The organism is Streptomyces sp. NBC_00637 (assembly GCF_045161545.1).
In the GTDB taxonomy this organism is placed as follows: Bacteria; Actinomycetota; Actinomycetes; order Streptomycetales; family Streptomycetaceae; genus Streptomyces.
This window is the reverse complement of the sequence record NZ_CP109046.1, coordinates 4,817,123-4,873,948: the sequence shown is the minus strand read 5'-3', so window position 1 is coordinate 4,873,948 and position 56,826 is coordinate 4,817,123. Positions and strand designations below refer to the sequence as shown.

General features: G+C 69.8%; 53 protein-coding genes, 1 tRNA gene and 1 pseudogene (1 of these 55 running past the window's edge). 24 read left to right on the top strand and 31 right to left on the bottom strand.

The features are described 5' to 3' along the window. Positions 1-8: 8 nt before the first annotated feature. On the top strand, positions 9-548 hold the full coding sequence (locus tag OG440_RS21445) for a GNAT family N-acetyltransferase (RefSeq protein WP_406008408.1): 540 nt from the start codon (positions 9-11) through the stop codon (positions 546-548). Between the two features lie 115 nt (positions 549-663). Here the strand turns inward: OG440_RS21445 and OG440_RS21440 are convergent, their stop codons facing one another. Continuing rightward, the gene (locus OG440_RS21440; protein ID WP_406008407.1) at positions 664-1,473 is read right to left on the bottom strand and encodes a dioxygenase; all 810 of its coding nucleotides are present in this window, start codon (positions 1,471-1,473) and stop codon (positions 664-666) included. 217 nt (positions 1,474-1,690) lie between these two features. Between OG440_RS21440 and OG440_RS21435 the strand changes: the two genes are divergently transcribed. Further along, complete coding sequence (locus tag OG440_RS21435; protein WP_406008406.1) at positions 1,691-2,200, top strand: MarR family winged helix-turn-helix transcriptional regulator; 510 nt, start codon at positions 1,691-1,693, stop codon at positions 2,198-2,200. 13 nt (positions 2,201-2,213) lie between these two features. Here OG440_RS21435 and OG440_RS21430 read toward each other — a convergent pair whose 3' ends face one another. Beyond that, complete coding sequence (locus OG440_RS21430; protein ID WP_406008405.1) at positions 2,214-3,752, bottom strand: MFS transporter; 1,539 nt, start codon at positions 3,750-3,752, stop codon at positions 2,214-2,216. Positions 3,753-4,003: 251 nt separating this feature from the next. After that, entirely contained in the window at positions 4,004-4,651 is a 648-nt protein-coding gene (locus OG440_RS21425; RefSeq protein ID WP_406008404.1) for a TetR/AcrR family transcriptional regulator, read from the bottom strand. Positions 4,652-5,420: 769 nt separating this feature from the next. Here OG440_RS21425 and OG440_RS21420 point away from each other — a divergent pair. From OG440_RS21420 to OG440_RS21410, 3 genes are all read left to right on the top strand, one after another. After that, on the top strand, positions 5,421-6,746 hold the full coding sequence (locus OG440_RS21420; protein ID WP_406008403.1) for a M6 family metalloprotease domain-containing protein: 1,326 nt from the start codon (positions 5,421-5,423) through the stop codon (positions 6,744-6,746). Positions 6,747-7,175: 429 nt separating this feature from the next. Next, the gene (locus tag OG440_RS21415; protein ID WP_406008402.1) at positions 7,176-8,786 is read left to right on the top strand and encodes a helix-turn-helix domain-containing protein; all 1,611 of its coding nucleotides are present in this window, start codon (positions 7,176-7,178) and stop codon (positions 8,784-8,786) included. Between the two features lie 64 nt (positions 8,787-8,850). Further along, positions 8,851-8,923, top strand: a tRNA-Arg gene (locus OG440_RS21410). 158 nt (positions 8,924-9,081) lie between these two features. Here the strand turns inward: OG440_RS21410 and OG440_RS21405 are convergent. The 10 genes from OG440_RS21405 to OG440_RS21360 all read right to left on the bottom strand — a co-directional run bounded on the left by OG440_RS21405 (position 9,082) and on the right by OG440_RS21360 (position 15,611). Continuing rightward, on the bottom strand, positions 9,082-9,483 hold the full coding sequence (locus tag OG440_RS21405; protein ID WP_406008401.1) for a hypothetical protein: 402 nt from the start codon (positions 9,481-9,483) through the stop codon (positions 9,082-9,084). A gap of 190 nt (positions 9,484-9,673) precedes the next feature. Then, positions 9,674-10,831 carry a tyrosine-type recombinase/integrase gene (locus OG440_RS21400; RefSeq protein ID WP_406008400.1) on the bottom strand — a complete coding sequence of 386 codons (1,158 nt, stop codon included), beginning with the start codon at positions 10,829-10,831 and terminating at the stop codon, positions 9,674-9,676. Beyond that, complete coding sequence (locus OG440_RS21395) at positions 10,831-11,043, bottom strand: excisionase family DNA-binding protein (protein ID WP_193383084.1); 213 nt, start codon at positions 11,041-11,043, stop codon at positions 10,831-10,833. The genes OG440_RS21400 and OG440_RS21395 overlap by 1 nt, the downstream gene beginning before the upstream one ends. Further along, positions 11,036-12,316, bottom strand: coding sequence for a replication initiator (locus OG440_RS21390; protein WP_406011417.1), 1,281 nt, complete (start codon positions 12,314-12,316; stop codon positions 11,036-11,038). The genes OG440_RS21395 and OG440_RS21390 overlap by 8 nt, the downstream gene beginning before the upstream one ends. Before the next feature lie 159 nt (positions 12,317-12,475). Continuing rightward, positions 12,476-12,727, bottom strand: a complete 252-nt coding sequence (locus tag OG440_RS21385) for a SpdD protein (protein ID WP_406008399.1) — start codon at positions 12,725-12,727, stop codon at positions 12,476-12,478. Positions 12,728-12,749: 22 nt separating this feature from the next. Continuing rightward, entirely contained in the window at positions 12,750-12,944 is a 195-nt protein-coding gene (locus OG440_RS21380) for a hypothetical protein (RefSeq protein WP_406008398.1), read from the bottom strand. A gap of 16 nt (positions 12,945-12,960) precedes the next feature. Continuing rightward, complete coding sequence (locus OG440_RS21375; protein WP_010985414.1) at positions 12,961-13,152, bottom strand: mobile element transfer protein; 192 nt, start codon at positions 13,150-13,152, stop codon at positions 12,961-12,963. Between the two features lie 11 nt (positions 13,153-13,163). Beyond that, on the bottom strand, positions 13,164-13,790 hold the full coding sequence (locus tag OG440_RS21370) for a DUF2637 domain-containing protein (protein ID WP_406008397.1): 627 nt from the start codon (positions 13,788-13,790) through the stop codon (positions 13,164-13,166). A gap of 82 nt (positions 13,791-13,872) precedes the next feature. After that, positions 13,873-15,255 carry an FtsK/SpoIIIE domain-containing protein gene (locus OG440_RS21365; RefSeq protein WP_406008396.1) on the bottom strand — a complete coding sequence of 461 codons (1,383 nt, stop codon included), beginning with the start codon at positions 15,253-15,255 and terminating at the stop codon, positions 13,873-13,875. Further along, complete coding sequence (locus tag OG440_RS21360; protein ID WP_406008395.1) at positions 15,255-15,611, bottom strand: hypothetical protein; 357 nt, start codon at positions 15,609-15,611, stop codon at positions 15,255-15,257. The genes OG440_RS21365 and OG440_RS21360 overlap by 1 nt, the downstream gene beginning before the upstream one ends. Positions 15,612-15,789: 178 nt before the next feature. Here OG440_RS21360 and OG440_RS21355 point away from each other — a divergent pair, with 178 nt between their 5' ends. Then, positions 15,790-16,131 (top strand): hypothetical protein, encoded by a 342-nt coding sequence (locus OG440_RS21355; protein WP_406008394.1) that lies wholly within the window; start codon positions 15,790-15,792, stop codon positions 16,129-16,131. 25 nt (positions 16,132-16,156) lie between these two features. Here OG440_RS21355 and OG440_RS21350 read toward each other — a convergent pair whose 3' ends face one another. Continuing rightward, on the bottom strand, positions 16,157-16,945 hold the full coding sequence (locus OG440_RS21350; protein ID WP_057600682.1) for a GntR family transcriptional regulator: 789 nt from the start codon (positions 16,943-16,945) through the stop codon (positions 16,157-16,159). Positions 16,946-17,055: 110 nt separating this feature from the next. On the opposite strand from OG440_RS21350, the gene OG440_RS21345 reads away from it, so the two are divergent. The 4 genes from OG440_RS21345 to OG440_RS21330 all read left to right on the top strand — a co-directional run bounded on the left by OG440_RS21345 (position 17,056) and on the right by OG440_RS21330 (position 19,661). After that, positions 17,056-17,463: an NUDIX hydrolase gene (locus tag OG440_RS21345; RefSeq protein WP_406011416.1), complete on the top strand. Its 408-nt coding sequence runs from the start codon at positions 17,056-17,058 to the stop codon at positions 17,461-17,463. Positions 17,464-17,508: 45 nt separating this feature from the next. Further along, the gene (locus OG440_RS21340; protein WP_406008393.1) at positions 17,509-17,937 is read left to right on the top strand and encodes an ATP-binding protein; all 429 of its coding nucleotides are present in this window, start codon (positions 17,509-17,511) and stop codon (positions 17,935-17,937) included. Further along, the gene (locus tag OG440_RS21335) at positions 17,931-18,314 is read left to right on the top strand and encodes a hypothetical protein (RefSeq protein ID WP_406008392.1); all 384 of its coding nucleotides are present in this window, start codon (positions 17,931-17,933) and stop codon (positions 18,312-18,314) included. The genes OG440_RS21340 and OG440_RS21335 overlap by 7 nt, the downstream gene beginning before the upstream one ends. Before the next feature lie 582 nt (positions 18,315-18,896). After that, positions 18,897-19,661 carry a hypothetical protein gene (locus tag OG440_RS21330; protein WP_406008391.1) on the top strand — a complete coding sequence of 255 codons (765 nt, stop codon included), beginning with the start codon at positions 18,897-18,899 and terminating at the stop codon, positions 19,659-19,661. A 1,259-nt stretch (positions 19,662-20,920) separates the two neighbouring features. On the opposite strand, the gene OG440_RS21325 is transcribed toward OG440_RS21330, so the two are convergent. The 4 genes and pseudogenes from OG440_RS21325 to OG440_RS21310 all read right to left on the bottom strand — a co-directional run. Beyond that, positions 20,921-21,250 (bottom strand): hypothetical protein, encoded by a 330-nt coding sequence (locus OG440_RS21325; protein WP_406008390.1) that lies wholly within the window; start codon positions 21,248-21,250, stop codon positions 20,921-20,923. 875 nt (positions 21,251-22,125) lie between these two features. Further along, positions 22,126-22,551 (bottom strand): hypothetical protein, encoded by a 426-nt coding sequence (locus tag OG440_RS21320; RefSeq protein ID WP_406008389.1) that lies wholly within the window; start codon positions 22,549-22,551, stop codon positions 22,126-22,128. A gap of 475 nt (positions 22,552-23,026) precedes the next feature. Continuing rightward, on the bottom strand, positions 23,027-23,410 hold the full coding sequence (locus tag OG440_RS21315) for a lactococcin 972 family bacteriocin (protein ID WP_406008388.1): 384 nt from the start codon (positions 23,408-23,410) through the stop codon (positions 23,027-23,029). 311 nt (positions 23,411-23,721) lie between these two features. After that, a pseudogene (locus OG440_RS21310) lies at positions 23,722-23,903 on the bottom strand (IS5/IS1182 family transposase); the annotation flags it as partial. 167 nt (positions 23,904-24,070) lie between these two features. Between OG440_RS21310 and OG440_RS21305 the strand changes: the two are divergent. Continuing rightward, positions 24,071-24,622 (top strand): hypothetical protein, encoded by a 552-nt coding sequence (locus tag OG440_RS21305; protein ID WP_406008387.1) that lies wholly within the window; start codon positions 24,071-24,073, stop codon positions 24,620-24,622. Positions 24,623-24,689: 67 nt separating this feature from the next. Here OG440_RS21305 and OG440_RS21300 read toward each other — a convergent pair whose 3' ends face one another. Together OG440_RS21300 and OG440_RS21295 are read right to left on the bottom strand one after the other, a co-directional pair. Beyond that, on the bottom strand, positions 24,690-26,513 hold the full coding sequence (locus OG440_RS21300; protein ID WP_406008386.1) for a sacsin N-terminal ATP-binding-like domain-containing protein: 1,824 nt from the start codon (positions 26,511-26,513) through the stop codon (positions 24,690-24,692). Beyond that, on the bottom strand, positions 26,510-27,409 hold the full coding sequence (locus OG440_RS21295) for a hypothetical protein (RefSeq protein ID WP_406008385.1): 900 nt from the start codon (positions 27,407-27,409) through the stop codon (positions 26,510-26,512). Before OG440_RS21295 ends, OG440_RS21300 begins: the two co-directional genes overlap by 4 nt. Before the next feature lie 389 nt (positions 27,410-27,798). Between OG440_RS21295 and OG440_RS21290 the strand changes: the two genes are divergently transcribed. Together OG440_RS21290 and OG440_RS21285 are read left to right on the top strand one after the other, a co-directional pair. Further along, entirely contained in the window at positions 27,799-28,476 is a 678-nt protein-coding gene (locus OG440_RS21290) for a class I SAM-dependent DNA methyltransferase (protein ID WP_406008384.1), read from the top strand. A 129-nt stretch (positions 28,477-28,605) separates the two neighbouring features. Continuing rightward, complete coding sequence (locus OG440_RS21285) at positions 28,606-30,546, top strand: SpoIIE family protein phosphatase (RefSeq protein ID WP_406011415.1); 1,941 nt, start codon at positions 28,606-28,608, stop codon at positions 30,544-30,546. Between the two features lie 146 nt (positions 30,547-30,692). On the opposite strand, the gene OG440_RS21280 is transcribed toward OG440_RS21285, so the two are convergent. Then, complete coding sequence (locus OG440_RS21280) at positions 30,693-32,126, bottom strand: glycoside hydrolase family 43 protein (protein WP_406008383.1); 1,434 nt, start codon at positions 32,124-32,126, stop codon at positions 30,693-30,695. A gap of 566 nt (positions 32,127-32,692) precedes the next feature. Between OG440_RS21280 and OG440_RS21275 the strand changes: the two genes are divergently transcribed. Both OG440_RS21275 and OG440_RS21270 read left to right on the top strand, forming a co-directional pair. Further along, a complete protein-coding gene (locus OG440_RS21275) occupies positions 32,693-35,014 on the top strand; it encodes a family 43 glycosylhydrolase (RefSeq protein WP_406008382.1) in 2,322 nt (773 codons plus the stop codon). A 242-nt stretch (positions 35,015-35,256) separates the two neighbouring features. Beyond that, entirely contained in the window at positions 35,257-35,742 is a 486-nt protein-coding gene (locus OG440_RS21270; RefSeq protein ID WP_406008381.1) for a hypothetical protein, read from the top strand. Positions 35,743-36,104: 362 nt separating this feature from the next. Here the strand turns inward: OG440_RS21270 and OG440_RS21265 are convergent, their stop codons facing one another. Then, positions 36,105-37,139 carry an N-acetylmuramoyl-L-alanine amidase gene (locus tag OG440_RS21265; protein WP_406008380.1) on the bottom strand — a complete coding sequence of 345 codons (1,035 nt, stop codon included), beginning with the start codon at positions 37,137-37,139 and terminating at the stop codon, positions 36,105-36,107. A 336-nt stretch (positions 37,140-37,475) separates the two neighbouring features. Here OG440_RS21265 and OG440_RS21260 point away from each other — a divergent pair, with 336 nt between their 5' ends. Beyond that, the gene (locus tag OG440_RS21260) at positions 37,476-39,185 is read left to right on the top strand and encodes a dolichyl-phosphate-mannose--protein mannosyltransferase (protein WP_406011414.1); all 1,710 of its coding nucleotides are present in this window, start codon (positions 37,476-37,478) and stop codon (positions 39,183-39,185) included. A 174-nt stretch (positions 39,186-39,359) separates the two neighbouring features. Here the strand turns inward: OG440_RS21260 and chvE are convergent, their stop codons facing one another. The 3 genes from chvE to OG440_RS21245 form a co-directional block, all read right to left on the bottom strand. Next, positions 39,360-40,457, bottom strand: coding sequence for a multiple monosaccharide ABC transporter substrate-binding protein (gene chvE, locus OG440_RS21255; RefSeq protein ID WP_406008379.1), 1,098 nt, complete (start codon positions 40,455-40,457; stop codon positions 39,360-39,362). 893 nt (positions 40,458-41,350) lie between these two features. Further along, positions 41,351-42,049: a response regulator gene (locus OG440_RS21250; protein ID WP_406008378.1), complete on the bottom strand. Its 699-nt coding sequence runs from the start codon at positions 42,047-42,049 to the stop codon at positions 41,351-41,353. Next, positions 42,046-43,428, bottom strand: coding sequence for a sensor histidine kinase (locus tag OG440_RS21245; protein WP_406008377.1), 1,383 nt, complete (start codon positions 43,426-43,428; stop codon positions 42,046-42,048). The genes OG440_RS21250 and OG440_RS21245 overlap by 4 nt, the downstream gene beginning before the upstream one ends. A 240-nt stretch (positions 43,429-43,668) precedes the next feature. Between OG440_RS21245 and OG440_RS21240 the strand changes: the two genes are divergently transcribed. Next, positions 43,669-44,355 (top strand): ABC transporter ATP-binding protein, encoded by a 687-nt coding sequence (locus OG440_RS21240; RefSeq protein ID WP_406011413.1) that lies wholly within the window; start codon positions 43,669-43,671, stop codon positions 44,353-44,355. Beyond that, complete coding sequence (locus OG440_RS21235) at positions 44,352-46,736, top strand: FtsX-like permease family protein (protein WP_406008376.1); 2,385 nt, start codon at positions 44,352-44,354, stop codon at positions 46,734-46,736. Before OG440_RS21240 ends, OG440_RS21235 begins: the two co-directional genes overlap by 4 nt. Positions 46,737-46,742: 6 nt before the next feature. Here OG440_RS21235 and OG440_RS21230 read toward each other — a convergent pair whose 3' ends face one another. Further along, positions 46,743-47,963, bottom strand: coding sequence for an acyltransferase family protein (locus OG440_RS21230; protein WP_406011412.1), 1,221 nt, complete (start codon positions 47,961-47,963; stop codon positions 46,743-46,745). A 326-nt stretch (positions 47,964-48,289) separates the two neighbouring features. Between OG440_RS21230 and OG440_RS21225 the strand changes: the two genes are divergently transcribed. Further along, the gene (locus OG440_RS21225; protein ID WP_406008375.1) at positions 48,290-48,826 is read left to right on the top strand and encodes a DUF4396 domain-containing protein; all 537 of its coding nucleotides are present in this window, start codon (positions 48,290-48,292) and stop codon (positions 48,824-48,826) included. A 58-nt stretch (positions 48,827-48,884) separates the two neighbouring features. On the opposite strand, the gene OG440_RS21220 is transcribed toward OG440_RS21225, so the two are convergent. Beyond that, a complete protein-coding gene (locus OG440_RS21220) occupies positions 48,885-49,382 on the bottom strand; it encodes a hypothetical protein (RefSeq protein ID WP_406008374.1) in 498 nt (165 codons plus the stop codon). 146 nt (positions 49,383-49,528) lie between these two features. On the opposite strand from OG440_RS21220, the gene OG440_RS21215 reads away from it, so the two are divergent. Then, complete coding sequence (locus OG440_RS21215; RefSeq protein WP_406011411.1) at positions 49,529-49,963, top strand: MarR family winged helix-turn-helix transcriptional regulator; 435 nt, start codon at positions 49,529-49,531, stop codon at positions 49,961-49,963. On the opposite strand, the gene OG440_RS21210 is transcribed toward OG440_RS21215, so the two are convergent. Continuing rightward, entirely contained in the window at positions 49,944-51,167 is a 1,224-nt protein-coding gene (locus OG440_RS21210; protein ID WP_406008373.1) for an MFS transporter, read from the bottom strand. The genes OG440_RS21215 and OG440_RS21210 overlap by 20 nt on opposite strands. A gap of 151 nt (positions 51,168-51,318) precedes the next feature. Between OG440_RS21210 and OG440_RS21205 the strand changes: the two genes are divergently transcribed. From OG440_RS21205 to OG440_RS21195, 3 genes are all read left to right on the top strand, one after another. After that, positions 51,319-52,326, top strand: coding sequence for an ArsR/SmtB family transcription factor (locus OG440_RS21205; protein ID WP_406008372.1), 1,008 nt, complete (start codon positions 51,319-51,321; stop codon positions 52,324-52,326). Positions 52,327-52,506: 180 nt separating this feature from the next. Then, a complete protein-coding gene (locus OG440_RS21200) occupies positions 52,507-53,010 on the top strand; it encodes a glutathione peroxidase (RefSeq protein WP_406008371.1) in 504 nt (167 codons plus the stop codon). Positions 53,011-53,119: 109 nt separating this feature from the next. After that, entirely contained in the window at positions 53,120-53,989 is an 870-nt protein-coding gene (locus OG440_RS21195; RefSeq protein ID WP_406008370.1) for a MerR family transcriptional regulator, read from the top strand. 232 nt (positions 53,990-54,221) lie between these two features. Here OG440_RS21195 and OG440_RS21190 read toward each other — a convergent pair whose 3' ends face one another. From OG440_RS21190 to OG440_RS21180, 3 genes are all read right to left on the bottom strand, one after another. Beyond that, positions 54,222-54,413 (bottom strand): DUF397 domain-containing protein, encoded by a 192-nt coding sequence (locus tag OG440_RS21190; protein ID WP_020131958.1) that lies wholly within the window; start codon positions 54,411-54,413, stop codon positions 54,222-54,224. A gap of 210 nt (positions 54,414-54,623) precedes the next feature. Next, the gene (locus OG440_RS21185; protein WP_406008369.1) at positions 54,624-55,493 is read right to left on the bottom strand and encodes a helix-turn-helix domain-containing protein; all 870 of its coding nucleotides are present in this window, start codon (positions 55,491-55,493) and stop codon (positions 54,624-54,626) included. 331 nt (positions 55,494-55,824) lie between these two features. Then, positions 55,825-56,580, bottom strand: coding sequence for a GPP34 family phosphoprotein (locus OG440_RS21180; protein ID WP_028807190.1), 756 nt, complete (start codon positions 56,578-56,580; stop codon positions 55,825-55,827). A gap of 238 nt (positions 56,581-56,818) precedes the next feature. On the opposite strand from OG440_RS21180, the gene OG440_RS21175 reads away from it, so the two are divergent. Continuing rightward, a protein-coding gene (locus OG440_RS21175) for a D-alanyl-D-alanine carboxypeptidase (protein WP_406008368.1) crosses the window boundary here: on the top strand, positions 56,819-56,826 show its start. Its footprint extends 2,548 nt past the window's final position; 8 of the gene's 2,556 nt are visible here — the first part of the coding sequence; its start codon is at positions 56,819-56,821; the stop codon falls past the right edge of the window.

The window sequence follows — 56,826 nt, the reverse complement described above, 5'->3', positions numbered from 1 at the left end:
GAGGCGCGATGTTGTCGGAACGTACAGAGGTGCAGGTCAGGCCAGGAGTCGAGGGTGACCTCGAAGCCCTCACCAGCCTCTACAACCACTACGTACGTGAGACGCCCATCACTTTCGACACCGTGGCCTTCACTGCGGAAGAGCGACGTCCTTGGCTGCTCTCCCACCCTGAAGACGGACCGCATCGCCTGATGGTTGCCACGGAAGCGGACTCACAGGGCACCCAGGGGACCTCACAGGAAATCCTGGGTTACGCCACATCCAGCCCTTACCGGCCGAAGGCGGCCTACTCCACGTCGGTGGAGGTGACGGTCTACGTCGCGCCGCACGCCGGGCGGCGCGGCATCGGCACACTCCTCTACGAGGCGCTCTTCGAGGCGCTGGCCGGCGAGGACCTGCACCGCGCCTACGCGGGCATCGCGCAACCGAACGAAGCGTCCGCGCGACTGCACGAACGCTTCGGCTTCCGGCACGTCGGCACGTACCGCGAGGTGGGCCGCAAGTTCGACCGCTACTGGGACGTGGCCTGGTACGAGAAGGAGCTCTGACCTCGGCAAGACCGCCAGCCCGGGGTGAGCCCAGGCCCCGGAGAGGCCCAGGAGTCCCGGCTCCCGGCTCCCGGCTCCCGGCTCCCGGCTCCCGGCTCCCGGCTCCCGGCGAGTGTCAGCCGAACTGCACGGAGCGCTTCGCCATCCCCATCCAGAAGCCGTCGATCACGGACTTCTGCGCGTCCAGCTCGCCGGACATCTCCGCGGCGCCCATGGTCACGAAGAGCGGGGCGAAGTGCTCGGTGCGCGGGTGGGCGTACCGGCCGGCCGGGGCCTTGTGGAGGAAGTCCAGCAGGCCGTCCCAGTCGCGGGTCTCCAGCGCGTGCCGGCCCCAGTCGTCGAACTCCGAGGACCAGGTGGGCACTCCCCCGCCGGTGTGCCGCAGCGCGGCCAGGTTGTGGGTGAAGAAGCCGGAGCCGACGATCAGGACGCCCTCGTCGCGCAGCGGCGCGAGCTTGCGGCCGATCTCCATCAGCTTCACGGGGTCGAGGGTCGGCATGGAAATCTGGAGGACCGGGATGTCGGCGGCCGGGAACATCTCGACGAGCGGCACGTAGGCGCCGTGGTCGAGGCCGCGGTCGGGGATGTCCTGCACGGGGGTACCGGGGGCGCGCAGCAGCTTGCGTACGCTCTCGGCGAGCTCGGGTGCGCCGGGGGCGTCGTACTTCACCTGGTAGTAGTGCTCGGGGAAGCCCCAGAAGTCGTAGACCAGGGGGACCGGGTCGACGGCACCGAGGGCGAGGGGGGCCTCCTCCCAGTGGGCGGAGACCATCAGGATCGCCTTGGGGCGGGGCAGGTCGGCGGACCAGGCGGCGAGCTCACCGGGCCAGACCGGGTCGTCCGCCAGGGGCGGGGCGCCATGGCTGAGGTAGAGCGCGGGCATGCGCTCCTGGGGGAGGGCACGTTCCTGAGGTGCGACCGACATGGCGACTGCTCCTTCCGGGACCTCGGCCCCTACTGACTCCGGACACGTCTGACTACGACTGCTGTCCGGAACCGCACGCTGCGGCCCATCGGCTCACAGTCCGGCCCAGACGCCCCGGATACCCCTCGACAGTTGATTGAAATCTAAAACGTCAACATCGCTCAGCGTATTCCCGATTGATTTAAATTTCAAGGAGCAAACGTTTACAGTGGAGTACATGACGCAGGCACCCGTATCCGCCGACGAACCCCAGTGGCTCACCGCCGAGGAGCAGCGCATCTGGCGCTCCTACGTGCACGCCACGACCCTCCTCGAAGACCACATGGACCGTCAGCTCCAGCGTGAAGCGGGTATGCCGCACATCTACTACGGTCTGCTCGTCAAGCTCGCCGAGTCCACTCACCGGCGCCTGCGGATGACCGAGCTGGCCAAGTACGCGAAGATCACCCGCTCGCGTCTCTCCCACGCCATCGCCCGGCTGGAGAAGAACGGCTGGGTGCGCCGCGAGGAGTGCGACTCCGACAAGCGCGGCCAGTTCGCCGTCCTGACCGACCAGGGCCTGGAGGTGCTGAAGCGCGCCGCACCGGGCCATGTCGCCGTCGTACGCCACGCGGTGTTCGACCGGCTCACGCCGGAACAGCAGAAGTCCCTCGGCGAGATCATGCAGATCGTCGCCGAGGGACTTCAGCCCGATGAAGCGGGTGCGGACCTGCCCTGGCTCCGCTAGGCCCGTAGCCGGGTCAGTGGGCCATCACCGGCACGGCGACGTCCTCGTCGTCCTCCGCTCCGGAGCCCGCGACCGCGCCCATGTCCGGCTTGCCGGCGTTGACGAGGGTCAGGGCGATCGTGGCGGCGGCGACCAGGATGCCGACGGCGAACCAGATGGCGCTGGTGTAGCCGTGCACCATGCCCTCCAGCTGCACCAGCTGCTGCTGGGGCTTGGAGGTGGCACCGGCGACGTGGTCCTTGATGTACGACGTCGTCGCGGACGCGGCGATCGTGTTCAGCAGGGCGGTACCGATCGCGCCGCCCACCTGCTGCGAGGTGTTGACCATGGCGGACGCCACACCGGCGTCCCGCGGCTCGATGCCGTACGTGGCCAGGGACATGGCCGGCATGAACGCCGTTCCCATACCGAGGCCGAGCAGGAGCATCGCCGGCATCAGCACGGCCGCGTACGAGGAGTCGATCTCCAGCCGGGTCAGCAGCAGCATGCCGAGCGCGGCGACCAGGAAGCCGGGGCCCATCAGCAGACGCGGGGCGACCCGGGTCATCAGACGGGTACCGATCTGGGTGGAGCCGGTGATCATGCCCGCGATCATCGGAAGGAAGGCGAAACCGGTCTTGACCGGCGTGTAACCCTTCACGATCTGCAGGTAGTAGGTCAGGAAGAGGAACAGACCGAACATCGAGATGATCGCGAGACCGAGGGAGAGGTAGATCCCGCCGCGGTTGCGCTCGGTGATCACGCGCAGCGGCAGCAGCGGCGCCTTGACCTTCGACTCGACGATCACGAAGGTGAGCAGCAGCACGGCGGACGCGACGAACATGCCGATCGTCACCGTGTCGCTCCAGCCCTCGGACTCGGCGCGGGTGAAGCCGTAGACGAGCGAGACCAGGCCCAGGGTGGAGAGGATGACGCCCGGGATGTCGAGCGCGGAGCGGTTGCGGCCGCCCTCGGGCTCACGGATGACGAAGTAGGCACCGGCTGCGGCGATGATCGCGAACGGGATGTTCACGAAGAACGTCCAGCGCCAGTCCAGGTACTCGGTGAGGAAGCCGCCGAGGATCAGGCCGACGGCGCCGCCACCACCGGCGATCGCGCCGTAGATGCCGAAGGCCTTGGCGCGCTCCTTGGCGTCCGTGAACATCACGGCGAGCAGGGAGAGGGCGGCGGGCGCGAGCAGGGCGCCGAACGCACCCTGGAGGGCGCGGGCACCGAACATCATCGCCTCGTTGGCGGCGGCGCCGCCGAGCGCGGAGGCCGCGGCGAAGCCGCCCAGGCCGACGACGAAGGCACGCTTGCGTCCCCACAGGTCGGCTATGCGTCCGCCGAAGAGCAGCAGACCGCCGAAGGCGAGGGCGTAGGCGGTGACGATCCACTGCCGGTTGCCGTCGGAGATGCCCAGGTCCTGCTGGGCGGAGGGCATCGCGATGTTCACGATGGTGGCGTCGAGGACGACCATCAGCTGGGCGAGGGCGATGAACGCCAGCGCCTTCCAGCGGTTGGCGTCCGGGCCACCCGTCTTACCGGGGGCCTTCAGGGCTGTTTCAGACATGGGGATACCCGCTTCGGGACTTCGTGACGGAAAAGAAGTGAGATAAAGGGCGGCTCGTCGGCACTGACGGGCCGTTGTTCGTTCGGGCGTGATGACGAATGGGGTGCGCAGTCGGCGGCGGCCGGCCGCCCGGGCAAGGTGTGGGCGGCTGAGGGGCACCATGGTCACCGAGGGCCACCGCGGTCACCGAGCGCCGACGACCACCGGTGAGGGTGATGACGACTGCTGCTGCGGTTACGTGAACCGATCGTTCAGGCCTGGCGCAGATCCTCCAGGGTCACGGGCGAACCCGGCAGGACCGAAGGGGCCGGGGCCCGCAGTCCGTCCAGGAACAGTTGAAGGTGGCGGTGGACGAACCGGTCGGCGTTCAGGCAGCCGGTACCGGCCGGGGGCCGGCTGAGCTGGGCCACCGCCATCATCACGTCCCCCACGCCGACGTCGGGCCTGAGCTGCCCGGCCGCCTTCGCGCGGTCCATGACTTCACCGATGATCCGCTCGACCCGTTCGCGCGCGGTTTCGAGGTCGGGGTGGTGCTCGTCGAAGGTGCTGGAGATCATCGGGCACAGCGCGCTGAGCCGTTCCTCGGCGGAGGCGTGCACGAACCTCTCCAGCGCCCCGAACGCGTCGCTCTCGGCGAGGGCGACCTGTCCGGCCTGGACCATGCGGTCCAGCACCGAGCAGACGACCTCACGCACCAGGGCGTCACGGTCGGGGAAGTTGCGGTACACCGTGGCATTGCCTACGCCGGCCCGGCGGGCGATCTCGTCGAGCGGCACCTCGGCACCGAACTCGACGAACATCTCGCGGGCGGCGGTGACGATCCGCTCCCGGTTACGCAGAGCGTCGGCACGGGGCCGGGCCACCTTACGCACGGTGGGGGTAGCGGTCGCGGTCTGCACGGCGCACTCCTTATGACGTTCCGGAACGCTTCGGACGTTTCGAGACTGAAGGGCGATCCGGGGATCGACTCCCCGTTTCGCTCGGACACATGACTAAACGGGGATGGCGTCCCCGGTTATTTCCCAAACCCGGAAGTTTCTTGATGTGACCTGGGTCACGCCCGGGAGGGGGCGGAATGGAGGGGGGTGGAGCTGGGCCGGGGGCGGGCTTCAGCAAGGGCTGGGCGGGCTTCACGCGGGGGTACGGCGGGGTTCAGGCACGGGCGGGGCGGGCTTCGCGCGGGGGCGGGGCTCGCGCGCGGGCGGAACGGTCGAGGGCGGCGAGTGGCGCGGCGCCGAGGGGGGTGGGCGTAGGGCGCGCGGGGCAGGCAAGTGCGGTCGACGCAGCCGGACCTGCGGCGCCAGGACGGGCAGCGCATCCATGAACCGGGGGACCGGGCCCAGCGGAATGGGCCCAGCGGGATGGGCCCAGCGGGATGGGCCCAGCGGGATCCGGAACCGGGGCAACCAGAACTGGAGAACCAGGAGCCGAAGTTCCAGGAGGGCGGGTCCTAGGAGCCGAAGTTCCAGGAGGGCGGGTCCTAGGAGCCGAAGTTCCAGGAACCGGCGCGACCAGTAAGTACGGGTGTCGCGCAGGGCACGCACAGCCATACCCACCGGTAATCCACGATCGGTCTCCTCCAGCGCGCGCCCCCGTGCGCCCCGTCGGAGGGTGAGCGAAAGGATGCAGCCGGTGACCGGTGGCTGCCTGGAGCGAAAGGCCCCCTGCATGCAGCCGCAGCCCCTGCGCACCGCTCAGGCCCGCGCAGGCGAGCCACCCCGCCGTCGGATACGCCCGCGTCGCGTCGCCGCCCTCGCCTCCGTCTCCGTGCTGACGCTCGCGGTCAGCACGTCGGCCGGGTCCGGACACCTCACCCCGGTCCCCGGCGCGACGACGGCCGGCGCGGGTCCCGTCTCCCTGGCCCGCTCCTCCGCCCTCGCCCCCTGCATGATCAACGGCCGTGCCGGCGTCCAGATGTCCGAGGGCGTGCCCACGCCGAGCGGCTACTCCCGCTCCACCGGCACCGTCCGCGCCCTCACCCTGATGATCGACTTCTCGGACGCACCCGGCCGGGGCAGCGCGCTGAGCCGCTACCGCGAGTTCGTCCCGCAGACCGAGGAATGGTTCCGCACGGCGTCCTACGGCCGTCTCGACTACCACGCCGAGACCCCGATCCCACACTGGCTGCGCATGCCCAAGACCTTCCGCGAGTACGGCATAGAACGCGGCGCGCCCTTCGACCCCGGCTACCGCGAACTCGTCCAGGACATCGTGGCCTCCGCCGACCCGACGGTGGACTTCCGCTCGTACGACCTCCTGAACGTGCTGGTCACCCCGAACGCGGGCCCCTCCGCCCTGGACACGGTCCTTTCGGTGACGTTCGCCGGCAACGCGGAGGCGCCGGTCGCCGACGGGGTGACCGTGGCGAACGCGTCCTTCGTGTACTCCCGTCAGGACGACGGCTCGGGCTCCTACGACCGCACGGGCTACCGCGTGCTCCCCCACGAGAACGGCCATGTCTTCGGCCTGCCCGACCTCTACACGCAGGAGGGCGGCGGCGCCGTCGGCCACTGGGACATCATGAGCGAGGACTGGGGCGCCAACAACGATCTCCTCGGCTGGCACAAGTGGAAACTCGGCTGGCTCGACGCCACCCAGATCGCCTGCGCGGCCTCACCCGGCACGACGGAGTACCCCCTCACCCCCCTCTCCCGCACGGCCGGCCCGAAGCTGATCTTCGTCCCGCTCAGCGACCGCACCGGTTATGCCGTCGAACTGCGCGCCCGCGGCGGCAACGACGAGGCGGTGTGCCGCCCCGGGGTCCTCATCTACAAGGTCGACGCGGACGTCGACACCGGCATGGGCCCGGTCACGGTCTACGACTCCCACATCGACAGCGGCGGCTGCACCCGCAGCCCCAACGTCCACGCGGAACTCTCCGACGCCCCCTTCGCGCCGGGCGAGACGTTCAAGGACCCCAAGAGGGACATCCGTATCTCGGTGGTGGGGGCGGACCTGAAGGGCGACTACCGCGTACGGGTGAGCCGCGGGTAGCAGCCCCGGCCAGACGGAACGGGCAGCCGGACCACAGGTCGGAGAACGGGCGTGCGGTCCCGCAGGGCGACCGAGGCGGGCGACCGGGGCTACCGTAGGCACGCCGCGACGCCGTAACCACCACGCGCGCAGACGCACGCGGACGTACGTACACGCACGTGCACGCACCCGCACGCACGCGCGCGTGGACGCACCCGACCCATACCCGCCGTCCACCACCAACGAGCACAGCCAGCGCCTACCGGTCACAGCCACCGCCCACCGCCCGCCACCGGTCCACCGCAGTCCGCCGCCGTATCGGAGAACCGAGCAGCCATGTCCGCGAAGACGCCCGCATCCGCCCCGGCCCCGGTTCCGGCTCCGGTCCCGACCCCGGAGGCAGGGCAGACGCCGGCAGAGGGCGGAAAGGCGCCGACAGAGGCGGGGCAGATGTCCGCGGAAGCGGGGCAGACGCCTACGGAAACCGGGCAGACGTTGGCGGAAGCCGGGCAGACGCCGGCGGAGGCGGTATCGCCGTTGATCCGCGGGGTCGCCGTGTTGCGGCAGCTCACCGAAGCGGGCGGCACGATGAGTCTGAGCGGACTGGAACGGACCACCGGCCTAGCCCGCTCGACGGTCGACCGGATCACCGCGACCCTCACCCGCATGGGATACGTCCGTCTCGACGGCCGGGACGCCGTCCTGACCCCCCATGTCATGGAACTCGGCAACGCCTACCTGGCGGCGCTGCGTCTGCCCGCACTGCTGTCCACCCGCGCGGACCACCTGGCCGACGAACTGGACGAGTCCGTCTCGCTGGCGGTCGCCGACCGCGACGGCATCCGCTTCATCCACCAGGCGACCCGCCGCCGCGCGATGTCCCTGAGCTTCCGCATCGGCGACCTGCTCCCGGCCGAACGCACCGCGCCGGGGCAGCTGTTCGCGACGGAGTGGACGGACGAGGAGTGGCAGTCCTGGCGCGCCCGCAGGACGAGGGACCCACTGAACCGTGACTTCCCGAGCGTGCCGCCACCGCCTCCACAGAGCGCGGAAAGCGACGAGGACTTCACCCGCAGGACCGCCCGGGCGGCGGACGAGAACTGCGCCCTGGACGACCAGCTGATCGAACCGGGGCTGGTGGCGGTCTCCGTTCCCGTACGGGATCCGCGCACCGCCAGCATCGCGTGCGTGGCCAGCGTCGTCAGCCACACGAGCCGCCACACGGCGGCGGATCTGCGCGACACGCTCCTCCCCCGGCTTCGGCTGGCCGTGGCGGCGATGGAGGAGGACCTGCGCCAGGCATCACCCCCCGAACCGGGCCCGGCCCCGGCGGGGCTGGCGACCTGGACGGGCGCCTCGAAGCAGCAACTGGGCCGCGGCTTCATCGAGTCCCTCGCCCGAGGCCTGACCGTCCTGACGGCGTTCGACGAGGGCCGGGCGGAGTTGTCCCTCACGGAGGTCGCGAAGGCGACCGGTCTGGCGAGGGCGACGGCGCGCCGCGCCCTGATCACCTACGAACATCTGGGCCTGGTGACCCCCACCCCCCGCCGCACGTTCACCCTCACCCCCCAGGTCCTCTCCCTCGGCTTCCCGCCCCTCTCCCGCACGTCCCTCCCCCGGATCGCGGCCCCCCATCTGACGGCGCTCACCCACGCCGTCCAGGAGACGACCGCGCTGGCGGTGCTGACCGAACGGGGCGACGAGGTCCAGTACACGGCCCGGGCGACCGCGCACCACGTCATGAGCGTCGACATCGCGGTGGGCACGCGACTCCCGGCCGCCTCCACCTCGACGGGCCGCCTCCTCCTGACCGGACCCGCGGCCGCGGGCGCCTACACCCTCGTCGACGAGGAACTGGAACGCGGCGTACGCGCGATCGCGGTCCCGATCCGCGACCGCGACGGCCGGGTGATCGCCGCCCTCAACGCGGCGACCCACGTCGCCCGCCGCACGGCCGAGGAATGCGTCCACGACATCCTCCCGGCCCTCCTCGCCACCGCATCCCACATCGAGACAGACCTCCACACAGCCGCCCGCTTCACCCACGTCCCCCTGACCTGACCCCCACACCCCCCAACCCGAATCCGGTACGCTGACGCCAGTGACCCGACAGGGCCACCATCCCGCCTTCGTAGCTCAGGGGATAGAGCACCGCTCTCCTAAAGCGGGTGTCGCAGGTTCGAATCCTGCCGGGGGCACAGGCTTAAGGGCCAGCTCAGGAGGGTTTTCCTCCTAGGCTGGCCCTTCGCTGTTTTAGCGGTCGTGCCACAGGCGTGCCACTACGCCCACATCCCCGCCCTGGGCGACCCAGCCGCGCATGGGCGGGGAGTCGTACAACAGGTTGCCCACAGCGAAGTCACTCCGAGTGTCGAATGGTCTGCAGCAGCCCGCCGGACCCATCATCAAGCAGCCAAAATGACCAGCCGTTGCGGTTCGGGTTCACGTCCGGCTTGTAGTACGCCACCACCGCTCGCGCGGCCCCAGTCGGCGTCTTGAAACTCTGCCCGGCAAGCGGCCCTGATGTGATGTCGATCCGCTTCGTGTCCCGGTCATAGTTGCCGCGAGTCCGATGGCCTTCGTAGTCGACGTACACGCCGACCCTGCGTTCCTTCTCCGCACCTTCCTTGCTCGCGGAGGGCGGCACGCTTGCGCTCCTCACGAGCCGAGCAACAACCTCGCCAGCAGTGCTATTGCCCATGCGCGCCGCGAACTCGATGGAGCGATAGGTCTGTTCATCAACCTCAATAGTTGGGCTCATGCCCTCCCCCTTGCTAGTCGGTGTCGACCACCCAAGGCTAGCGCATTCGAAGGACGCAGAGCACACAAAAAGCAGTATTCGAAGAATTCTGCGAAACTGAAGGTCGGGCACGGGCAAAGGGCCAGCTCAAGAGAGGTGCTCTCTCGGGCTGGCCCTTCACCGTTCAGGCGTGCCGGCTGCGCACTCGCTGCTACCGCTGCTCGGGTCTCGCCCTCGCCGAGCCAGCGGCCGCTCCCCCACCGCCACGGATCATGGCACCGAGTCGGTCGGCGATGGCCCGGTCCCGGTCGCTGGTCATGTGCTGATAGATCAGCGCGGCGCGCGAGCTGCTGTGGCCCATGCGGGTCATCAGTTCACGGGTGCTGGCACCGGCGGTCGAGGCCAAGGTGTTGCCGGTGTGGCGGAGATCGTGAAAGTGGAGCTCCGACGTGACGCCCGCCGCCTTCCTGGCCGCCACCCAATCGTCGCGGAAATTGCTACGCCGAAGTTGGCCGCCCTGCGGGCCGACGAAGACGTGTCCGTCGCGGCTGGGCGCGGCGAACTGTTCCAGGTGGCCCGTCACGTCGTCGAGCAGCTCGGCGGGGAACGAGATGGCACGTACCCCGGCAGCGGACTTCGGTGCTTTGTCGAAGAGGCGGCCGTTCTGCAACTCGGCCTGAGACCGGCGGACGCTGACGGTCTGCCCCTCCAAGTCGATGTCCCGACGGCGGAGGGCGGCGAGTTCACCGAAGCGCAGAGTGGTGAACGCGGCCAGGAGGACGAGCAGCCGGTAACGCGACGCAATGGCGTCGGCGACGGCGAAGACCTCCGCGACCGAGAGGACCGGCCGCTCGGGCACCTCGTAGCGATCGGCGCCCTTGATGCGGCACGGGTTGCGCCGGATCAGTTCATCGTCCACGGCCGTGTTCATCAAGGCCCGCAGCAGCTGGTACGCCTTGACCACCGTCGGCTCGCCGATGCCGGCCGTGAGGAGCTTCCCCCGCCAGCTGCGCACACGAGCCGTCGTCACGTCCGCCATGGTCCCGGCTCCGAAGGTGGGCAGGATGTGCAGCCGCATGACGGACTCAGACCGCTCACGAGTGCGGTCGGCGAGCTTCCGATCCCGAAGCCATGCCGTCGCGTACTCCGCGAAGTTCACCGCCCCGGCGTCCGGGTCCGACCACTGGCCGCGCGTGATGTCGGCCTCGATGTGGGTGAGCGCGACTTGGGCGTCGCTCTTGGTCGCATACGTCGTCTCGGCCGGACGAAGTTGCCCCGTCTCGGGGTCGCGGTAGCGAACCTGCCAGCGACCGGACTTGAGCTGTCGGACCGACCCGAAGCTTCTGCGCTGCCCCTTCTTGTTGGCCATCAGGCAGCCCTCCGCAGCGAGCCTCGCCGGTGGCCGATCGGCTGCACTGTGTTGGCGTCGATGAACGCGCTCAGCTCACGTTCTGGGATGCGTACGTGGCGGCCAACCTTGACGAAGGCGATGCGTCGTTCGGCGATCAGACGGCGCGGGAAGCGCTCCGAGGTGCCGAGGAGTTCGGCCACCTGCGCCACGGTGAGGTAGCGGTCAGCCACGAGTGGGTTCTCCTTCCGTTCCGGGGGCGGGTTCGAGGGATGCGGCGAGCCAGGCTTCGGCGTCGGAGAGGCCGGTGCCGGCGAAGACCCAGTGGGCGAGGACGTACGTCGTCTCGGGCCCGGTGTCGGGGGTGGCGGCTTGTGCGCGTCGCCATTCGGCGCGTGCGTCGCGGAGTGCGCCGAGGGTGGTGGAGTAGCGGCGGGACTTGGTGGAGAAGTGGCCGCGGAAGCCGAGCATGTGAGCCCAAGCCCGCAGGCGGAGGTGTTCGAGGTCCTTGCGTGCGCCGAGCGCCCAGGCGGTTCGGATCAGGCGGCGGGCGTGCTCGCTGATGTCGAGCTGGGCGAGTTCGGCGACGAACTTGAGCGGGCGGTCGAGAGCTCCCGTGGCGGTCTCCGCGCCCTTGGTGGCGTACTTGGCGATGTAGGCGGCGACAGCGCGTTCAGTGAGTTCCTGGCCGTCGTTGAAGTCGGCGGATCGGATGGTGCGCACGTCGAGTTGGCGGCCGAAGGCGAAGGTGTGGGCGCGGCCGTCGATGGTCGGGCCGTCGACCCGGACCTTGGAGGCGGCAGCGCTGATGGCGTCGGTCAGCAGTTCGGCGGTGGCCCAGGTCGGGGGTGGAGTCTCGCCGCCGCCGGAGCCGTCGATGCGTATGACCGCGTGGAAGTGGACCGCGCCGCGCTTCTGGTACTCGGCGACCTTGGCGAAGGAGACGCGTGCATGGTCGCGGAGCTCCCGCTGTGACAGGCCGGCGCGCTTGCCGACCTCCCGGCGCAGGTAGATCGAGAAGCGGCGCCAGAGGGGACCGGCGTGCGCGTTCCAGAGGACGGCGGCTTCGTAGTCGTAGGTGTCCGGGTCGAGCGGGGCGCCGAGTTGCTCGTCCTCCTGGTCGTGCTGGGTGCCGCAGCGGCAGGAGCGTCCGTCGGTGCGGCGGTTGTGGACCGGGCCGAAGCCGGGGGCGGTGAAGGTGGCGAACACGCGGGGGTGTGTGGCGACGTGTTCGGGGGTGCCCTTGCCGCCACGCAGCCCGGCGGTGATCAGTTGGAAGGTGTCGCGCCGGTAGACCTCGGAGCAGGCCGGGCAGCGGGTCATGCGGCGGTTGTTGCAGCGAACGAGGAGTTGGCCGGCCGGGAGGTCGGACGAGTTGAGCTGATGGAGGACTCGGCCGATCTCGCCGGTGGCGGTGTCGACGTCGTACTCGGTGCGGTGGCCGTCGAGGCGGATCGGGTGGGTGCAGCCGCCGAGGCCCGAGAGCTGGCGGAGGATACCGGGCAGGGTGCCGCCTGCGGCGAGGTTGCTGAGTTCCGGGAGTGGGGGCGGGGTGGCGCGGGTGAAGATGACGGTTCTCCTTCTGACGGGCACTTCGGGAGGAGTGGGCCGCCGGGGCGGCGAGTACGTGGCGGTGTCGCGCCGCCCCGGTGGCCAGGCCGCAGGTCAGCGGCGGTGGTGGTCGCGGAGCAGGGAGCGCAGGACCACGGCGGCGATGGCGACCGAGATGGCCGTGACGGCGACGGCGGCCAGGAGCGCGGTGAGGACGACTCCGCCGACGAGGACGGCCGCGACGGTCTTCTGGTCGATGGAGACCGACGGGAGCGAGCGCCGCACCGGGACGGGGGCCGGGTCGGTCGGGGCCTGGGTGTGCGTGGGCGGCGGGGTGGGGTTGTCCGGGTACTTGGGCAGGAACACGGCGAACTCCTTATCTACTCGTCTAGTCACGTGAGCCGTTTACGACGTCAACACCGGTACGCGTGCCGGACTCGATGGCGGGGGCGAGGAAGGTGCGCGAGAGCCAGAAGCCGAAGAGGGTGATCAGGACGACGATCCAGACGCGGACGCCGAGGAACTTGACCGCCGCCCAGGCGAAGAAGCCGAGGACGACGACGAGCGGCAGGCTGACGGTCACGGGAATCGGGGTCCTTTCAGCGGACGGGGCAGCGGTGGGTGCGCGCGGCCAGCTCGGCGGCTGCACGGCTGTCGTAGTCGGCGGAGAAGTTGCAGCGCGGGGCGGTGCAGGCGGCGGTGTGCTTCTCACGGCCGCGGTGGTCGTAGGCGGTGCCGACCTGCACGGGGCCGATGCGGGTGACGTTGCGGAAGCGGCGGTTGGCGGTCATCAGAGCTCCCTTCAGAGGTAGCTGGCGATGGCTTCGGCCATGGGCGCCGGGACGCCGAGACGGGCGCGCAGGGTGGTGACGTCCATTGGGGTGCCGGTTCGGGTGTGGTGCTCGGCGGCGACCTTGCGGGCGTGGTCGATGAGGGCGGCGGGGACCGGGACGGCCGGGCGGTCCGACGGGGTCTCGATAGCGGGGGGTGCCGGGGCGGTCGGCTCGGGGGCCGTTTCGGGCTCGTCCTCCTGGTCCTCGATGGCCTCGACGTCGTCGTCCGTCTTGGGTGTGGTGTGGGCGAGGAGGGTGCCGCCGAGGAAGGCGACGGCGGGCCAGCCCGCGACGAGGATGCGCAGCCAAGCCGGGACGTCGCCGAGGTCGAGCAGGCCGGCCGTGGCGACGTTCGCGCCGAGGGACGCGGCGAGCGCGATGACGAACCAGCACCAGGCCGCGCCCTTGGCCGAGCCGAAGCGCAGTCGACGCCAGGCGGCGACGAGCAACAGATCGACGGAGACGGGATAGGCCCAGGCCTTCCAGCCGTCCTGTCCGGCCGCGACGGCGACGTCGTGAATGTGCGCGAAGGACAGCGCGGCGGCGATGAGTGCCTGGACGAGTACCGCGTCGATGCGGGCCAGTTGGGCGCGCATGAGAACGCCTCCTTCCTGGTTCGGGCATGGGAGGGGTAGGGACGTGGCGCGAGACGGTCACGCCGACCGGAGTGCGGTGACCTCAGTCGGCGAGGGGGCGCGGCTGGACGACAGGCCCCGGCCGCTCGACGGCGGGCAGAGGAACGGCCACGTAGGGCCGGAACGGCTTCAGCGAGGGCAGGTCAGGCACCAGGTGGGCCGTCTCCCGGCAGACGTCGGCAGCGTCGCTGAGGGAGAGATACGGGGTGCGGATGCGAGACCAGCCGCCGGACGTGTCCCCCGCGACCGCAAGGCCGGGACGTTCAGCGGGGATGGCGCATGCGGCGAGGACCGCTTCCGGCGCGATGTCACCGAGGGCCATCTTCGCGGAGGCCTCATCGTTCACGCGGTGGCAGACCCGTCCGGTGAGCTGAGCTCGGAGCATCGTCGCGCCCTTGCTGAGTTCGGCACCGAAGCGCTGCCCAGAGACTTCGAGATAAATGCCGGCCGCGCGGCCGAGCTGAGCGAGGCGAATGAGCTGGGTGACCATCTCGTCGCGCCGTTCCTCGTCCTTACGGGTGGCGGTCAGGAACAGTTCGGCCACCTCGTCGACGAACAGCACGACGGGCACGGGCCGTTCGCTGTCGGGCAGGCCCCAGATGTCGGAGGTGATCTCCTCATCCGGAGTGCTGGGGGCGATGCCCTGGCGGGCTTTGATCAGGTCGTACCGGTCCTCCATTTCCTTGACCAGGACGGGCAGGAGCTCTGCGGCTTCGTCGGGATCGGTCGCCAGCGCCGACAGGCGTGCGGCGAAAGGGGCCAGCTCGACCCCGCGCTTGCAGTCGACGCCGACGAGGGCGACGTCCTGCGGCGCAAGGCCCGAGACGAGATGGCGCAGGTACATGGACTTGCCCGACAGCGTTGCGCCGAGGGTGAGTTGGTGGGGAACGGCCCGGTAGTCGCGGACGAAGGGCATGGCGTCCTCGCGGAGCGCGACCGGCACCTTGAGGAATCCACCCTCGGTCTTGCGCGGCATCCGTACCTTCCGCAGGACGTCGAAGCCGACGAGCCGAAGTTCGACGACTCCGGGCTTGAGAGTGGAGACGTAGACGGCGTGGACGCCCCAGGCGTGCCGCAGACGTTCGGCCGAGGCGGCGACGTCGGCGGGTTCCTGCCCCGGAGCGAGGCGGAGCCGAAGCCGTAAGCCGGTCGAGGTGGGCCGGATGATGCCCCGGCGGGGCGGGACCGGCCGCACCTCCCGTCGAGTCGTGGCCTTGAGGGCGAGGATGCGCAGCCGGGACGGCGCGACGGTCAGGCCGCAGGCTTCCATGACCGAGGCATACGAGCTGAGCAGCCGGACGGTGGATATCGGCCCGCCGACAGCGGACCAGTACAGGGACGGGTGGTTAGCCCGGGTGTAGGCGGCCCCACCGCCGAGCGCGGCGACGGGACCACCCACCTCCAGAAGCGTCGCGAGTTCGGACATCAGGCCGAGGCCCCCATAGCGGCCGGGAAGACGGCCGGGGTGACGGCAGCGGCCCGGAAGGCGATCCCGTGACGCTGCTGGCCCTTGAACACGGACTCCCACGGCCGGGCGATCAGCCCCGGCAGCGAGACCGGCGCACCGAGGTTCAGCCCCTCGGAGACACCGCCTTCCGGGACGGTGACCTTGATGAGCGAGGACTCGCCGTCCTCGATGTAGACGACGCCGATGGTCATCAGCGCCTCGCCGCTGACGGCGTCCTTGGCGATCTCGCCGGTCTGCCGGTCACGGACCTTCGGCTCGGGAGCCTCGGTGAGGAGGATCGTCGCGGCGGAGGTCTCTACACGGATGGTGCGCACAGGACACGTTCCCATCTACTCGTCTATATAAGAAGCGATCTGCGAACCCGATCGCTCGGGCTCACGACGATCACCTTGACACATAACTTGCCCACTCGTCTATACGAGTAAGCGTGTTGGGGTGTACGAGTTCGAGAAGCGTCCGGCCACTGTCAGACCCATCCGCCAGAATCCGGCCATGCTGATAGCGACTAGCGCCAACGGCCACGTGGTGAAGCGCCCTTCGAAGCCAGCCATCGGGACGATGCTCGCCAACCTCCGACGCGGCAACGAGCACATGGTGCTGGAGCGCCAGGACGAGGACCGCGAAGGGGACTGGTACATCCAGGTCCTCTTCCGCGACAACAACACCTACCAGCTGGAGTACCGGGACGGCGTCCCTGCCGAGCACTACCAGACGCAGACCGTCTCGCAGGAGAAGGTGCACGCGGCGCTCATCGGCTGGGCGACCGGCAAGCCGGACTGGCGCGAGGGCTTCATGTGGACCAACATCGGCGACATGTTCACGCCGGACGTCTAATGCTCCGCTGACGTTGGTCATGCGATCACGTCGCCGGGAGCTGGTACGCCAGGACGTAGGCGTCCGCCGCCATGACCGTGTCGCAGACCTCGACTGGCCGCTTCTCCGTGTCGAAGGCGGTCCGGATCAGGTGAATGACCGGCACGCCGGCCGCGAGCCTCAGCGTGCGCACCTCGTCAGGCGAGGGCATCCGGGCCCGGATCTCCTCCTCGAAGTGGTCGAGGCGGTGGCCCAGCTCTTCGAGTCGGGCGTAGATGCCGCCGGGGCCGGGGTTGGGTTCGGCGATCTGCGTGCCGCGGGCGATGTCGAGCGGCAGGTAGGAGGTGGCGAACTCGACCGGTCGGCCGTCGAGGAGGTAGCGGCGCCGACGTGCGAGAACTCTCCGCACGGACCCGAGCCGCGTGGAGATGTCCTGGCTCGCCTTCTCTTCCTTCACCTCAAGGCTGTCGACCTGGGGGTGACTGCCGGCCGCATCCGCCTCGACGATGAACGCGGACTTCCCCTGCTCGCGGTGACGACGGGCGAAGCGGTCGGAGGCGAGACGCCGTACGGGCGGACGCGGCCGGACGAAGACGCCCTTGCCGTGCTCGGCGTGGACCAGGCCTTCCCCCTGGAGGATCGAGAAGGAGTTGCGGACCGTCATGCGAGACACGCCGTAGTGGTCGACGAGCTCCGCTTCCGAAGGCAGCTTCTCGCCCTCCCGGAATCGCCCACGGTCGATGGCTTCACGCAGCTGGTCGGCGATCTGCCGGAAGACCGCACGATCACTCGTGGGGTCGAGATCACCGAGCAGGCCCGAAGAAAGAGGGCTCACGTGTGTACTCCTTTAGGTATCTAGACGAGTGGGCGAGTGCTTGTTGCTACGGTGGAGAGCCTAGCCATCCGAGAGGGCCGAGGAACGTGAGCACAGAACGCCCGCACTCCGTGAGCGTGGCCGGGGTCGTCGTCGACGCCCAGGGCCGGGCCCTCCTGATCCAGCGCCGGGACAACGGTCACTGGGAACCGCCGGGCGGCATCCTCGAACGCGAGGAGACCGTTCCCGAAGCCCTTCAGCGCGAGGTCCTCGAAGAGACCGGCGTCAAGATCGCGCTTCCTGCGACCCTCACCGGCGTCTACAAGAACATGACGGGCCTGATCGTCTCGCTGGTCTTCCGCTGTGAGGCGGCCGACGGCACGCCGACCACCGGCGACGAGACCCGCGCACTGCGCTGGGTGACCCGTGAAGAAGTCTCCGAACTCGCCGACGAGGCGTACGCGATCCGCGTCATAGACGCACTCGACGCTGCATCCCCGCCGGCCGTCCGCGCCCACGACGGCGTGAAACTCGTCTAGTCCGAACCCGCTGCACATGCGGCCTACCAGCATGAAGGAACTTGTATGCACGAGTATACGAGTACTGCCCGGGTCTGGGGACTGTCTTGCCCAGGTTTCCCGGAAGAGGTCAGCCGGGCCCGCCGCTGGACACGCGACGTCCTGCGCGGCTCCCCTTTCGCCGAGGACGCCGAGCTGATCGTGAGCGAGCTCAGCGCGAACGCGATCCTCCACACGGCGAGCGGACACGCGTCCGGCGGCTTCCACTTGGCCGTCGCCGTCTCGGCGCAGGTGGTCGCGGTATCCGTGACGGATGCAGGAGGCACGGGCACGACCCCGAAGATCGAGCACCAGGACCAGGACGCCGAACACGGCCGCGGACTCGGCATGGTCAGCACGATCGCCCACCGAGTCGTCGTCCACGCCAGCGAGGCCGGCCACACCATCACGGCGGAGCTCTTCACCGACGCAGGCCGAGGAGGCCACCCGTGCTGAGGACGACGGCCAGGCCGGGCTTCTGGTGCGAGTGCTGGACCCAACGACTCGACGAACGACGCCCGCCGGCGCTCTTCGGATCCTTCGACGCGTACTCGGCGGTCGAGGCGAACAACTGGGTGGCGACGATCCTGCGCACCATCTCACCGTCCCTGGACGCGGCAGCTTCCCAGGAGGCGTGGACACGACTCCACGACGACCGCATCGACACACGGCGAGCTCTACTGCGCCGGGAGCCCTGGACGGTATCCATCACGCACATCAGCACGCGCATCACATGGACAGTCCGACCAGCGCTCTTCCTACCCCTGGCACACCGTCAGGGCGTCGAACTCCCAGCCTGCACGAACGACTTCAAGCCCCACAGAGCCGACTGAGTTACAACTTTCTCTACTGGTTCAAGGCGGCTCGCTCCGCTCCCCGCGCGCGGCCCGGCCCCCGGCCGGGCCTGCGCTCCTGCCTTCGTCCCGCTCCAGCCCGGCCGGCGCCCGTGCCGCGCGCACAGAAAACAGCCACTTCCCGCCGCAAGGGGTGCGTCGCTGCTGGGGGAGTCTGCCCGAAAGCTGAGCCCCAGCGGTTTACCGAGCCGATTCATGAAGTAGTCGACGTGCCGAGAGTTTGCGAAGCCGTGACCCCTACTGTCACCACCCCCTAAACAGCCCAGCCCGACTAGCGGCAGCGCATCAAAGTAATGAAGATTACTGGTAACGCAACCACAGGAGAGGGTGATAGCAATGCCAGTAGTGCGCGGCGACAGTGTGAATGGTTGGGCCATCTGGGGAGGGTCCGAGAGCGGCACTGGCGTAGTCGGCCAATCGACAAGCGGGGTTGGGACTTTCGGTCAGAGTGGCACCAGCTATGGAGTGTTCGGTACGAGTAATAGCAGTGCAGGAGTAGTAGGCGATAACGCAGGTAGTGGGCCTGCCATTTGGGGTCACAACCGGGGTGACGGTGTTGCCGTGGCAGCTCAGAGCGACGCCGGCAGGGGAATTTACGCCGAGGGTAGAACCGGAGTGTACGCAAACGGCTCCTCGTATGGCGTCTACGGTGCAAGTAACAGCCGCGGAATTTACGGCTACGCGCCAACAGGTGTGTTCGGCTTCGGATCAAGCGGCGGTGTTGGCGTGTATGCCGCTACGGACGGCGGACGAGCTGGGGTCTTCAACGGCACTGTAGAAGTCTACGGCAACTTTACTGTGGCGAACGGGTCGAAATCTTTTAAGATCGATCACCCACTGGATCCCGCCGGAAAATACCTACTGCACAGCACTGTCGAGTCTTCGGAGAGGAAAAACGTATACGACGGCGTTGTCAAGCTTGAGGATGATGGGACAGCCAGGGTAGAACTCCCCGACTGGTTCGACACATTGAATGAAAACTTTCGCTATCAGCTCACACCCGTTGGTGCGGCAGCTCCGGATCTGCATATCGCGGAGGAATTCCATGAAAACCACTTCAAAGTGGGCGGCGGTGCAGCCGGGATGACCGTTTGCTGGCAACTAACGGGAACACGTAAAGACCGATGGGCTGCGGCTAATCCGTTCGAAGTGGAGAGATCAAAGGAAGGTGATCAAGGGTTCTACTTGGAGCCAAGTCTTTATGGCGCACCAGAAGAACAACGAGTCCCTAGGGGGCCAGAAGACGCATTGCCCGAAGAGGCCACCCCTGAATCAATGGCATTGAAATTGCAAGTACCGCCCATGCCGCCGGACGAAGGCCGATGAGGCGTCGCACCAGATGCTATCCCCCAGCGAGCATGCATCCGACCGATGGGCGCGATGGACAACAAAAAGGACACGTCGGCCCGGTTTCGCGAGCGCGGGCCTGCCCGCAGAACAGCACCAGTGCGTGCAGGACTTTGCGTTGGTCACCCTCTGTACAACACAGACTTCCACCCGACCGTACGCGCACGGCCACCCGTAGGCTGCATAATTTCCCGCGCCCTGATGGCACAGCCGTCTGCCGCAAGCAGCAAGCCTCCCGTTGAGGCCGCGCAGCGCCTTCCCGGTAGTCCGCCTCCCGAGTGAGTGTCTAACTGCGTGACAACGCAGACGAACAGCGGCGGACAACCGCGGACGCCTACGGACCGTTTCCTAAGGCAGAGCCCCCAGCCAAGTTACTTCGGGACGAAGAGGTCATCGCCCAAGGTCTCACCGCCACGCTTACGCCGGCGCGGCTTGCTCTGGACGACGGATGGCAACGTGGCTGAGGCCCGTGGGGGTGCAGCGAGGCACACGCGTGCGTGATCGGCCGGCGCACCCGCCGTCGTGGCTGGCTGTCGTCGGCTGAGGTTCGTGCCACTGCCGTGCCAGATGCAGGGGTCAGCCACGGTCAACGAGGGTGTCTCGCGGGCGAGTTCTCGGCAGCCTGAGCAGGTATCGAAGCTCCTGGTCAGCGCCCCCACTCCCCAGCCTCTCTCCTAAAGCGGGTGTCGCAGGTTCGAATCCTGCCGGGGGCACAGCAAAAGGGCCAGCTCAGGAGGGTTTCCTCCCAGGCTGGCCCTTCGTGTTGTTCGAGGCCGTGCGACACGCGTGCCACTTAATCCACTATGAGTCCACATCTCCTCGCCGAGGAGTCTCGCCCCCCCTCGCGGATCATGGCCCCGAAGCGATCGGCGACGGCGCGGTCACGCTGGCTGGTCATGTGCTGATAGGTCAGCGCGGCACGCGAGCGGCTGTGACCCATACGGGTCATCAGCTCACGGGTGCCGGCACCCAGCGGTCGGGGCCCGAGTGTTGCCGGTGTGGCGGAGATCGTGAAAACGCAGCTGGGAGGTGACGCCTGGTGCCATCCGAGCCTTGACCCAGTTTCTCGAAGTTGCTGCGCCGCAGTGGTCCGGCTTGCGGCCCGACAAAGGCGTGACTATCGAGGCCGGGAGCGGCGAACTGCACCAGGTGGTGAGCGACCTCGTCGAGCTTGGCCGAAGTATCCGCAGGTCACCTACCTTCTTACCCTGCCGCCCTCCCAAAGGGGTGCGCTTCGCTCAGAACGAGGTTGTGAAGCCGGCGGACTGGTCGAGGTGGAACGCGGAGCCCGAAGCCGTCGGAGCCCAACCCGCACGCAAGGCAAGCCGAATAGCCGCGGCAACACCGGACGGCAGTGCAGGTTCCGGCTCGCGACCGATCCAGTTGCTCGGATGCGGCTGGTCAGTGGTGACCACGAGCGTCGTGCCTGGGGTGGCCGCATGTTCGACCGCGAACGTGCACGGCGACCAGGCCAGGCCCTGGAAGTAGGTCGGCCTGCCTCGCAGCCGCCAGCGGTAGGCCGTGCCGTCGACAACGATCCGTCGTGATCCCTTGCGAACCAACGCCACGAATCCCCCCTTCAACAGCAACGATACTAGCGAGCTCGGCCCCGCCCGCCGTCTCGGTCTCCGTCTCGTTCAGCGCCGTTCACGGCCGTTTCAGACGAGACCACAATTCGTAGCTGCTCCCGCGAGCGACCTGCCATGAACGCAGGTGAACGGACCCGTACTCGGCCACGCGAGGCACCAACACCGTGGGAAAGCGTGCGCGTGTCCTCGGCGTGCGGCGGTGATCCGTTGTAGGTGGCGACTCTCCAGCGCTCTACCCACAGCAGCCAGTCACCGCCCGCACCCCGGACCTGGACACGATTGCCTTCCACCTGCCAAATGTGGCCATAGAGCGTGGCGTTGGGAAGGTCTACCCTGACGACGTCGTGCACATCCAGATCATCTTCGACCGGCCGAGTCCACGCATTCGCACAGTGATCGCAGCGGTAGCCGACCACATCGCACCCCGCCACAGTCATCGGCCGGCCCGGACGGACCGCTTCGACGAAGCATCGAGGGCACGGATCGGCAGTATGCGCGCCTACTGATCGGGACATCATCCGATCCTGCTGCAGAGCAACGAAGTACAGCAACCTCAGCAATCGCCGGCGACCGACACCATTGGTCGTTCCCGCAGGCCGGACGCGCTGGGTAGGGTTTGCAGGGTGCGTTATCTGGCAGAGGCTTTCGTTGTTGAGGCCCTGAAGCGAGGCCGGCAGGTGGAACAGTTCCTGGGTCCGGTCGGTACTCCGAGTCGGCTCGTGCAGCCAGCCCATGAAGTATGCAGGGCAGGCGGGTAGCGCGTTCACCCGAGGATCGTCATCGCCCCGGTGGAATGCGGCCACCGGTCGGTGGGACAGGAATTCCGAGATCATCGCGGCAAATTCAAGTTCAGTTCAGTGTCGGGCCGACCGGATGGCGCGATTCGATCTTGCCCGAATTTCACGTACGCCCAGAGCGATGACGACAGCCGCTGCCACGAGGCGGACGGTGTTCCACGTAGTGGCGGCAACTACCCCCTGCGAAGAGGCTTCTGCATGGAGGCGCATCGAGCTTTCCGCAAGCGCTGTCAGCGGAATCAGCAGTCGGAAGGGGAGTCCGCGAGGGCCGGCTTTTCGCCCCAGGTTTCCAGCCAACCCGAGGAGAAGGCCGAGGACTACGGCTGCTGTACCCCAGAACAGGGTCTTCGACAGGAATCCGGCCCAGTAGATGTGCGTGCCCTGCGAGGGGTCGTCCAGGTTCACCCATTCCCGGTACTCCCCCTGCGCAAGTTTGGTCACGTAGTAGGCGACCACCGCCGCGGCGAGGGCGAACGCGGCCACGCCGGCGGCCCTGAGCCTGGAGCTGCACGCGAAGCCAACGTAAAAAGCGAAAGCGGCCCAAGCCCAACCTGCCGCCAGGACAAGGTGTAGCGCGTTGACTGCAGGAACTTCCACCGTTCCTAGGAGCGGGGCCACGATGCCGAGTGCTACGCCGACTATCAGCGCCACTGCAGGCGCCAGGACGACAGAACGAGAAGGGGACACGGGGTTCGGATGATTCCTTTCCATAGGCAGACACCTATGGCGGCCGCCGGGTGATCCTGGCGAGGATATGACAGTGCCTGCGGTCCCACTCATTCCTCCTGAGCTACGGAGGCAGGAGGCGGGCCGCGACGTCACGTACCAGTCATGAAGGCACGGTTTCTGGCTGAATCGGCACTGCCAAAGCCTGCGCGACATCGGCCCGCCTTGGAGCGTCTCACCCTCCGAGGAGGCAGTCGAGGGTGAGACGTTCGAAGTACCTCCCAGGGTGTTCCTAGTCAGTGATACCCCGGTAGGCGTAGCACGTGTAGGCAGCGCCTGCGGTCCTGCTGGCCTTGGCCGTCTTACCGGCCACCTCGCCGACCTTGTGACTGCCGTTGCCTATTTTCGCGGTCGCGTTGTGCAACTTCGAGCCATGGAAGTAGTACGAGTAACACCGCTTGCCGCCGGTCACCACTTCAGTGCCGTAGGTCCATGTGCCGCCGCCAACGTCCTTGCTGGTTGCCGGAGATACCAGAGAGGTCGGCTCAACCTTGATCTCGACCATGCCCCACTCTTTGACATTTCCCAGTTCCTTGGGCGGTTGGGGCGTTGCACCGCTGGCCGGTGAGGCGAGAGTGCCGGCAGCGACGGCGACGCTCGCAGCGACTACAGCCATGGATCTACCGAAGAACCTCATGAGCGCACATCCCCTCCGTTAAGTGGACCGAGCGGGCTCACGACGGAAGATCTTCGGTGGTGCGGGCCTGTGTAGCGAAGTATTTTGGAGAGCGCGTCCGAAAAACATCACTTCATACAGTGCCCGTATTGATATTTTTTGCGAGCTACGTACTGCAGCTTTCGTGTGGACCAATCGGAAATATCCGACCATAGGTCGCATCATCTCTCGCAGAATCCCCGGCGCCCTGATCTCGATCTCCGACTTGATGTGATCGATTGCGTGCAGCTTGTCCGCGGGTCGAATGTGGGGAGCTCGGCGATCCCATGGTCGCGGGTGGGAATCAAGGTGCCGTCTACGATGAGCGCGGTGTCTTTCGCGTACCCCCGTCTGGGCTGGATCGCGAGGAGGGGAGCGAGGTGTCGATGGCCGCTCGGCCAACACTTCGAGATACCGAAAGCGACGTTAGCCGACGTATCGTCACATTCTTTCGACCGGTGAGCGGATGGTCGAACTCGGCGTAAGGAAGGTGCTGACGGTGTTGCCTACCTACACGATCGAGGTCGGGACCGAGCCGCTGGACCGGCCGACGCGGACCTCGGTGGGCGGCTGGCCCTTTCTCGGCACCCAGCATGGTCTGAGTGTTTTTGCGGCGAGCGGATGGCACTGTTCTTCCAACTCGATATACCCCTGGACCTGCAGCACTTCGGCGGAGACCACCTGCTGGTCTTCCGCTGCCGTGCACACAACGACGCATCCGAACCCCGGTTGGCTGATGGCCGGCTCATGCCCCGATACTGGGACGCTCCGGAGCCGCCCTACCCGCGCCCGTTCTGGCGTGTGCTGATCCAGCGCCACGTGGTACTGCCCGCGGCAGAGGCCGAACCGTCCGTGTGCGCCCGACCGCTGACGCTGCACCCCCTCGCGGACACGCCCAACCCGCACGGACTTGGCAGTCAGACGTTCAAGATCGGCGGCGCGCCGTCCTGGGCGCAGAATCCCGAGCAGTACACGTGCGCGTGCGGCGCCGACTTGGTGTACATCTGCCAGGTGCCGGAAGGCATGCAATTCGCCGTGCATCCCGGCCAACCGGAGCAGCCGTACAGCGTCGGCGCCGACACCTACAGTCTGTTCCTGGGCAACGAGGTCTACCTGCTGGCGTGCCCGGGCCGCTGCGATCCAGCGGCGGTCTGGCCGGTGAACCAGAACTGACCCCCGGCATCACCGACCAATACCGCCCCGTCGGAACCCTGGCCACCCGCCACCCGCCTCGGTGGTGTCACGCGTCGGGGACCCTCTCGGCGAAGCGTGACCAGTCGGTGAACTCCCAGTCCCAGCGGCGGCAGACGCGTTCCTTGGGGAGGTCGTCCCGCGAGGGGTCGAGCAGCATGAGTCGGGCCTGGCGGCCGTCGCCGACCACGATGGCGAGCAGATAGCCGCCCGGCTCCGTCAGCATGAGAGACATCTCGTTGTTGGTCATGGCGAAGCGCGCGTCGGGCCGGTCCACCTTCTTGACCTCGATCCGTACGGGCTTGCCCTGCGGATCCGCTCCCTCGAGGTCGTAGCCGACGTTCTGGCCACTCACGTCGCGCAGCGTCCAACCGAGCTGGTTCAGGTATTCCTTCGCCGCGAGCTCTGCCACCCTCCATCGCTTCAATACGGACGCCAGGGAGTCCTCCGAGCGAGGGGGCGCCTTCGTCACACGGAGTTTCTCGGCCAGGTCCGGGACCGCGGGTGTCTCCTCCTGTGGGGCAGCCTCGTGCACGAGTCTGCTCTCCGCCTCGGTGAGCTTCCGGCCGTGGGTACGGGCGAGTTCCCTCAGATGCTCGCCGAGCCGCGCGCGCAGCGTGTCGGTCAGCTCGGCGGGATTCACCTCGGCCAGGGCGGCGGCGAGGTCGATGCTGCGCAGGCCCAGTACCGCCTTCAGCGCCCGGGCGGCGGCCTGGTTCCGCGGCTCGTACAGGGCCGACGGGGCGCCGCCGGGAAAGACGACGGCGATGTCCCGCGGTTCCAGCGGGAGAGGCGAGTGAGCGAAGGACGGCCGTCGGGCCGTCATCTCCTCTCTCAGCGACGTCACGAGCAACTTGCCGGCGGACGCGGTGGCCGAGACCATCACGCTGCGGAGGTCCTCACCGTCCAGGACCAACTGCCACAGCCGCTCGAACGCCGGGTCGCCGGGCGAGCGCAGCCGCTCCGCGATCGCCCGGGCCGCGTCGGTGAGGACCCGCTGGGTCGACTCGTGCGCCGTCACCGCGTGGGTGCGAGAAGGATCGGTGAGGATGTCGCCCGAGACGATGACGGGCAGTCCCACTTCGTCCTGGAGCGGCAGGAAACAGGCCAGACGGCCGCGTACCCCGGTCATGGCGAGGGCGCGTGCGTCGAGCGGCACCGCCACCGTCGCCGCACCGTGCCGCAGCAGACCGAACGCCGCTTCGTCCGCCCCGAGGCGCAGCACGACCCGCGAACTGTCCCGTCCGATGAGGATGTCCTGCCGTGCGGTCGCGCTCGACGTCCGGATGCGCGTCACGTTGCGCAGGAACAGCGCGCTGAGCGGGTCGATCACCGTCAGTGATGCCGTGGCGTCCGGACGGCACGCGACGGTGAAGGCCACACCGTCGGCGGAAGCCTCGGCACACACCTCGGCGGGTATCCGGATCAGCGGCACCGCGTCCTTGCCGGGTTCACCCAGCAGCGCGGCGGCAGCCGCCCTGTCGAACGCGAACCGGACGCCCGCCGATCGGACTTCGATCCGGGAGGCGATCGCCGCGAGCGACTTGAAGCCGATGCCCCGGTACCCGATCGAATCGCCGCCGCGCGACTTGGTGGAGTTGGCGCTGCGGCACAGCGCCTCGACGTCCGCCGCGTCCAGGGACCGGCCGTCGTTGCTCCAGCGGAACCGGCCGTCCCCCAAATCCTCGACGACCACGGACGTGGAGCCGGCGTCGTCGGAGTTCTGGAGGAGTTCGTACGGCACCCGGTCGCGGTAGGTGTCGGCGAGCAGCTCTTCCATCCGCGCGATCTCGCGGAAGAGCCCCGGTGCCTGCGCGTGCTCGCGTACGAGAGTGTCCTGCAGGGCGGTCACGGCCGCTGTCAGGCCGGTCACAGGTCTTCCGCGTCCAGCACGCGCACCACGACGCGGGTCGGCTCACCGGACAGCTCGTCCAGGTCGAACGAGCACTGGGCGATCCAGCGGGGGTGACGTGACGGCAGCGTGGCGCCCTCCCCGACGGGGACCCTCCCGTACAGCGACACCTCTCGCTTGTCGAGCAGGAAGTCGGTGCCGTCCAGCACCTCGACGGTGATGCCGGGCATGGAGACCTCGAAGGGACACTCGGCCTCGACGTCGTACTCGACGTCGGGGTCGTCGTCCCGCCACGACTCCATGGCGACGAAATCGGCCAGCAACTCCTTGGCCGATCCGAACTCGGCGAAGCCGCCGAGGCGAATCTGCAGGGAGGCGTCGTGCTTCTTGCCGACGATCGCGGCGTCACAGGTGGTGGGCTTCAGTCGTACGGCCTCGTGAACCGTCTCGTCGATCAGCTCGACGGGCAGCGGCTTGGTCTTCGACGAGGGCCAGGTCAGGTCGAGGTCCGTTTCCTCCAGATCGAAGGCGCTCATCTGGAGCCTGATGCTCTCGGGCTTGACGGGCTTGGAGCACGACCAGGTGCTACTCGACTTGGAGAACCGTACCGGCCGCTTGCCGGCCTTCTTGATCGTCTCCAGCAGGGCGTGCGTGTAGCTGATCAACTCCGGCCGGTCCACCGGGCTGAGCCCCAGCAGAAGGGTCGGCGGGAAATCGTCGTCCTCGTCCCGCGTGAAACGGTCGGACCAGTCCTCACGCAGGAACCGCGCCGTGCCCGATACGACGATCTCCTGGAAGTGCTCGCCGCCGAAGCTGTCCGTGACGAGCCGCGCCCGCACGTTCTCGACCTGCCATCCGACGAGTGACAGCGCCAACTCGTCGACCTCCACTTCGAGTTCCTCGACCTTCTTGCCCATCGACGACTCGTCCCTCCCACACGCATCTTCACAGGCCAGCCCAGGTATGCGGGTGACCTGCAGACGATAACTCCTCCCTTTCTCCACACCGCAGCCCCCTGGACCGCAACGGAGCGGACCGCCACGGAACCGAACGGAAGGGCACGACACGGCACACCACGCACGCCACGCCGCCCCACTCCCGACGGCCCGCATGCCCGCATGCCCGCGTGCCCGCATGCCCGCACCTCGGACTTCGGCGCTTCCGCCCCCCCGGCCCCGGCCCCGGTGGGCGACGGGTCAGCCGGCAGCGGGCGCTTTCGGCTGCTCGTCGGAGCATTATGCCTCTATACCGTCCATATCTGCGTGAATATGAAAAAATAGATCATACTTGCGGAAGGAGATTCCTCGTGAGCCAGCCCGCCGAAGAGTCCGACTGGACGCTACGACTCGACCGCACCGGTCAGGCCGAGGCTTTCGACGCGCTCGGCGAGCGTTATGACGAGGCCTTCCCGCACAAGGAAGGGCAGGTCGCGTCCGCCGAGTGGCTTGTTACATGCCTGCCGGCCGGGTCACGGGTGCTGGATCTGGGGTGCGGCACCGGGCTCCCGACCGCGCTCCAGCTGGCCGAGGCGGGGTTCGAGGTCGTCGGTGTGGACCTGTCGGACGGGATGGTCGCGCTGGCCCGCGGCCATGTGCCCGCCGGCGTGTTCCACCGGGCGGACATCGCGGATCTACGGCCCGGGGGCCCGCTGGACCTCGGCCGTTTCGACGCGGTGGCCGCGTTCTTCTCCCTGCTCATGCTGTCGCGCGACGAGATCCCTCTCGCCCTCCGGACCGTCCGACACCTGCTGGTCCCGGGGGGTCTGTTCGCCCTGTCGATGGTGGAGGCCGATGTGGACGACTTCTCCATCCCGTTCATCGGCAACGCCATCCGCGTCTCGGGCTACCTGAGGGACGAGCTGCGCGAGGTCGTCGAGGCGGCGGGATTCGAGATCGTCGAGGAGTCCTCGTACACGTACGCTCCGGCGGCCGCAGACGTCCAGCCCGAGGTGCAGATCTTCCTGCGGTGCAGACGGCACGCCTGACCAACACCTGACCCACGCCTGGCCACTCAAGATCCGCTCGCTCTGCCGGGGGCCGTACGGCCGGAAGGAACAGGGACGATGACCAAGCAGCTCAAAGCCGGTGACGGTACCCGGGGGCGGACGCCCGGCATGCCTGAGCGGGCTGCTCTCCCGCATCGGCCGCAGCACCATGAGCCGACGCCCCTGTCATCTCAGTCGCCCCTCGCGTCTCAGTCACCCCTCTCGTCTCAGTCGCCTCTGTCACCCCTGTCCCCGCTGTCACCGCTGTCACCGCTGTCACCGCTGTCGCCTCTGCCCACGGAGGCTTCTGCCGGATCCTCCCGCGGCGACCGGCCCGACGTCGCCGGGTCGCAGTCCGACAGGCTTCGATACCTCGACGCGGCGACCCGGCAGATCGCCCGCGGCATGAATCTCGACGAGACGTTGCGCGAGCTGTGCCGTGCGGCCGTGCCGGTGTTCGCGGACGCCACATTCGTGCATCTGTACGATCCGCTCCCGGTCGGCGACGAGATCGGAGCCGCTCCCGGCGTCCTGCGGCTGCATGCCGCGGACCGCACGTCACCTCCGCGGCCCGGTACCCGGGGCTCCGCACCGGCGCCTCCCGACGCGCGCACGATCCGTGCGGCAGAGGTGGTGCGGCCGGCCGCCCCCGGCCCGCTCGCCCGGCTGCTTCAGGACGGGCGGCCGGTGCTCGGGAACGCGCCGGGGGTCGTCTCCGCGGCCGCCGAGCTGCTGGGGGCGACGGACGCTGCCGGGGTGGCGCCATCCGGACGACGGCTGATCATCGCCCCGCTGCACGGCCGCAGCCATGCCCTGGGCAGCGTGGTCCTCGTCCGCGGGCCCGGCCGGCCCGACTTCACCGGCGACGACCTGCTCGTCGCCTCCCAGCTGGCCACACACGCCGCTCTCGGCATCGAGAAGGCGATGCTGTACGACCGTGAGGCATCCGTCGCGGACACCCTGCAGCGCACGATGCTGCCGCCGTCCCTTCCCGAGCCGCCCGGGGTGCGGCTGGCCAGCCGCTATCTGCCGTCGTCGCGGACCGCGCAGGTCGGCGGCGACTGGTACGACGCGATCCCCCTGCCCGGCAACCGCGTCGCGCTGGTGATCGGCGACGTGATGGGCCATTCCATCACCTCGGCCGCGATCATGGGTCAGCTGCGGACCAGCGTGCAGACCCTGGCCGGGCTCGATCTGCCCCCGGACGAGGTCCTGCACCACCTCGACGAGCAGGCGGTCCGGCTGGGCAGCGAGCACACGGCGACCTGCCTGTACGCCCTGTACGACCCGGTACTGCACCGGCTGCTGCTGTCCAACGCCGGCCACCCGCCGCCGGTGCTCCTGCATTCCGACGGCAGCACGGAGGTTCTCGGGGTCCCGCCCGGAGCACCGATCGGCGTCGGCAGCGGCGGGTTCGAGACCGTCGAGACGCACGCGCCGGCCGGGGCGACGCTGCTGCTGTACACCGACGGTCTGGTCGAGTCCCGCGAGTCCGACGTGCCGACCGGGGTGGAGCGGCTGTGCGCACGGCTGCGTCCCGACGCGTCGGCGTCCACGCCGCCGACGCCGTTTCCGCCGCCGACGCCTGCGGAACTGTGCGACAGGGCGCTCGGCACGCTGGGGGCGGGGGACCGCGACGACGACATCGCGCTGCTGGCGGCCCGGTTCGAGGGCATCCGGCCGGAGACCGTCGCCTACTGGTACATGGCTCCGCACCCGCAGACCGCAGGACAGGCCCGCCGGCTGATCCGCAGGACGCTGGGCCAGTGGGGTCTCGACTCGCTGGTGGAGACCACCGAGCTCCTGATCAGCGAGGTGGTGGCGAACGCCGTCCGCGTCGCTTCCCGGCCGATCACGCTACGGCTGCTCCGTACGGACGTACTGCGCTGCGAGGTGGGTGACGACTCGCCGGTGGTGCCGAGGATGCGGAACGCCCGGCTCACCGACGAGGGCGGCCGAGGACTCTTCCTCGTCGACCAGCTGGCACAGCGTTGGGGCGCGACGAGGATCAGCACGGGCAAGGTGGTCTGGTTCGAGCAGCCGCTGTCCGACGCACCCGCGGACGACTGAGGCCACGTACTCGAACAGCCGGCTGGAGAGAGGCCCTCACCAGGAGTACCACCGGTGAGGGCCTCTCGTATCTGCCGGCGTGGACCGCCCCGGAGGCTTTCACTCCCCGGAGCGGGACGCCGTGACCGCGTCGCCGGCGGTACGGGTCAGCTCGTCACCTTGAAGGTGGCGTCGCCGCGCGCGGTGGCGGTGGTGATGGGGTCGAGGCGCAGTTGGTACGCGTAGTGGCGGATGTAGCGGTCGGGGTGGTTGTAGGACTGGAACGACGACCAGGTCGAGTCGGCGAGTCCGGGGACCTGGTTGAAGGTGGCGTCCTGGGCGAACTGGCTGGTGCCGTCGTTGTAGGCGAGCTGGAAGTCGTAGTTGGAGTGGCGCAGGAAGTAGCCGGGGAAGTTGACCGACTCGAAGGAGACGGTTCCCGATCCCGTCAGGCCGGTGCGCAGCCGGAAGCGGGAGTCTTCGGCGGGGCTGACGTTGGGGTCGATGCGGACGTCGAAGTTGGTGTGGCGCACGTAGCGGTCCTGGAAGTTATAGGACTGCAGGCGGTTGGCGGCGGTGTTGGGCCAGCGGGCCAGGACGCGGTTCTCCTCGGCGGCCGTGAGGTTCAGGATCCAGCCGTGGCGCTTCTTGGTGGTGCCCATGCTGTAGCTGCCCGAGGTCTGCTTCTGGTAGGCGGCGGGGTTGGACGGATCCGTGGTCAGGACCGGCATGTAGCCGCCGCCGGTGGCGTACTGGTCGAGGTAGAGGGCCCACTTGTCGGTGCCGTTGAACTTCATCCACATCGGGCCCTCGACCTGGGAGCCGGTCAGGCCGATGCCGGAGAGGTTGCCGAGGGTGGTCCACGTGCCCAGGATCGAGTTGCTGCCCTCGAGGGTGATCTGCCCGTCGCCGGAGGCCCGCACATAGCGGTAGTTGCCCACGCCCGCCGGCGTCTCGATGATCTGGGTGTCGATGATGCCCTGGGTGCCGGGGCGGTCGATGTACAGCTGCGGGGCGGTGATGGTGTGGAAGTCCGACGTGCGCGCGTAGTAGATACGGTGCTTCAGCACGCCGTTCAGCGTCGCGTTGGTCGCCCAGTACAGGACGTAGTCGTTGGTGTCCGGGTCCCAGATCGCCTCCGGGGCCCAGGCGTTACGGCCGTCGGGGATCGCGCCGGCCACGTTCAGCAGCCACGGCTGCGACCAGGTCACCAGGTCCGAGGACTCCCAGACCACCAGATTGCGGCTGGCGTTGTTCTGCGCGGTGTCCCAGTTCTGCCCGCAGCCGATACACAGATCCGTCGCGACGATCCAGTACTTGCTGCCGTCGGGAGAACGCACCAGCGCCGGATCACGCACCCCCTTCGTCCCCACCGTCGAGCGCAGGACCATCCCGCCCCCGTTGAGGTCGTCCCAGTGCACACCGTCCGTACTGTGCGAGAGGTACATCTGCTGATTGGCCGACCCCTCCCCGGTGAAATGCACCATCAGATACCCCGGATCGGCCGCCGCCGCCCGCAGCGGCGTCGTCAGAGCCTGCGACGTGAAGAGCAGACAGGCGGCGACCAATATCGTCGCCAGCCTGGAGAGGAGAGGGCGCATATGCGTTTCCTGTCTTTCTTCGACTCTCGGTACAACTTCGGACAACAGAAGGGCCCCCACGCCCGACTATTGAAATGCCCATGACATTGACGTCTTGTTGTGTCGCGGGGCGTGTGCGCCGTGTTCCGGGAATGCGTCGTCGTGCCGGGTCACGTGCTCGCAAGGGGTGGCGGACCGGAAGGCCGCCGAGCACAGTCGCTTGCGCGGGTCGGATGGGGCGCAGGGCGAGGACCGACGGCATTGTTCGAAATATGGAATGCCGCCTGGAAATTCGGCCAGACGCTATAGGCGCCGCGAGAAGGGTGTCAAGACGTCCGCGAAAAGAAAGCCGACGGTGACGGTGACGCGTTCGATGACGCGGACAAAGTCGACGGACAGGCGCGCGAGGGGACGTCAGAGCAGGTCGCAGCATGTTCGATCTGCCGAACATCGTTCGAAACTATTGACGTCGGCTCGTATTCCCTTTCACACTCGCGAAACACGATGTCATACGGGCGGAACGTCAGCACCTCGGTCGAGGTCTCGAACCCCCTCCTCCGGATGTCTTCTTCAGGGGATGTGAACCCATGCACAGCGTGAGACGTCAGGACCGCCGAACAGGTCGGCCGGGCGCACTGGCCGCCGCGGCCGCCGCCTCGCTCCTGATGGGCGTCGTCGGCCCTGCATCCTCCGCCCGGGCGGCGGACGACACCGACGGTCTCGCTCTCTGGTACAAACTCGACGCCACCTCGGGCAGCGTGGCGGTGGACTCCTCCGGCAACGGCCGCGACGGAACCGTCAACGGCACCGCGGGCTGGTCGGGCGCCGAAGGGCTCGGCTTCAACGGCTCCGACACCTCCATCAAGGTGCCGGACGACATCATGAGCGGCATGAACTCGATCACCGTCTCGATGGACGTGAAGATCGACGCCGCCCAGGCCACGCCGTACTTCCTCTACGGCTTCGGCAACACCGCCAACGGCGCGGGCAACGGCTACCTGTTCACCACCGGCAACTCGTTCCGGACCGCGATCACCTCCGGGGACTACTCGGCCGAGCAGAACACCCGCACCTCCGCCGCGCTGCCGCGCTCGGTCTGGAAGCACGTCACCTACACCCAGACCGGCACCACCGGCGTTCTCTACCAGGACGGCGTGGAGGTGGCCCGCAACACGTCGGTCACCGTCACCCCCGGTTCCATCGGCTCCGGCACCACCACGGCCGACTACATAGGCAAGTCGCTCTTCTCCACCGACAAGCTCTTCAAGGGCAGGATGCGCGACTTCCGGGTCTACAACCGCGCGCTGCCGCCCGGAGAGGTGCTCGAACTCAGCGGGAACACCACGGGCATCGCCACGGCCACCGACCCCTCGCTGAAGATCGCGGCCATCGTCGACGACGCCCACAGCAAGATCACGCTGCCGGCGAAGGAGGGCACGGATCTCACCGCGCTCGCCCCGCAGTTCACCCTCGCCCAGGGCGCGTCCATCAGCCCGGCCTCCGGCACCCCGCGCGACTTCACCAAGCCCGTGACGTACGAGGTGACCGGCTCCGACGGCAAGAAGCGGACCTGGACGGTCGAGGCGCTGGTCATGAAGAGCCCGGTCCTTCCGGGCCTCGACGCCGACCCGGACATCGTCCGCTTCGGCGACACCTACTACCTGTACCCGACCACCGACGGCTTCGCGGGCTGGAGCGGCACGCAGTTCAAGGCGTACTCCTCCAAGGATCTGGTCCACTGGACCGACCACGGCGTCATCCTGGACCTCGGTCCCGACGTCGCCTGGGCCGAAAGCCGGGCCTGGGCACCGGCGATGACCGCGAAGAACGGGAAGTACTACTTCTACTTCTGCGCCGACACGAACATCGGCGTCGCGGTCTCCGACTCGCCCACCGGCCCGTTCACGGACGCCCTGGGCAAGTCGCTGCTCAAGGCCGGCCAGTACAGCGGCCAGATGATCGACCCGGCGGTCTTCACCGACGACGACGGCCGGTCGTACCTCTACTGGGGCAACGGCCACGCCTACGTCGTCCCGCTGGGCGACGACATGGTCTCCTTCGACGCCTCGAAGGTCACCGACATCACCACGAGCGGCTTCCGCGAGGGCTCGTTCGTCATCAAGCGCGACGGCACCTACTACTTCATGTGGTCGGAGAACGACACCCGGGACGAGGACTACCGCGTCGCCTACGCCACCGGCGCCTCCCCCACCGGCCCCTGGACCAACCGCGGCGTCATCCTGTCGAAGGACCTCTCCCTGGGCATCAAGGGCACCGGCCACCACTCGGTCGTCCAGGTGCCGGGCACCGACGACTGGTACATCGCCTACCACCGGTTCGCCATCCCCGGCGGTGACGGCACCCACCGCGAAACCACCGTCGACAAGCTGGAGTTCGACGCCGACGGCCTGATCAAGAAGGTCGTCCCCACCCTGACCGGCGTCGACCCGGTCACCGGCGGCACCACCCTGCCGACGAACACCAGCCGCTCGCTCCAGTCGGTCAACTTCACCGGCCGCTACGCCGTCGAGCGGTCCGACGGCCTCGGCTACCTCGACCCGGTGACGTCCTCCAGCACCACGGCGGTCAAGCAGAGCGCCACCTTCACCGTCATCCCCGGCCTGGCCGACGGCAGCTGCTACTCGTTCCGTGACGCCTCCGGCCGCTACCTGCGTCACCTGGACTTCCGGGTCCGTTTCGACGCGAGCAACGGCACCGGGCTCTTCGACAAGGACGCCACCTTCTGCGCCCGGGCGGGTTCGGTCGCCGGCTCGGTCGGCCTGGAGTCGTACAACTACCCCGGCCGCTACCTCCGCCACTACAACTACACCCTGCGCGTCGACCCCTTCCAGGACACCGCCACGTTCCGCGCGGACAGTTCCTTCAAGGCGGTCAGCCCCTGGACCTGAGCCTGTGGGCCTGAGCCCCTGGGGTCGGAGCCTCTCGGTCTGACCGTTTCCCCTCGCCCCGCTCCGGTGCGAACGGCCGTGTCACGCGCCGCCAAGGGCTGCCGCCCCGGCGTGCGCGCCGCCGTGCATGCAGGAGTGCACGACTTGGCGCCCCCCGGGAGCGCTCCCGCACGCTCTCTCCGGACACCGTCGCCGTCGATATTGTCGGAAATTCACCAGATGTGAGGGGGAGGGTGAGGGTGATGAGCCTGATGAACAGGGCGCGGAGCACGCTGACCGGGATTCTGGGGGCATCCGTTCTGCTGGCGGGAGCGCTCGTCGGGGTGTCGGCGACCTCGGCGTCCGCGGCCGAGCACTGCCGGAACAACACCGCCGAGGCGCGATCCTGGGCCGCGAGCGGGCAGTTCGAAACCCGCGGCACGAACGCGTGGTACGTCTCGCTCTGGGTGCCCGCACCCGGAGGCGGCTTCATCCGGAAGCGCTACCTGAACAAGGTGGAGCTCCGGTACAACCGCCCATCGCGCTGCGTGTGGGGGCTCTGGAACGGGGCCGGCCGGTCACGGGTCTACCTGGACATCAGTTCCAACGGCGGGCGGACGTGGGACGGGCCGCTCGGACTGTCGAAGAACGCCACGTCGGCCTACACCGGGACGTTCAACGACCGGAACCTCGTCGCCCGCGCCTGCGTACAGGTGGACGGCGTCTTCCACTGCACCCCTTGGTGGTAGTCGCCGGACGTACACGACCGGCAGGTCGCCGAGGGCGGTGACCACCCGCGGGCGAGACCCATCCCGCCCGCCCGCGGCCCGGCCTGGAATCGGGAGTCCCCGTCGAGGACCCGGAGCGCTAGCCGGACATGACGGCGACCGGCGGACGGCTGCTCGCGGACGCCGGTCCGGAGCTCGACGGGACGGTGATCGCCAGGCAGTGGCCATGGACGCCGCCTGGCAGCCGGACCGAGTGCCCTCCAGCTCGGGTGCTGGAGGGCACTCGGCCGGGGCACTCGGCCGGGTGGGGCCGGACCGCCCCTCCTCGTCCCGGTCGCTGCTCGCGTGCGTGCGCGGCAGGCGGGTTCGGTGGGGCGGGGGGGTCATGTAGTGGCCCAGTAGGGGCCGGTCGCGGTGCGGTGGAGGAGCGTGACCGGGGTGGCGTCGGACGTCTTCACGCGGAGCTGGAAGCGCAGGTGCTTGCCGGCCGGGACCGTGCCGGACAGGGCGAACTGGTGGCCGCCGCCGCCGTGGCGGGTGATGGTCTGGAAGGCCGACGGGTTCTTGCCCGAGGTGTCCGTCAGGTAGAAGCGGCCCTCGACGAGCGCGTCGTCCGGGGAGTTCTCGTCGAGTGAGATGTGCACGAGGGTGTTGTGCAGGCGCGGCCCGGAGTGGACGACGGGGTCGGCGAACGCCAGGCCGACCCACTCGCCGGAGGGCAGCTCGACGTCGGTGGCGTTCGACTCGTTCAGCATCGAGGGGTTGGGCACGGTGTCCTCCTGGCTCGGGTCGGTCGGGGTGGGGGTCGATGTGCCGGCGCCGGGGGCCTTGCGCAGCCGGGCCGCGACACGGGCGCGGAAGTCGGCCATGGTGAAGCCGCGCGGGTCCGACTTCGTGTTCGTCCACTCCTTGTGGCCGATCACGGAGGCGGCGGACCAGCCGTGCGCCCGGCAGAGCGCGGCCGAGGCGCGGACCATGGCCTCCAGCTGGACGGCCGGCCAGGGGTCCTTGCCGTCGCCGAGGTTGACGCACTCGAAGCCGTAGAAGCGGGCGTTGCCGTCCGTGTCGTTCTCGTTCGGGGCGGGGAGGGGTTTCTCGGCGATGACGGCCCTCAGGACGTCGCCGTCGCCGCTGCCCGCGTGGTTGGCACGGCCCCAGCCGACGAGGTGGACGACGCCCCGCTTGTCGATGACGCCGTGGCACAGCGGACCGGGGAGACCCGAGTAGCCGTCGCGGCATATGGCGACGGAGGCGGCCGTCCCTGACGTCACGGTGTGGTGGACGACCACCCCCGCGACCGGGCCCCACGCACCGTGTCCCGACCGGTTGTGGGTGCGCCAGCTGCCGACCTCGACGACGGTCACGCCCTCCGCTTTGAGTGCGGCGAGAACTCTGGCCGCGGTCAAGGGAGTTGCCATGGTTCTTCCTTTCGGTGATGCCGTGCATATCTGGGTGCCCCGTGAATTGGTTCATGACCGTACGACTTGCCGCCGCAGCCGCGTCCGGACGTCCCGCGGGCGATGTCCGGGGGGCCGTACGCGGGTCGGGGACGTCCTCCCACCAGGAAATGGACGCGGTGCGTCACTGCCACCCAACTCCGCGTACGCCAGAGAAAGTTGGCGTCAAAGGCGCGGCGGCCGACAACGGAGGAAGGGAGCGAGCCCGCCGTTCTCGTGACGTACCGCGCGAGGGCGCCCTCGCGCGCCGGGATCGTGGCGGCGGGCGTTTAGGGTCGTCCGGTGACGAGTAGCGGTGTGCGGCGCCCCCCTGTCCTGGACGGCGGCCGTCCGACGAAGGCATCCGACGACTGGCGGGACCGGCTGCGCCTGTTCGGATACGCCGGGCCGGGCCGGACCGATGTCCGGGAACGTCTGGTTCCGCCCTTTCCGGAGCCGTCGGCCCGCTGGTGGGAGCTCATACGCGTCGGCCCGGCCGCGGCGTACCGCGTAGCGAAGGTGATGGACTGGCTGGGCCCGGTGCTCGTCGCCGTCCTGGCCGGCGCGATCCGGTTCCGGCGTCTCGGTCAGCCGCGGGCGCTCATCTTCGACGAGACGTACTACGCCAAGGACGCCTGGGCGCTGTTGCGGCTCGGCTACGAGGGCACCTGGCCGGACCGCAAGATCACCGATCCGCAGATCCTCGCGGACCCGCAGGTGATCCCGCTCTCCGACACCGGGGCGTTCGTCGCCCATCCGCCGACGGGCAAGTGGGTGATCGCCCTCGGCGAGTGGATGTTCGGCCTGACGCCGTTCGGCTGGCGCTGCATGACCGCGGTCCTGGGCACACTGTCGGTGCTGATGCTGTGCCGCATCGGCCGCCGGCTCTTCCGGTCGACGGCGCTGGGCTGTCTGGCCGGCGCGCTGATGGCGCTGGACGGTCTGCACGTGGTGATGAGCCGGTCCGCGCTGCTGGACCTCGTCGTCATGTTCTTCGTGCTGGCCGCGTTCGGCTGTCTGCTGCTCGACCGGGATGACGCGCGGGCCCGGCTCGGGGCGGCCCTCCCGGTGGACGCGGACGGCCACGCCCGCCCGGACCGGGCCACGGGAGACCGTGCCGGGACGGGACCGCGTCCGTGGCGGATCGCGGCCGGTGTCTTCCTGGGGCTGGCGGCCTCGACCAAGTGGAACGGCCTGTACTTCCTCGCCTTCTTCGTGGTCCTCACCCTGCTGTGGGACGTCGGCGCCCGCCGGGTGGCCGGCGCGGGCCGCCCGTACCGGGCGGTGCTGCGCAAGGATCTCGGCTGGTCGGTGCTGTCCGTCGTACCGGTCGCCGTGGCGACCTACCTGATGACCTGGACCGGCTGGTTCCGGTCCGACGGCGGTTACGGGCGGCACTGGGCGGACGGCCGCGGCGGCACCTGGTCGTGGATACCGGCCCCGCTGCGCAGCCTGTGGCACTACGAGTACGGCGTCTACCGCTTCAACGTCGGGCTGCACACCCCCCACCGTTACGAGTCGAACCCCTGGAGCTGGCTGGTCCTCGGCCGCCCGGTGCTGTTCGACTACCAGTCACCGAAGGCCGGGCAGGACGGGTGTCACGCCGCGGCCGGCTGTTCGCAGGCGGTCCTCGCGCTCGGCACACCGCTGCTGTGGTGGTCGGCGTGCTGCGCGCTCGTGTATCTGCTCTACCGGTGGGCGCTGCGCCGCGACTGGCGCGCCGGCGCCGTCCTGTGCGCGGTGGCGGCCGGCTATCTGCCCTGGTTCCTGTACCAGGACCGCACGATCTTCTCCTTCTACGCGGTCGCCTTCGTGCCGTACCTGTGCCTGGCCGTGGCGATGATGCTGGGCGCGCTCCTGGGGCCGCCTGGGGCGAGCGACCGACGCCGGACACTGGGCGCGGTCGCCGCGGGCGGGCTCGTGCTGCTCGTCGTCTGGAACTTCGTCTATTTCTGGCCCCTGTACACGGGCCAGACCCTCCCGGTCGGCGACTGGCGGTCGCGGATGTGGCTGGACACCTGGATCTAGCCGGGCGGACGCGCCGCGACAGGCGCGACAGGCGCGACGGTCACCGCACGGGTGACGGTGACGCGACGACCACGATGACCAAGGCGAGTCTGCGTTCGGCGTGGTCGTCGTGGTCGTCGTGACGTGCGTGGTCGGCGTCCGGACCGGTCCGGCTCGAGCGGGGCCGGGGCGCGGTTACTTGAGTTCGGCGTCGGTGTAGTAGCCGCCCGCGACCAGGACGTACTCGTAGTTGGTCTTGTCGACGGTCGTCGGCTGAAGCAGGTAGGCGGGCACGGACTTGACTCCGTTGTCATAGGCCCTTCTGTTGTTCACCTTCGGTGTCTTGCCGTTGAGTATGTCGTCGGCCATCTCGGCGGCCACCCCGGCGAGTTGACGGAGGTCCTTGTAGACGGTCTGCGACTGCTCGCCCGCGATGATCGACTTCACGGAGGCGAGTTCGGCGTCCTGCCCGGTGACGATGGGAAGGGGCTTGCCGCCGGAGCCGTACCCGTCCTTCTTCAGCGCGTTCAGGACGCCGATGGAGATGCCGTCGTACGGCGACAGGACCGCGTCGACCTTCTTGCTCCCGTACGAGTCGGCGAGGATGCCGTCCATGCGCTTCTGCGCCGTGGGGCCGTCCCAGCGCAGGGTGGTGACGTCCTTGAGCGCGGTCTGGCCGGACCGGACCACCAACTGCTTGTTGTCCAGCCACGGTTGCAGGAGGTGCATCGCGCCGTCGAAGAAGAACTTGGTGTTGTTGTCGTCGGGGGAGCCGGCGAACAGTTCGATGTTGAACGGGCCCGCGCCGTCCTCAAGACCGAGCTTGTCGATGATGTAGCGGGCCTGGAACCGGCCGACCTGCTCGTTGTCGAAGGAGACGTAGTAGTCGACGTTCTCGGTGCCGAGGATGAGCCGGTCGTAGGAGATCACCGGGATGTCCGCGTCGGCGGCCTTCTGGAGCACGCCGTTCAACGACTTGTTGTCGATGGCCGCGATGATCAGCGCGTCGACGCCCTGCTTGATCAGGGCCTCGATCTGCGAGACCTGCGTCTTCGGGTTGTCCTGGCCGTAGACCAGTTTGGTCTGGTAGCCGTCGGCCTTCAGGTCGTTGACGACGCTCTTGCCGTCGGTGAGCCAGCGCTCGGAGGCCTGGGTCGGCATGGCGATGCCGATGGTGTCCCCCTTGGCGCTTCCTTCGGAGCTGTCTCCGACGCTCTGGCCGCAGGCGGACAGGGTGAGGGCGAGAGAGACGGCTCCGGCGGTGGCGGCGAGGGCGGCTCTTCGGTTGCGCATGGTGATCGTTCCTCGTTCTTCTCGTCGTTGAGAGGATGGGGGGTGTCATGGCTGTGGGGAACCGGTGGAGCTTGCCGGACAGCCGGCGGGGGCGGTGGCGGTGGCCGGCATCCTGGGGGTGGGAAGCGCCGTGTCCGCTTGCGCGTGGCCTCGGGCGAGGGGTCGGGTTCCGACCCCTCAGGGGGGCGTCGTGCGGGTGGGTTCGGGTCGCCCTGTAGCGACCGGACCTCCGGTGGAGCGGTACGCCCCGCGGCGCGGACCCGCTCGGCGATCCCGTGGATCCGCGTGCGGCCGCGAGGCCGTCGGGGGCCTGGCGCACCTGTTCATGGTCGGTGAACAGGCGGAGGGTCACGCTGCACCGACCGGCGATCGGATCGCCCGACGCGGCGGCCCGGCCGGCGCCCGGGCGCCTCGAAGTCCGCCGGCTCGTCGACCTGTTCGGCAGGTCGGCCCTGTAAGCGGCTCTCGCCGGCTTGCGTGGTCGCGTCATCCGGGCGCACCGGTACATACGCCGGGCCGCGCCGGGGCGCGCCTGCCACGTATGTGCTGATTTCGGTGGCGCGCAGGGCACTTGCCTTTCAGCCGTTCGAAATATCGTCACGCGGTCGGAATGGTGGCGTGACAATAAGAGGGGGTGTGCGGGGTGTCAACGCTGCGAACCGAAACGGCTCCGGAAAGTGGTGGAGATCGCTTTCTGTCTTCGGCGCCGCCCGTGCCGTGACGCTTGGGAGGCCCGTCGGGATCCCGTGTTTGCCCTGGTCAACGCCTCGGTCTGGGCGAGCGGGCGCAACAGCCGCGAGCACGGCGGCCGTTGCTGTGAATGCGGTATGAAAATGACCCAAGAGCCGGACAGGCACCGGTGGTTGCCGGCCGCGCGGGGGCCCGGAGGAGCTCTAGGGATCCCCCGCCGGGGTGCCCGCTCCCGGGGTGATCAGACCGGTCTCGTAGGCCACGACGACGGCCTGGGCGCGGTCCCGGAGCCGGAGTTTGGCGAGGATCCGGGCCACGTGGGTCTTCACCGTGGCCTCGCTCAGCCGGAAGCGGGCGGCGAGTTCGGCGTTGCTCAGGCCGGTGCCGAGCGAGCGGAGGACCTCCAGCTCGCGAGGGGTGAGCACCGTCAGGTCGCGGTGCAGGACGGCGGAGGCCGCTGTCTCGCGGGTGACGAAACGCTCGACCAGGCGCCGGGTGATGGCCGGCGAGAGCAGCGCGTCACCGGTACGGGCGAGACGGACGGCGGCGACCAGGTGTTCCGGGGTGACGTCCTTGAGGAGGAATCCGCTCGCCCCGGCGGTGAGGGCCGCGTACACGTAACGGTCGAGGTCGAAGGTGGTCAGCATGATGACGCGGGGCGGCTCGGGCGGTACCGGCCCGGAGAGGATCCGCCGGGTGGCGTCCAGGCCGTCGGTCCCGGGCATCCGGATGTCCATCAGGACCAGGTCGGGTCGCGTGCGGCGGACCGCCTCCACGGCCTGGTCCCCGTCGGACGCCTCGGCGACGACGTCGATGCCGTCCGCCGCCAGGATCATGCCGAAGCCGGTGCGGACCAGCGCCTGATCGTCGGCGATCACCACGCGCGGCGGCTCCTGGGTCACGCGAGCTCCTCCGCGGGGATGACGGCTCGGACCTCGAAACCGCCGGTGGGGCGTTCGCCCGCGCGGAGGGTGGCGCCGTAGACGGCGAGGCGCTCGCGGAGCCCGATCAGTCCGCGGCCGCCCCCGGGAACCTCGGGCGCGGCGGACGTGCCGCCGGTGTCGGACACCTCGATGTGCACCGCTCCGGGGACGTGCTCGACGGCGATCCGGACCCGGCCGCCGACGGCATGCCGGACCGTGTTGGTCAACGCCTCCTGCACCACGCGGTACGCGGCGAGGTCGGCGCCGGCGGCGAGCGGGGCCGGGGTGCCGGTGACGGTCAGCTCGACGGGCACCCCGGTCTCGCGCACCCGCTCGACGAGGGCGGGTACCTGGGCGAGGCCCGGCTGTGGCGCGAGGTCGGCCCCGGCGGCCGGATCGCAGGGACGCCCGGCCCCCGCCGCGTCCCCGGTGCCGCCGTCCCCGTCGTCGGTCATGGTGAGCAGGCCCATGACGTGCCGCAGTTCGGCCATCGCCGTCCGTCCGCCCGCCTCGACGGCCAGCAGTGCCTGCCGGGCCCGGTCGGGCGCGGTGTCCATCACCTTGCGGGCCGCGCCCGCCTGGATCACCATCACGCTCACATTGTGGGTGACGATGTCGTGCAGTTCGCGGGCGATCCGGGAACGCTCGCGGTCGACGGCCAGCCGCATGGCGGCCTCGTGCTCCTCCTCCAGCGCGGTCAGCCGCTGCTTCCAGACGTGGACGGCGTTGGCCCCCAGTCCCACCCCGAGCAGCGCGAGGAACGGCACGAGGCTGGGAGCGAACGACGGGAAGTTGTCGCCGCGCAGCACGGCGAGGAGGGCGGCGCCGGCCAGGCTGGTGAGCGCCCGCGCGCGGTAAGGGCTGTAGACGGCCGCACTGTAGGCGGCGACCACGCAGGACAGGAACGTGTACAGGGTCGGATCGCTGCCGCGCAGATGCTGGTTGAACAGCAGACTCGCCACGATCACCGCCCAGAACGCGGACAGCGGATACCGCCGGCGCACCACCAGGGGCAGAGCGGTCAGGGCGGCCAGCACCAGCTGCCAGGGCTCGACGGCTCCGGTGAACTGCGTCATCACCCCCATGCCCGCGTCCGGAAGCGGGCCGATGCGCGGGAGGCCGGGCCCGGGCACCCTCGGCGGGACCGGTACGAACACCGGCGGACCCGGCGCGGCGCCGTCGCCCTGCCGGTAGGCGGCGCCCACCGTGCAGGCGGCGAGGACGAAGGCGAGGATCGCGTCGGCCGTCCACGTCCACCGGGACGGACGGGGCAGCGGGCTCGGGCGCCGCAGGATCTCGGCTCCCGCGCGCCACCGCTTCACGATCTCCGCCCGCACCGTCCCGCCCGCCCCGCCCATGCGCACAGTGTGGCAACCCGTGTCCCCTCCCCACATCCGTCCCGCTGTGGACGGTGGCACGGCGGCCTACATCCGCCGCGTACATCGCAGGGATGACATGCCCGGCGGGTCATCCCGGGACGGCAGCCGGTCTCGCCGTCACAGGCGACGCCCCGGACCGGGGTCCGCCCCTAGCTTCGGACCGAACCGTCGACCACCGAACCTGGAGGCACCGTGGCAGCGACCGCGCCCGTCATCGACATGCGGGCTGTGAGCAGGACGTACGGGGAGGGACCGCCGGCTCTCGCCGACGTGACGCTGAGCGTGGCCGCCGGGGAGGCGCTCGCCGTCCTCGGGCCGTCCGGCAGCGGCAAGTCCACGCTGCTCAACCTGATCGCGGGACTCGACCGGCCGAGCACGGGCAGTGTCACGGTGGACGGGCTGCGGGTGGACGAGCTGGGCGAGGCCGGGTCGGCGCGGTACCGGCGTACGAAGGTCGGCATGGTCTTCCAGTTCTTCAACCTGCTGGACGATCTGACGGTCACCGACAACGTGCTGCTGCCCGCCCAGTTGGCGGGGATGCCCCGGGCCGAGGCCCGCGTGCGGGCCGCCGGTCTCCTGACGGACCTGCGCATCGACCGGCACGCGGACGCCTACCCCGGCAGGTTGTCGGGCGGGGAGCGGCAACGCGTCGCGGTCGCCCGGGCCCTGATGAACCGGCCCGCCCTGCTGCTGGCCGACGAGCCCACCGGCGCGCTGGACACCGCCTCCGGTGCGGACGTCCGGGAGCTGCTCGCCGAACTCAACGCGTCCGGGCAGACGATCGTCCTGGTCACCCACGATCTGGGTCTGGCCGCGTCCTGCGCTACCCGGACCGTCGAGCTGGTGGACGGCCGTGTCGTGCGGGACACCAGAACCGCCCGGGGCACCGCGACGGTGGCCCGATGAGCGCCCTCGGCCGGGTGGTGCGCGCCGGGGTCGGGCGGCGGCGGGTGCAGACCGCCGTGATGATCATGACGACGCTGATGGCCGTCACCGCGTCGGTCCTCGCCGCCGGGCTGCTCGTCGCGTCGCGGGCCCCCTTCGACCACGCCTTCGCCCAACAGCACGGCGCCCACCTGACCGCGCGGTTCGACGGCGCGAAGGTGACGGCCGACGAACTCGCGGCGACCGCCCACGCGTCGGGCGTGACGGCGGCCGCCGGTCCCTTCCGGACCGCGTCGGTACGCGCGCGTACCGCCTCGTCCTCGGACATCCTCCCGGAGGGTGTCGATCTGCCACCGGTGACGATCGTCGGCCGGTCCGACGCCGGCGGCGGGGCCGACCGGGTCGAGCTGGTCGCCGGCACATGGCTCACCGGGCCCGGCCAGATCGTGGTGGCCAACGGCACGATGCCCGTCGAACCGGGCGCGCTGCTGACGTTCCCCGACGTGCCGGGCAGCCCCACGCTGACCGTGGTCGGCGTCGCCCGGTCGGTGACCGGCACGGCGGACGCCTGGGTGACCCCGGCGCGGGCCGAGACGCTGACCGAACCGGGCACCACCCCCGCGTACGAGATGCTCTACCGCTTCGCTCACGCGGGGACGGACGCCCAGGTGGCCGCCGGCCGGGCCGCGATCACCGGGGCGGTGCCGAAGGGCGCGTTCACCGGGTCTCGGTCCTACCTGACCGTCAAGCAGGAGAAGACCGCCAACGCGATGGCGTTCGTACCGTTCCTGGCCGCTTTCGGTGTCCTCGGGCTGCTCCTGTCGGTCCTGGTCATCGGCATCGTCGTCAGCGGCGCGGTGGGGGCCGCGACCCGGCGCATCGGCATCCTCAAGTCCCTCGGTTTCACCCCGGCGCAGGTCGTACGGGCCTACGTCGTGCAGGCGTTGATCCCCGCGGCGGTCGGCTGCGCCCTGGGGCTGGTGGTCGGCAATCTGCTGGCCGTCCCCGTGCTCGACGAGGTCGGCGAGGCCTTCGACGGCCCGGCGGCGTCCATCCCCCTGTGGATCGACGCCGCCGTGCCCGCCGCGGCCCTCGCCCTGGTCGCCTGCGCCGCTCTGGTGCCCGCGCTGCGCGCCGGACGGCTGCGCACCGTGACGGCGATCACCGCCGGACGTACGCCCGGCACCGGCCGGGGACGCCTGGCCCGACGGCTCACGGGGCGCCTGCCCGTGCCGCGCGCGGTCAGCCTCGGACTGGCGGGCCCCTTCACCCGGCCGGCGCGTTCGGCGACGATGGCCGCCGCGGTGGTCTTCGGCGCCGCGGCCGTCACCTTCGGGGTCGGGCTCGCCCTCACGCTCGGGGCCGTCCAGTCGGACCGCATGCTCAACTCGGTCGGGTCGGTCGTCGTCGAGACGGGGGGCGGGCAGGCGCCGCCCGGCGCGCAGGCGGTCCACGTGGGCGGCGGGCCCGAGGAGCCGAAGGCCGACCCGGCCGAGATCGCCGCGGCACTGCGCGCGCAGAAGGGGACCGGTCGCTTCTACGGCACGACCCAGGCGGAGGTGAGCGCGTCCGGCATCACCGGCGTCACCACGGTGGTGGCGTACCAGGGCGACGCCTCGTGGGCCGGCCCCCCGATGGTCTCGGGCGACTGGCTGGACGGGCCGGGCCAGGCCGTGGTCACCACCCGGTTCCTGAAGGCCGCCGGGATCCGGGTCGGCGACACGGTGACCCTGGCGGAGAAGGGGCGGCACGTCACGGTACGGATCGTCGGCGAGGCGTTCTTCACCGGGGGCGAGGGCATGGAACTCCTGACCCCGGTCTCGACCCTCGCCGCGCTCGGCCTCGACGCGACCCCGGGCCGCTACGACGTGGAGACGGAACCGGGTACGGACCTGGCGGGCTACCTGGCCTCGCTGAGCGACGACCTCGACCCGCTCGGCGCCGTCGCGCAGGCGAACACCGCCGACGAGTCCAGCGTGATCGCCGCCATGGACGCGCTGATCGGGACCCTCACCCTCATGCTCGTCGTGGTCGCCGGGCTGGGCGTCCTCAACACGGTCGTCCTCGACACCCGCGACCGCGTCCACGACCTCGGCGTCCTCAAGGCCCTGGGCATGGCACCCCGGCAGACCCTGAACATGGTCGTCACCTCGGTCGCCGGGATCGGCCTGGTGGCCGGCGCGGTCGCGGTCCCGGCCGGCGTGGCCCTGCACCACTACGTCACGCCGCTCATGGGAGACGCCATCGGCATGACCCTGCCCGCCTCGCACATCGCCGTCTACGACACGCGTGGGCTGGCCCTGCTCGCCCTGGGCGGCCTGGTCATCGCGGTGGCGGGCGCACTGCTCCCGGCCGGCTGGGCCGCCAGGACGACCACCGCCACCGCCCTGCGCACCGAATGACCGTGCCTACGCGACCGCGCGGCCGCCCTCGCCGTTCCGCCTGAACGCCCATTCCGCCCTCGGCTCCACCACCCACCGGAAGACCCGCCGGACGGGAGAGGTGCACAGCAGGGTGACGGTGAGGGCGGCCACGAGGGTGACGGCGAGGGCGCCGAGCGGCTGGTGGATCCAGGGGTGGTCGTACCAGTGGGCGGGGCCGGCAACCTGCTTGACGAAGCCGTGCAGGAGATAGCCGTAGAGCGTGGCCGCGCCCAGGGCGGTGAACCAGGTACGGCGTCCCGGCACCCAGGCCAGGAAGCAGGCCACCAGGACGGTGGAACACCCGAAGGTGGCCAGGGTCATCACGGGGCCGTACCAGGCGGGCGCGCCCAGCTGTGCGGCGCTGTCGTCGTGGAAGAACCAGCGGTGGACGCCGTGCGGGGCCGACCAGTACGCCAGGGCCAGCGCGCCCGCGAAGACCGGCACCGCCAGGACGCGTACCGCGCGGCGGCGCACCAGCCGGAAGTGTTCCGGCCTCAGCAGCAGGCCCAGGACGAAGTAGGGCAGGAACTGGAGGACCCGCTGGAGATCGAGGTCCTTGCCGATCGCGGGCGAGAGGGTCGCGAGCATCGCGACGACCAGCGCGAGCGGCAACGGCCACCGCACGAGGCGCCAGAGCGGCGCGGTCAGCCGCCAGACGAACAGGGCGGCCAGGAACCAGGTCAGGTAGAGGGGGTCCAGCAGACTGATGTCGCGATCCGGGGCGTCGTCGGTCCACCTCGTGACGAGGGTGTACGCCACCTCGAACACCACGTACGGCACGGCCACGCCCGTGATCAGGCGCTTGACGCGCCGCGGACTGCCGTCGAAGCCGCGGGAGAAGTGGCCGGAGACGACGATGAACGCCGGCATGTGGAAGGCGTACACGAGCGTGTAGAGCGCGGTGACCGTCCGGCTGCCCTCGCGCAGGGGCTCCCAGGCATGGCCCACGGCGACCAGCAGGATCGCCAGGTACTTGGCGTTGTCGAAGAAGGCGTCCCGCTTCTTGCCGGACGCGGCCTGTGTCTGCGTGAGGTGCTCCGGCGCGGCCTGTGCCGGCGGGCCGTGTGCCGACGCGACATGTGCCGCCGGCTGGGTCGGTGGGGGCGGCGCGGCCGGTGTCGGCGGGGCCTGTGGGGGCTCGGTCTGTGGGCGCTGGGCCGCCTGTGGGGGCTCGGCCTGTGCCGGCTGGGTGCTGTTCGAAGGCAGTGTGGCCTGCCCTGTGCCCTCCTGGCGCGACCCGGACAGACCAGAACACCTCTCACACGACCGTGCTCCCTGCCCCCACACCCGCAGGGGAGAAGCTCCGACACCTTTACCGGGGCCCTGCTTACCGCCCTCGGGCCGGATAAACCTCCCGCCGCGGTCAAAGGTCGGAGAGCCCGTCGGTCACGCCGTCGTGTCCGGCTCCGAGCCTCCGCCTGCCGTCGCTTGTGCCGGCGCCGCCGCGCTCGCCTCAGCCGCCGCGTCTTCGTCTCCGTTCGTCGTCGGGGCCGACGCTTGCCCAATATACCCCTGGGGGGTATACAGAACCCATGGACCACGACCAGCACCTCCCTCCGCACGAAGACCGTCACCACGACCGGCACCACGCCCCGCACGACGATCACGCCTCCCCCGAGTCGGGGCACGGGAACGTCTCCTGGGCGATGGCGATGCAGGCGACACTGCACTGCCTCACGGGGTGCGCCATCGGCGAGATCCTCGGGATGGTCATCGGTACCGCCCTCGGCTGGGGCAATGTGCCGACCATGGTCGTCGCGATCGTTCTCGCGTTCGTGTTCGGCTATTCCTTCACGCTGGTCGCGGTACGCCGGGCCGGCCTCGGGCTCAGGGCCGCGGTCAAGGTGGCGCTGGCCGCCGACACCGTGTCGATCGCCGTGATGGAACTGGTCGACAACGCCGTCGTCGCGCTCACCCCGGGTGCGATGGAGGCCCAGTTGTCGGACGGGCTGTTCTGGGCGGCACTGCTCGGCGGCTTCGCGATCGCCTTCCTGATCACCACGCCCGTGAACAAGTGGATGATCGGCCGCGGCAAGGGCCACGCCGTCGCCCACGCCCACCACTCCTGAAGTCCCTCACCCCGCCCCTCCCCCTCACCCCTCCCCCTCGCCCCTCCCCCGGCTTCGCTCACAGCCTGCCGAACGCCACCCCGCGCCAGACCCAACCCGCCGCCAGCACCGCGTCCCGCAGTGGATCCTTCATCTCCGCGGGATCGAACCGGTAGGTCTCCCGAAGGCGCCGGCGGCCGTCGGCGTCGCGCTCGACCACCCACTGGCGGGACACCGCGGTCACCTGGCCGCGGCCGAACTCCCGCGCCACGGCAAGCCGGGGCGGGTCGCCCACCCATGTGACCTCACGCTGTTCGTCGACGGTGCGCACCTCGTGCGTCCCCGGCAGCAGACGCATCCGTATCGTGAGCGTCTGCCGCATCCGCACCCGGGCGAAGTGCGAGTGCCAGGCGGGCTCCCGGACCCGCCACTCCGCCACCAGGTCGGCACGTTCCTCGGTCAGCGCGTCACGTACGCGGTACGGAACCTCCGGACCGTTGATCGCGAAGAGCGCGGCCCGGACCTCCTCGGCCGAGCGCGGCACGAGACCGCTTCCGGGGTGCCTGGTTCCGGTCAACCTGTCGAAAAAACCCATCCGACCACCCTAGGACCAGGGCGAGTTCGGCCATCCGAGCCGCCCCGCCCCTCGTCCGGCCGAGGGGCGAGCCGTCCCGGCACCCGCCGCTAGTCTGTCCCCTCATGGGGAGAACCGCTGGTGGGCAGATGGCGGTCGTGGCCGCCTTGGTGCGGTCGGCGTTCCTGGTGAACACCGTGTACGCGGAGGCGAGCCGCGCCCACGGCCTCACCCCGCAGCAGGGCCAACTGCTGTGCGTGCTGATGCCGCAGCCGTACGGCATGAGCGAACTCGGCGAGATGCTCGGGCTCGCCAGGTCGAGCCTGACGGGGCTGGTGGACCGGACGGTCCGGCGCGGACTGGTCCGGCGCGAGCCGGATCCGCGGGACGGGCGGGCCGTCCGCGTCGGGCTCACCGACGAAGGCGACCGGCTCGCGCACGGGTTCTACGACGAGACGTGCCGCCGCCTCGAGAACCTGCCCTCGGGCCTGAACACGAACGAACGCGACCGGCTCGCCGCGCTGCTCGCCCGTGTCGTCCTCGACAACAAGGTGCCCGAACTCTTCACCGATCCCCACGCCTGACGTCGACGCCGGACCGACCGAGATCGTCCGCCTCGCCCTCCGCTTCGGTCCGCGCGGCGATCTTCAGAGCCAGGGTCACCGCGATCGACGTCAGTGCCATCGCCGTCATCGCCGTCGCGGATGAGGTGAGTTGGGCCATCGCGCCGGCCAGCGCCGCGCTCACGCCCTGCATGGTGAGCATGCCTGCCGAGTGCAACCCCAGCGCGTGGCCGCTGAGTTCGGGCGGGGTGAGAGCCATCAGCCGCTCCTGCTGGACGAGGCTCGCGCCGAAGCCGACGGAGGCCAGCGCGACACAGACCGCGGCGAGCGGGAGGGCGGGGCGCAGGGCGAAGAAGGCGTAGGGAGTGGCCAGGAGCAGAAGAAGGGGAGTGGCCAGACGGGGGCGCAGGGCCGGCCGGACGAGACGGCCCACGGTCACGTCACCCACCAGCATGCCCAGCGCCCCGCACGCGAACAACGTGCCCGCCGCGTCGGGGTCGTAGGAAACGAAGAGGGCCTCGCAGCCGACGACCAGGCCGTTGGGGAGCCACAGACCCAGATAGGTGAGGCGGCGGGGACGGGAGGACCACAGGACGGCGTTGGTGCGCCGGGTCACGGCGACCGAGGGCCGGCCGGAGGCCCGCGGCGCGCGGGCGGTCAGGCCGAAGCGGGTGACCAGGGCGGCGGTCGCGTAGAGCAGGGCGGCGAGCAGCAGGACAGGGCGCGGGGACGCCGTGGTCACCAGGGCTCCGCCGGTGGCGAATCCGATGATCTGCATCAGCCCGCTCTGCATGTTGAAGAGCGAACGCCCCGGCAGATAACCGTCCTTGGTGAGGATCTCGTTCAGCAGGCCCCAGCGGACGCCGCCGCCGAGCGAGGCGATCAGCCCCTGGAGGAGGACGACCGCGAAGACACCCCACACCGGCAGCCCGGGCAGCGCCAGGACGGCCGTCGCGGCGGCGAAGGCGAGGGAGACGCCGGTCAGCGCCGACCGCGGGGGCAGCCGGTCGGCGCCCGAGAGGAAGAAGGTCGCGCCCAGCACCTGCGCGAGGGAGGGGCCGAACATGCTCACCGCCGACAGCAGCGGGGAGTCGGTGGCGCGGTAGACGAGCGTGCCGAGGGCGAGCCCGCTCACCGTCCCGGCGGCGGTCGATGCGGCGGCGGCAAGGAAGAGGGGCGTGAACTCGGGGGTCCGGAAGAGCTGTCGGTACGTGTGGCCGGTCATGCGCGGAGTCTGCGGCGGCCCGTAGAGGGGTGGTTATTGTTTCGCGGGACCGCGAAACGTCCCCTGTCGTACGGCGACGGACACGGCCACGGCCACGAGCACGGCCACAGGCACAGGCTCGGACACGGGCACGGGGTGGGGGCGCGGGGGCATGGGCTGGTGGCAGGTGAACGCGGACACGCTGGCGCGCAGCCGGTTCGTGCTCTCGCCGCTCGCCGAGACCTTCGCGAGCCTGAAACTGCTGCACGCGGGCGTGGGGACGCATCCCGGCGAGCGCGACTGGCTGCGCGACCGTCTCCCCGGCTACCGCGCCGTGCTGGCGGCCGACCCGGTGACCGGGCTGCTGATGCGGGCCGGGCTCGGGCGACGGGGGTCCCCCCGCGCGAGCGCATCCGAGCGTGGGGGATGGATCGCCGATTTCCTCACGCCCACGCCGAGGGACGGCGAGAGCTTCGAGGAGGGTGTGGCCCGGGTACGGGCGGCCGATCCGGCGGAGGCCCGCGCCCATCTGCGGATGTCCCTGGAAGGCCCGCTGCCCGCCGCCCTGGACCGGGACGACCTGCCGGACCGGGCGGCCGGGCTGCTGGAGTACGTGTGGGAGACCGGCGTACGGCCGCACTGGGAGCGGCGGCGGCACGTCCTGGAGGCCGATGTCGTGGCGCGGACCGCGCAGGTCAGCCGGGGCGGCTGGGCCGCCGTACTGGACTCGCTGCGGCCGGGGACGCGGTGGCTCGGCGAGAGTCGGTTTCAGGTCAACCTGCACGAGTATCCGCCCCGCGAGATCTCCGGAGCCGAGCTGGTGTTCGTGCCGGTCACCCCGAAGACGGGGTGGGTGTCGTGGGACGAACGGGAGCGGTACGCCGTCGTCTATCCCTGCACGGGAGCGCTCGCCGAGGACCACCGGGACCGGGCCCGCGCCGTGCCGGCGGCGCTGGGTGCCCTGCTGGGGCCGGGCCGGGCCGCGGTGCTGGTCCTCCTGGCGGCGCCTCTGAGCACGACCCAGCTGGTCGCCCTCACCGGCCAGGGGCTCGGCTCGGTCGGGCGCCATCTTCGGGTGCTGCTGGACGCGGGGCTGGTGGAGCGGCGGCGCGCGGGACGGTCGGTGCTGTACTCGCGGACCGCGGCGGGCGACGTCCTGGCCGGGGCCTGCGCCCGTTAGCCGTCCCGGGGGCCACCACCGGTCAGCCGTCCCGGCGGCCCTGAGCGGGCGGCGCGAGCGGGGCGGGCTGGTCGGGCGGGCCCGCACCGCCGACGAGCCCGCGCCGGCCGCGACCGCCACCGGAAGCGGGGGGGCGCCCCGGAAGGGGTGGGTTCACCGCGCGGGGCTAGCATCCGAGGCATGACTACTGATGCCGGTGCCTCTCCCCTCGACGTTCGGATCGATGCCCTCAAGGGCGGTTCGGCGGAGCTCTCCCAGTACGCGGGCAAGGCCGTGCTCGTGGTGAACGTGGCCTCCAAGTGCGGCCTGACCCCGCAGTACACGGGCCTGGAGAAGCTCCAGGAGCGCTACGCCGCCCAGGGCTTCACCGTGCTGGGCGTGCCCTGCAACCAGTTCCTCGGGCAGGAGCCCGGCACCGCCGAGGAGATCGCCGAGTTCTGCTCGGCCACCTACGGGGTGTCCTTCCCGCTGACCGAGAAGGTCGAGGTCAACGGCTCGGACCGGCATCCGCTGTACGAGCGGCTCGTCGGGTTCGCGGACGGCGAGGGCCACGACGGCGACATCCGCTGGAACTTCGAGAAGTTCCTGATCGGGCGGGACGGGACCGTCGTCGCCCGCTTCTCCCCGCAGACCGAGCCCGAGGCCGCCGAGGTCGTCGCGGCCATCGAGAGCCAGCTGGGCTAGTCGGTTCCCGACGGGACCGTCCGGCTTGACCTTGCCCCTGGGGCAGGGCGGAGCCTCCTCGTCGCCGGGCGCGAAGGCCGCCCGGTGACGGAGGACGACGGGGGTGCGGGTGGACACCGGGGATGACGGCGCGCTGCTCACGATCGGCGCGTTCGCCGCGCGGGCCCGGCTCTCGGCCAAGGCGCTGCGGCTGTACGACCGGCTCGGGCTGCTCGCCCCGGCGCACATCGACGAGGCCAGCGGTTACCGCTACTACCGGGCCGGCCAGGTCGAACGCGCCCGGCTGGTGGCCATGCTGCGCCAGCTGGACATGCCGCTCGCGCGGATCGCCGAGGTGGTGGAGACCACCGACGGGCCCGCGTCCGGGGATCTGCTCGCCGCCTACTGGGGCGATGTCGAGACCCGGTTCGCCGCCCAGCGCACCCTCGCCGCCTACCTCCGTGCACGGCTGTCGGGGAGGAGCTCCGAGATGTACGAGAAGTTCGAGGTCCGGTTGGTCGACGTGCCCGAGCAGGTGATCGTCACCGAGACACGGCACACGCTCGCGGACGAGTTGCCCACGTGGATCCCCGCCTCGCTGGGGCGGCTGGAGGAGGCTGCCGGGCAGTGCGGGGGTGTCGTCGGGGCGCCGTTCGTCGTCTACCACTCCGCGGTGTCCATGGAGAGCGACGGGCCGGTCGAGACCTGTGTGCCGGTCGCCGACGAGCCCGGGATCCGGGCCTGGGCGGCCGCACAGGGCCGGGGCCGGCAGTTCCGGGTGCGGGTGGAGCCGGCCCGCCGGCTCGCTTACACGAGGATCACCAAGGCGCAGGTGGCGCATCCGCAGATCCTCGCCCCGTACGAGGCGGTGGAGGCCTGGATGAAGCGGGAGGGCTGGGACTACGACGGGCTCTGCCGGGAGGTCTACTTCGCCGACTGGGACGCGGCGGGAGCCGAGGATCCGGTGTGTGACGTGGCGTTCCCGGTGAAGCGGGGCTAGCGGAGCCGGCCGGGGAAGCGGGGCCGGCGGAACCGGCCGGCGGCCCCCGTCGGGGACGCCCCGGGAAGGTCTCGGGGTGGACCCGGAGATACCCCGGGAATGTGCCGAGCCCCCTCGGCAAGGACGGCGATCTGGTCGAGGGGGCCCTGGGGTCGTGCTGGTGAAGCTGGTCGTACCGGTGATGCTGGTGAAGCTGGTCGTACCGGTGGGGCTGTCTCAGGGGATCGTCCCCTTACGCCTTGACCGATGCCACGAAGGTGTTCCACGCGTCGGCGGGGAAGGCCAGGGTCGGGCCCTCGGTGACCTTGGAGTCACGGACGGCCATGGCCGCACGGAGGGGGGACTTGATCTCGACGCACGCGCCGTTGCCCTGGGAGTAGGAGGACTTGACCCACTCGTTCGCGGCGCCCTGCTGGATTGCCATGTTCGCTCCGGTAGTCAGTTGCTGAGTTGCTGTCACCAGGCCGTGCGCAGATCTCCGTCCGCAGGCATGGTTTGCGCCACCGTTGTTGCTTGATGGCGTGATCGACGCTACTCGCCAACATCGAGATGCGGAGCGACTATTCACCCGTCCGGATGGCATATTCCATAGGGACTTCCCCCCGGCCCGGCCGAAGGTGTACCTTGCGCCGCTTCATGAAGCGCTCTCCCTGGCATAGTCCTTCGCCACCTTCGCGATGAACTCCCGCGTCTGGTCGGCGTTCAGGGCCTGCGCCCGCAGGTGCTCGTACATCACGCTGTACTTCTGCACGTCCTGCGGCTTCTCCAGGTACAGGTCGCTGGTGACTCCCTCGATGTAGACCACGCTGGAGTCGGCGGCGTCCGGGAACTCGAGGATCGCGTACTGGCCGCTCACCCCCGGATGCGCGCCCATGGTGAACGGGATCAACTGCACGGTGACGTGCGGCAGCTGGGACATCTCCAGCAGGTAGTCGAGCTGCTCGATCATCACCTGCCGGTTGCCGACCTCGCGACGCAGCGCCGCCTCGTCCAGGACCGCCCACAGGCGCAACGGGTTGTCGGCTGTGGAAATACGTTCCTGTCGGCGCAGGCGCACCTGGATCCGCTTCTCGATGTCCGCCGGCGGGGCCTCCGGCAGCGCGCCCGAGATCAGGGCCTCCGCGTACTGCCGGGTCTGGAGCAGCCCGGGCACGACCTGCGGGTCGTACACGCGCAGGCTCGCCGCGTCCGTCTCCAGGCCGATGTAGACGCTGTACGGAACATCGCCGAAGGCATGCCACCAGCCCTGCTGGCGGGAGTCCTTGGCCATCTCCATCAGCGAGTCGACCATCCGCTGGTCCTCGACCTCGTACACCCCGCACAGGTCACGGACGTCGCGCTGACTGATGCTGCGTCGGCCGTTCTCCAGCCGGCTGATCTTCGACTGGGACACCAGCAGGCGCTCGGCGACCTCTTCGGCCGTCATGCCCTTGAGCTCACGGAGCCGACGCAGCTCCTGGCCCAGCCGGCGTCGCCTGACGGTGGGATTGACATTGGACGCCACGGGACGTGCACCTCCGGCTGCGTGTCTGTACCTGACACTTTGCGTATCTGCTGTTGAGCAGACTGCCACCAAGGCGCTTTCTACCGCTGGAAAACGGTGGATATGCGGCGGGTACACGCCAGTTCGGGTCCGTCCCCCGACATGCGTCCGCGCGGGGCGGCGGGTCGCTACCTCCCACCACCCCGCGCGGCCGCCGCGGCTCCCGGACGGGTCCTGAATCCGACGGGTACAACTGGCCCTGCGGGTCTTACGTCTTACGGGTGTTACGTCCTACGGGTCTTGCGTCACAGGGTCACCCGGTCCTGCCGGCGCGGTGTCGTGGCACTGCGGCTCAGTGAGCCACGACACGCGCCATGGGACCTCGGTGCGGCTGCGCCGGAACGCCACGGGCGGGCTCCGGAGCGGGCCTGGCACCGGGTCCGGCCTGCCGGCCGGGTGGTGCCTGGTTACGACGCGGCTGTGCCACCGCGCCGTTCTGGACGTCCATCACGGCGTGCGCCACGAGGCCGCCCATCGGGTCGTGCCTGATCAGATCCCGCAACCGGGAGCGGGACGAACGTCCCTCGTTGCCCGGGTACAGGTGCTTGCCGAGGCCGACCGCGTGCGCCAGTGCGGCGAGCGCCGCGGTCCGCGGGTCCGGCGGTACGCCGGTGCGGATCGCGGAGTCCAACCGGGCTTTGATCTCCCGGCTGATGTCGGTGTCCGTCGCCTGGTAGCGAGTCGTCGGCAGCACTCCGCACATCTGTCCCGCCACGGCATGAACCATGCCGCACCGCTCCAGATGCGAGAGGTAGGTCTGGCGTAGCCCGAGACGCGGCCCGCCGATCCAGTGGACGGCCCGTACAGGAGCGCCACGCCTTCGCAGCAACTCCAACGCGCAGTCCAGCGTTGGGTCTCCAGTCGGCCGTGGGGACACCACGGCGATACGATCCCCGTCAGGGGCTATCCGTCCGGCCAGCGCCAGCTCCACTAGCTGTGCTCCGGCCAGGCCGAGGTCGAGCGACTGCGGCTGTGCGGTGGTACCCGTGGTCGGGTCCAGCGCCAGCAACAAAAGCTCTTCCGGAATTGTTCTGCGGCTCCTGCCCATCCATGCCTCCCCGCGTGGATGAGTGACAGGGTGACCCCTCTCACATTGGTCTGTCGAGGGTGCGTGACCTGTTTGTAGTGGAACCAGTAGGTATGTCGTTCTCGTCTACCGCAGGAGCCAAGCGCTCTACACAGGACACTGGTACATGGTTCGGACACGCCGTGAGGTGTGTTTCGGGCGGGCGGTTCACGGTTCGGCACGAGCGCGCGGTGGGCGTGCGGCACAGGAGGAGGCATCGGTGGCGGG

Bases quoted from the DNA above. Each gene is read 5' to 3' on its own strand.
- OG440_RS21445 (WP_406008408.1), top strand. From the start codon at position 9: ATGTTGTCGGAACGTACAGAGGTGCAGGTCAGGCCAGGAGTCGAGGGT.
- OG440_RS21440 (WP_406008407.1), bottom strand. From the start codon at position 1,473: ATGTCGGTCGCACCTCAGGAACGTGCCCTCCCCCAGGAGCGCATGCCC.
- OG440_RS21435 (WP_406008406.1), top strand. From the start codon at position 1,691: ATGACGCAGGCACCCGTATCCGCCGACGAACCCCAGTGGCTCACCGCC.
- OG440_RS21430 (WP_406008405.1), bottom strand. From the start codon at position 3,752: ATGTCTGAAACAGCCCTGAAGGCCCCCGGTAAGACGGGTGGCCCGGAC.
- OG440_RS21420 (WP_406008403.1), top strand. From the start codon at position 5,421: ATGCAGCCGCAGCCCCTGCGCACCGCTCAGGCCCGCGCAGGCGAGCCA.
- OG440_RS21415 (WP_406008402.1), top strand. From the start codon at position 7,176: ATGTCCGCGGAAGCGGGGCAGACGCCTACGGAAACCGGGCAGACGTTG.
- OG440_RS21405 (WP_406008401.1), bottom strand. From the start codon at position 9,483: ATGAGCCCAACTATTGAGGTTGATGAACAGACCTATCGCTCCATCGAG.
- OG440_RS21400 (WP_406008400.1), bottom strand. From the start codon at position 10,831: ATGGCCAACAAGAAGGGGCAGCGCAGAAGCTTCGGGTCGGTCCGACAG.
- OG440_RS21375 (WP_010985414.1), bottom strand. From the start codon at position 13,152: ATGACCGCCAACCGCCGCTTCCGCAACGTCACCCGCATCGGCCCCGTG.
- OG440_RS21370 (WP_406008397.1), bottom strand. From the start codon at position 13,790: ATGCGCGCCCAACTGGCCCGCATCGACGCGGTACTCGTCCAGGCACTC.
- OG440_RS21365 (WP_406008396.1), bottom strand. From the start codon at position 15,255: ATGTCCGAACTCGCGACGCTTCTGGAGGTGGGTGGTCCCGTCGCCGCG.
- OG440_RS21355 (WP_406008394.1), top strand. From the start codon at position 15,790: ATGCTGATAGCGACTAGCGCCAACGGCCACGTGGTGAAGCGCCCTTCG.
- OG440_RS21340 (WP_406008393.1), top strand. From the start codon at position 17,509: ATGCACGAGTATACGAGTACTGCCCGGGTCTGGGGACTGTCTTGCCCA.
- OG440_RS21315 (WP_406008388.1), bottom strand. From the start codon at position 23,410: ATGGCTGTAGTCGCTGCGAGCGTCGCCGTCGCTGCCGGCACTCTCGCC.
- OG440_RS21305 (WP_406008387.1), top strand. From the start codon at position 24,071: ATGGCACTGTTCTTCCAACTCGATATACCCCTGGACCTGCAGCACTTC.
- OG440_RS21295 (WP_406008385.1), bottom strand. From the start codon at position 27,409: ATGGGCAAGAAGGTCGAGGAACTCGAAGTGGAGGTCGACGAGTTGGCG.
- OG440_RS21285 (WP_406011415.1), top strand. From the start codon at position 28,606: ATGCCTGAGCGGGCTGCTCTCCCGCATCGGCCGCAGCACCATGAGCCG.
- OG440_RS21280 (WP_406008383.1), bottom strand. From the start codon at position 32,126: ATGCGCCCTCTCCTCTCCAGGCTGGCGACGATATTGGTCGCCGCCTGT.
- OG440_RS21275 (WP_406008382.1), top strand. From the start codon at position 32,693: ATGCACAGCGTGAGACGTCAGGACCGCCGAACAGGTCGGCCGGGCGCA.
- OG440_RS21270 (WP_406008381.1), top strand. From the start codon at position 35,257: ATGAGCCTGATGAACAGGGCGCGGAGCACGCTGACCGGGATTCTGGGG.
- OG440_RS21265 (WP_406008380.1), bottom strand. From the start codon at position 37,139: ATGGCAACTCCCTTGACCGCGGCCAGAGTTCTCGCCGCACTCAAAGCG.
- chvE (WP_406008379.1), bottom strand. From the start codon at position 40,457: ATGCGCAACCGAAGAGCCGCCCTCGCCGCCACCGCCGGAGCCGTCTCT.
- OG440_RS21245 (WP_406008377.1), bottom strand. From the start codon at position 43,428: ATGGGCGGGGCGGGCGGGACGGTGCGGGCGGAGATCGTGAAGCGGTGG.
- OG440_RS21240 (WP_406011413.1), top strand. From the start codon at position 43,669: ATGCGGGCTGTGAGCAGGACGTACGGGGAGGGACCGCCGGCTCTCGCC.
- OG440_RS21235 (WP_406008376.1), top strand. From the start codon at position 44,352: ATGAGCGCCCTCGGCCGGGTGGTGCGCGCCGGGGTCGGGCGGCGGCGG.
- OG440_RS21225 (WP_406008375.1), top strand. From the start codon at position 48,290: ATGGACCACGACCAGCACCTCCCTCCGCACGAAGACCGTCACCACGAC.
- OG440_RS21215 (WP_406011411.1), top strand. From the start codon at position 49,529: ATGGCGGTCGTGGCCGCCTTGGTGCGGTCGGCGTTCCTGGTGAACACC.
- OG440_RS21210 (WP_406008373.1), bottom strand. From the start codon at position 51,167: ATGACCGGCCACACGTACCGACAGCTCTTCCGGACCCCCGAGTTCACG.
- OG440_RS21205 (WP_406008372.1), top strand. From the start codon at position 51,319: ATGGGCTGGTGGCAGGTGAACGCGGACACGCTGGCGCGCAGCCGGTTC.
- OG440_RS21200 (WP_406008371.1), top strand. From the start codon at position 52,507: ATGACTACTGATGCCGGTGCCTCTCCCCTCGACGTTCGGATCGATGCC.
- OG440_RS21190 (WP_020131958.1), bottom strand. From the start codon at position 54,413: ATGGCAATCCAGCAGGGCGCCGCGAACGAGTGGGTCAAGTCCTCCTAC.
- OG440_RS21180 (WP_028807190.1), bottom strand. From the start codon at position 56,580: ATGGGCAGGAGCCGCAGAACAATTCCGGAAGAGCTTTTGTTGCTGGCG.